Source organism: Frankia nepalensis, assembly GCF_016786325.1.
GTDB classification, from domain to species: Bacteria; Actinomycetota; Actinomycetes; order Frankiales; family Frankiaceae; genus Pseudofrankia; species Pseudofrankia nepalensis.
Window position 1 is genome coordinate 17,395 of the sequence record NZ_JADWYU010000200.1, and the last position, 53,047, is coordinate 70,441.

Sequence of the window (53,047 nt, forward strand, 5' to 3'; positions counted from 1 at the left end):
CGCCAGCTCAGTTACGCGACGCTGCAACGTTACGGATCGGCTACTCCTTGCGAGGGCTGGTACTGGTTCGCTCCGGCTGGACGGACCACCACGTCGCTTCGCTCGTGGCGGGCCTCCAGGGAGGCGCGCCTGCGCGCCAGCTCAGTTACGCGACGCTGCAACGTTACGGATCGGCTACTCCTTGCGAGGGCTGGTACTGGTTCGCTCCGGCCGGGCGGACCGCCACGTCGCTTCGCTCGTGGTGTGCTTTCGCGCCAGCCGGTTGCGGCGGACGGTCTTGGCGAGGGGCGTTATGCGGCTGGGCGGAGGATGTTGAACTCGGCGAAGCGGTGGCGCAGGACCGGGCGGCCGTAGAGGTCGACGCCGGGCTCGCCGACGTGGCCGGCGCGGGTGGCCTCGATCGCGTCGGCGGCGTCGCGCAGCAGGTGCGGCCCGGCCTCGCAGGAGCGGGTGTGCGCTGGCATGACGCGCGCCACCTGGCCGGCGAGCTCGCCGTCGAGCCGGCGCAGGCTGGTGACGAAGGCCTCGAGATCCGTGTCGTCGGTGTGCGCCCAGAAGTCGCCGGTGATCAGCGTGTCGCCGACGAACAGCAGGCCGTCGCGCTCGTCGAACAGGCACAGCGAGTCCGGCGAGTGGCCCGGGCTGTGCAGGACGCGCAGCGCCCGGCCGCCAAGGTCGATCACGTCGCCGTCGGCGAGCGGGCGCGCCGCCGGGCCGCTTGCGATCGGTGCCGCCGTCGCCGGATGGACGCCCGGCGGCAGCGGGCGGGGGCGGGTCTCGGCGGTGAACAGGTGGAAGTACCGGTCGTCGAGCGCGCGGGTCGTCTCGTAGGCGGCGAGCTGCTCGGTGGCGACCGTGAGGTAGGCGCCGACCCGGTCGGCGGGGACCGCCAGCGCGAGGCGCTCGACGGCGACCGGGTGGGCGGCGACCTCGTCGAAGAAGACGTTCCCGCCACGGTGGTCATCGTGCGCATGGGTGTTGACGACGAGCACCGGCAGGCCGGTGATCCGCCGGACCGGGGCGGAGATGTCCGCGATGCCGGTGCCGGTGTCGATCAGCACGGCCCGCTCGGTACCGACGACGAGGAAGCAGTAGACGTGCCATGGCTCGGCGACCAGCCACACGCCTTCGCGCAGCCTCCGGGTCATGAACCAGGGGTCGGGCTCGGCCATCTCGTCCTCTCCTGTCCTCGTCGCCTTCCCGCGGCCCTTCCCGCCGGCCTCCGCACCGCTCTCGGCTCGGGAGCCGCCGACGGGCCGTCAGCCGCCGGTGGCGCCGCGCAGGACCGCGAGGTCCGCGGGGTCGAGGGCGACCGCAGGGCCGCGCTCGATGAGGGCCGCGAAGCCGTCGTCCGGCGCCATCACCGTGATCGTGTAGAGCCGCTCCGTGTCGGACGTGTTGACGATCCGATGCACCGAGCCCGGTGGGAGCACCAGGACGTCGCCCGGTCCGATGGGGCGGGTGTGCCCGTCGCTGTGCGCGCGGCCGTGGCCGGCGAGCACGACGAAGGTCTCGGTGGAGGCCGGGTGCGAGTTGGGCGGCTGTGACCCGCCCGGCTCCCACACCTCGAACACCACGGTGGTCGGCGAGCCCTGGGCCGGCCCGGACAGCACGGCGAGGCGAACCGTGTCGGTCGGCGAGATCCGGTGGGCCGTCACCTCGCCCAGGGGCCGCACCACCGGCGGCCCCACCACCCTTGGCGACGCCACGGCGGGCGCCGGCCCGGGCGCCCGGCCGCCGGTCACGGCAACGCCTTGAGGGCGTCGGCCAGGTCGGCGGCCGTGACGGTGAACCCGAAACACTGACGGACGTTGTAGACGGTCGCCGCCATGCAGAAGTCCGGCGACGTGGTCGCCACCGCCTCCTCGACCATGACGACGTCGTAGCCGGCGCAGGCGGCGTCGACGAGGGTCGCCAGCACGCACTGGTCGGCGTTGACGCCGGCGAACAGCAGCGTGTCGACGCGCAGGTTGCGCAGGATCGTGTCCAGCGGGGTGTCCCAGAAGCCGCTCATGCGGTATTTCGAGACCTCGATGTCGCCCGGCGCGATCGGCAGCTCGTCGACGACCGCCGCCGCCCAGGCGCCCTCGGTGAGCACCGGGGAGCCGTTCGGCAACGGGTCGCCGATGCCGGTGCCGGACCCGTCGCCGTCGTAGACGTGCAGCACGCCCGGTGGCAGGTTGGCCCGGTCGGGGCGGTTGCCCCAGTTCAGCCAGACGACCGCCGCACCGGCGGCGCGCAGCGCGGGCAGCAGCTCGGCGAGCACCGGGATCGGGGCGCGCGCCGCGGCGATGTCGACGCCGATGCCCGCGAGCCAGCCGTCGGGGTGGCAGAAGTCGTTCTGCATGTCGATCACCACGATGGCGGCGCGGGCCAGGTCCAGCGTCAGCCGCTGGGGCAGCGCGGGCAGGGTGATCGCCCGCTCGGGCCTGGCCGGACGGCGCAGGTCCACCGCGCCTGGCCCGACCCGCCAGGAGTTGGCGGCCGTCGGGCCGAGCGGCACCGTCGGGTCACCCTCCCGCGGGCGCTGCCCGGCAGGCCGGCTGGCGCCGGTCCCCGGGGATCCCAGCGGGGACGATGACGAAGCCTCGCGGTCCCGGAGGCCGCTTCGCGCGGCGTCGTCAGTCATCGGGCCAGGCATCTCCTGCCGGTCGCCGTCGTCACCGCGGATCCGTGCCCGGGCTCGGGCCGCCGCGCGTGCCTGGCGCGGATCCGCGGTTCGTGATCGGGGATGTACGGGCTCACCGGAAGGGGGCCGGGGCCACGTCGGCGGCGGTGATGTCGGCCGCGACGGCGCCGGTCCGCGCGGTGCCGGCGGCGTCGAGGAGCGGGCGCACGTCGCGCGCGAAGCGGCGCAGTTGCTCGTCGGTCGCGTCGTAGCTCTCGCCGGGGCCGGTGGGGAAGATCGTCAGGTCGGTCAGGCCGCCCAGGTCGTCGCGCAGCCGCGCGATCGCCTCGGCGACGTCCTGGGCGGTGCCTACCGCCCACACGCCCTGGTCGACCGAGTCCTCCAGCGTCGGCACCCAGCCGGCCGGCGGCTTGCCGCCGTCGGGGCCGAGGTAGGCCCGGTTCCAGCCGTACGGGCCGAGGAAGCGCCAGAACTCGTCGTGGCCGGGGCGCGCGAGTTCCATCGCCTGCTCACGGGTGTCGGCGAGGCAGGTGTTGAGCACCACCATCCGCTTCTCGCCGGGAGCGAGCCGGGCGCCGTCGTGCGTGTCCGCGTAGACCTCGGCGTAGCGGTCCCAGCGACCACGCAGCAGCGAGCGGTTGACCAGCCAGAACACGCCGCCGAAGCCGCGCGCCGGCACCGCCGCGAGCGAGCCGGGGCTGCTGATCGCCTGCCACACCTGGTAGGGGTAGGCGGGCCGCGGGATGAGGGTGAGGGACTCCACCTCGCCGCCCCGGTCGGGGATGCCCGGCGGCGGTGCCTGGAAGTACCGGCCGCGGTGGGAGAACGTCTCGTTGTCCAGCGCGGCGAGCAGCAGGTCGAGGGCCTCGCCCGTGACGTCCCGGTTGACGCCGTCGGCGGCGAGCGCGTCCGGATTGTCGCTGGAGCCGACCGACATCCGGCCGAGCGAGAGCGGCTCCATCTCGCGCGGCACGGTCCCCCGGCCCACCCCGAGGATGCCGCGGCCACCGGAGAGGTTGTGCAGCATCGCGAAGTCCTCGGCCAGGCGCAGCGGGTGCCACTGGCCGACGACGTTGAACATCGTGCCGATGCGGATCCGCCGGGTCCGCTCGGCCAGGAACGCGCCGAACAGCAGGCCGTTGGGCACGACCTCGTAGCCCTCGTGCTGGAAGTGGTGCTCGGTCAGCCAGAACGCGTCGTAGCCGAGCTCGTCGGCCAGCACCCCGGTGTCCAGGATGCGGCGCATCGCGGACAGGAAGTCGGCCTGCCCGTAGCGGCGCGCCGTCGGCTCGGTGCCCCCGGCGCCGATCGTGTCGCCCATCTCGACGGCTCCGAAGAGAAAGACGCCGACGCGCATCGCGCTCCCCTCCCCGCCGGACGCGGGACGTCGATACCGCCGAGGCCGTCGACCACGCGGCTTCGTCATTGTCGCGCGGCCCGCGGCCGTGGAGCGGCGTTGCCGCGATGAACATCGATGTGATGGACATCGATGTGATGGACGCTGCCACGACGAACACTGCCACGACCAACATCGCCGCGACGAACGCCGCTGTGATGGACGCTGCCGCGACGACATTGCCTCGCGCGTATTTCGGACCGGTCAATCGACCGTTAAGAGCCCCACTCTCGTGAAGAACGTCACCCGGGGTAATCACCGGGCCCGGCCCCACCGGGGGCGCGCGGGCCGGCTACCACGGTAGGGGCGCCGCCAACCCGCCCGGACCAGCCGCCCGCGGCCCGCGCCGCCGTAGCGGATAGTGATCCGTCGTCGCGCGGTGGTCTACTGGTTCAGCCTTTCGCCGTGTCAGAACTCGCCATGTCCGAAGGAGCCACCTGTGCCGTGCGACGTCCGCTACCACGCGGTCGGCCAGTCCCACCGGCCCGGGGCCGCCGCGCCCGCCGGGGACCCCGCCTGGCGGGCCGGCCTGGAGGCGGCGTTCTGGCGGTATGAGCGCGCGCTGCTCGACAACGACCTGGACGTGCTCGACGAGCTGTTCCTCGACGACCCGGCCACGCTGCGCGCCGACGGCGCCGGGGTGCTGGTCGGCCACGCCGAGATCAGCCTGTTCCGGCGGGCGCGGGGCGGCGGCCCCGGGCTACCGGGGCCGCGCGCCGTCGAGCGGCTGCACGTCCAGGTACACGGCCCGGCCTGCGTGGTGCTGGTCGCCGAGGTCGTGCGCGCGGACGGCGGACGCGGGCTGCAGACCCAGCTGTGGGTGGCGGCCGACGGCCCCGGATCCGGCGGCGACGCCACCGGGGACGACGCGGCCGGGAACGACGCGGCCGGGCGGCCCCGGTGGCGGGTCGCGGCGGCCCACGTCAGCGGCTCGCCCGCGCGCCAGGAGGCCCCGGCGGGATCGGCGCCCGCGGACCCGCCGAGCGAGGCCGCCCGCGCGGTGTGGCGCGCGCGGGCGGACAGGGACGACGAGCCGCTGGTCGCGGGCGCCCCCGCCGGGCCGCTGCGCGGGCTGAGCGTCGCGGTCAAGGACCTGTTCGCCGTCCGGGGATACCCGACCGGGGCCGGCAACCCGACCTGGCTGGCCCAGGCACGGCCCGAGCCCGACCACGCGCCCGCCGTCGCCGCGCTGCTCGCGGCCGGCGCCGACGTCGCCGGCATCGCCCAGACCGACGAGCTGGCCTACAGCCTGTCCGGAACGAACGTCCACTACGGCACGCCGCCGAACCCGACGGCGCCGGGCGTCGTGCCGGGCGGTTCCAGCAGCGGCCCGGCCAGCGCGGTCGCGCTCGGCCTCGCCGACGTCGGGCTGGGCACCGACACCGGCGGCTCGGTGCGGGTGCCGGCGTCCTACTGCGCGCTGTTCGGCATCCGCCCGTCCCACGGCGCTGTGTCCACCGCCGGAGTCGTCCCGCTCGCGCCGAGTTTCGACACGGTCGGATGGCTGGCCAGGGACGCCGCCACGCTCGCCCGCGTCGGCGCGGTCCTGCTGCCGCCGGCCGACCGCGCGGCTCCGGCGCCGGCGGAGCTGCTCCTCGCGGACGACCTGACGACGCTCGCCGAACCCGAGGTCGCCGCCGCGCTCACGGCCGCCGTCCCGGGGCTCGCCGCGTCCGTCGGGCTGCCGGTCCGGCGGGTGCCGGCTGTCGCCGGCGGGCGGCTCGGCGCGTGGCTCACGGCGTTCCGGCACTGCCAGGGCCACGAGGCGCACCTGTCGCACGGGTCCTGGGTGGCGGCGCACCCGGGCGCCCTCGGGCCTGGCGTCGCCGCCCGGTTCGCCGCGGCCGCCGCCGTCACCGCCGAGCAGGTGGCGGCCGCGCGGGCGACGCGCGCCCAGGCCAGGGCGGCGCTCGCCGCCGCCCTCGGCGGTGGCGCCGTGCTGGTCGCGCCGGCCAGCAGCAGCCCGGCGCCACCCGTCGATCTTGCCGTCGACGTCAAGGACCGGGTGCGCGCCGCCACCCTCACGCTGACCTGCGCCGCCGGCCTCGCCGGTCTGCCGGTCGTCGTGCTGCCGCTGCTGAGGGTCCGCGACCGCCCGGTCGGCGTCGCCCTCGTCGGCGCCGCCGGCACCGACCGGGCCCTGCTCACCCTCGCCACCCGGGCCTGCCCGGCCGCGTACTGAGGCTCGTGGCCCGGGCGCGGCCGGCGGTCCGGGCCGCGCCGCGACCGCCCGCGCGGCATCTGGCCTGGTCAGCGACGGAGCACGATTGGTTGATGCGACAATGGTCTCTATGGGTGTGGACGTAGCGAATGCCTACGACGGCCCGACCCGGCGGGGAGGGCCGGGCGCGGCCGAGCTGGGCGGCCAGACCGAGGAGGAGTTGCGCAACTGGATCGGCCACTCGATCCGGACCCTGCGGCGGCGCCAGAATCTCACCCTGGTACAGCTCGCCGCGCTGGCCGGCCTGTCACACCCGTTCCTGAGCCAGCTCGAACGCGGCCGGGCCCGGCCGAGCATGAAGTCGCTGCACCGGATCGCCCAGGCGCTCGGAACGACGCAGCAGGCGCTGATGTCGATGGCGCATCACGACGACCCGGAAGCGCCGCCGGACGGCCGCCGGGTAAGCCTGGTGCGAGCCAGCAACGGCTTCTCGATCGCGAACCAGCACGGCGTGGTACGCGCCCTCGTCTCCGGCACGCGGGCGATGTATCCGCTGCTCTTCGAGGGCGCGCCGACCGAGTTCAGCGAGACCTACACCCATTCCGGCGACGAGTTCGTCTTCGTCATGGCGGGCACGGTCGAGATGGAGATCGAGAACGAGGGCCTGGTCGTCCTCGGCGCCGGCGACACCCTCTACTACCCGGGTGGCCTCGCCCACCGCTGGCGCGGCCTGCCCGGCCCCGAGGTCCGCGCCCTCATCGTCCTGGAGAGCCGCGGCACCGCCCACCGCTGAGACCCGCCCCGCGGACGCCCACGCCGTGGGTGCCGGCGGGCAGGTCACAGGGCGGCGATGCCGGCGGACCAGGAGTCGTGCAGGCGCTGGTAGACGCCGGGGGTGGCGGCGAGCTCGGCGTGGGTGCCCAGCTGGACGACCCGGCCCGCGTCGACGACGACGACCAGGTCGGCGGTCTCGGCGGTGGACAGGCGGTGGGCGATCGTCACCGAGGTGCGGCCGCGGGTGAGCTCCAGCAGCGCCGCGCCGAGGCGGACCTCCGTCGCCGGGTCGACCGCGGACGTCGCCTCGTCGAGGACGAGCAGGTCCGGGTCGGCGAGCTCCGCGCGGGCCAGGGCGACCAGCTGGCGTTCGCCGGCGGACAGCTGCCCGCCGCTCTCCCCCACCGGCGTGCGCACCCCGCCGGGCAGGCCGGCCAGCCAGTCCGTGAGGCCCAGCCGCTCGAACGCGTCGACGATCTCGGCGTCGGTCGCGTCGGGGCGGCCGTAGCGGACGTTGTCGGCGATCGTCGCGTCGAACAGGAAGCCATCTTGCGGCACCATCACCACCCGGCCGCGCAGCGACGAGAAGCGCACCTCGGTCAGCGGCGTCCCACCGATCAGGACCCGCCCCTCGGTGGGGTCCATCAGGCGGGTGAGCAGCTTGGCGATCGTGGTCTTGCCCGAGCCGGTCTCGCCGACGACCGCGACCCGGGCGCGCGCCGGGATGCGCAGGTCGATGCCGTGCAGCACCGGCGGGCCGGTCGGGTAGCGGAAGGTGACGCGCTCGAAGGCCACGTCGAGCACGCCGGCGGGCAGGTCGCGGCCGCCCGGCTCGTGGCTCCCCGTTTCGGCCCGGCCGGAGGAGGCGCGAAAATGCTCTTCCTTCGCGCCTTCGTGGGCCCCTGTTTCGGCGGGGTCGCGGACGTCGCTGGGAGTGTCGAGGATGTCGAGGACGCGGCGCAGGCCGGCGAGCGCGTTCGCGCCGTCGTTGAGCACCTCGGTCAGCATCTGCACAGGCATGACGAACAGCGTCATCAGGAACAGGAACGCCACCAGCCGGCCGGTGGTGAGCGCCCCGCCGACACCGAGCGCCACGCCGGCCAGCACGACGCCGGCCAGCGCGACCGACGCGATCAGCTCGCCGGCGGAGAACACGGAGGCGACCAGCACCTGCGCCCGGCTCTGGGCCGAGCGGTAGGCCTCCACCGTCTGGTCGACCCGGGCGGCCGTGCGCCGCTGGGCTCCGTAGGCGCGGACCACGTGCGCTCCGACCACCGACTCGGACACCGCGCCGAGCATGTCCCCGACGCGGCGGCGAACGACCACGTACCGGGTCGACAGCCGGCGCTGGAAGCCACGGGTGGCAAACACCATCGGGATGAAGCAGACATAGACCAGCAGCGTGAGCTGCCAGGAGTAGACCAGCATCAGGCAGGTCGCGACGACCATCTGGCCGGTGGAGACGACCAGCAGCACGCCGCCGAACTGCAGGAACTGCGACATCTGGTCGACGTCCGTGGTCACCCGGGCCGTCAGCCCGCCGCGCGCCTGCGTCGCCTGGGTGAGCATCGACAGGTCGTGGATATGCCGGAAGGCCCGCACCCGCAGCGTCGCGAGCGCGCCCTCGGACGCCGTGTAGAGGCGCAGGTTCATCGCGTACGTCGCGCCCGCCGTCACCACGATCGCGGCGGCGGCGAGCGCCACGGCGGCGTACACGAAGCCGAGGTCGACGCCGTCGGAGCCGGAGATGCCCCGGTCGAGCGTCTGCTGCACGACGAGCGGAATGACGATCTTGCCGGCGGTGGCGACGAGCGCGAGCAGCAGGGTGACGCCGATCCCCTTCGTCGCCTCCGGGACGAGCCGGCGCAGCCGGCGCGCCGTGCTCCACAGTCCCTCCCGCCTGGCGGCGGGCACCGGCTGGTCGCCCGCGGCCGAGGGGCCGCCGCGCTGGCGCGGGATCGGCGCGTCGGCGGGCGGCGGTGTGGTCCCGGCGGCCGCGTCGGTCGTGGGCCGCTCGTCGCCGCGCGGACGCCCGGCCGTCATGACAGCACTCCCTCGTCCAGTTCGTCCCCGCCCAGCTCGCCGCCGCCGCCCAGCTCGTCCCAGTCCAGGTCCGCGTCCGCGTCCGCCGCCACGTCCGCGGTACCGGCCGGCGCGGCGCCGGCGGCGCCGGCGGCTGCCCGTTCGTAGGCGGTGAGCAGGTCGGCGTAGCCGGGCGAGCCGACGAGCAGCTCGTCGTGCCGGCCGTGCGCGGCGACCCGGCCGCCCTCCAGGTAGACGACCTCGTCGGCGAGCGCGATCGTGGCCCGCCGGTGCGCGACGACCACCACGGTCGACGCCCCGGCGTCCGAGCGCAGCCGGGCCAGGATGGACGCCTCCACCCGTGGGTCGACGCTGGAGGTCGCGTCGTCCAGCACCAGCAGCCGGGGCTTGCGGACCAACGCCCTGGCCAGCGCGACCCGCTGGCGCTGGCCGCCGGAGAGCGTGGTGCCGCGCTCCCCCACCTCGGTGTCCAGCCCGTCGGGCAGGGCGGCGACGAACCGGTCGGCCTGCGCGCGGCGCAGCGCGTCCCAGACGGCGTCGTCGGACAGGTCCGCGCCGAGGGTGATGTTGGCCCGGACCGTGTCGTCGAACAGGAACGCCTGCTGCGCGACGAGCGCGACCGCTCCCGTCACCTCGCCGGCGGCCAGGTCGCGCAGGTCGGTGCCGTCGAGGCGCACCGCGCCGGCGTCCGGGTCGACGAGCCGGGCGAGCAGCCCGACCAGCGTCGACTTGCCGGCGCCGGTGCGGCCGGCGATGGCGATGACCTTTCCCGGCGTGGCCTCGAAGGTCACGTCCGTCAACGCCGCCGGGGCCGGCCGGCCGCGCGCGTGCCCGCCCCCGGCCGCTTCGGACGCCGGCGCTTCGGACGCCGGCGCTTCGGAGGCCGGCGACGGGTAGCGGTAGGAGACGCCGTCCAGGCGCAGCCGCGCCGGGCCGGTGGCGGCGAGCCGCGCCCCGCCGAAGGTCTGTTCGCCGCTCGCGGTCAGCACCGCCGACACCCGGCCCCAGCCGACGACCGACCGGGGCAGCTCGCTGATCACCCAGCCGATCGCCCGGATCGGGAACGCCAGGAGCGTGAACAGGTAGGCCACCCGGACCAGGTCACCGACGGACAGGCTCCCGGCGGAGATCCGGTGCGCGCCGACGACGAGGACCGCGAGCACGCCCAGGTTCGGCAGCGCCTCCATCAGCGGGTCGAAGATCCCCCGGACCCGGCCGGCGCGGATCATCGCGTCGCGCAGCGCCTCGGCCGACCCGCGGAAGCGGGCGGTCTCGTCGGCCTCCCGGCCGAGCGTCTTGACGACGAGCGCCCCGTCGAACGACTCGTGCGCGACGCCGCTGACCTCGGCCCGCAGCTCCTGCACCCGGGCGAACAGCGGCGACACGCGCCGCGAGTAGACGTAGTTGAGGACGCCGACGAGCGGGAAGACGACGAAACCGACGGCGGCGAGCAGCGGGTCGGTGGCGACCAGCAGGACCACGGCGGCGGCCAGCATCAGCACGACGCCGACCGCGAACGGGAACGGCGCGACCGGGGCCCACAGCGCCTCGACGTCGGCGTTGGCATTCGACAGCAGCGCCCCGGTGGAGTGCCGCTGGTGCCAGGCAAGGGGCAGGCGCAGGTACTGGCGGGTGACCCGGCGCCGGTAGTGCGCCTGCATCCGGTACTGCAGGACGCCGGCCGCGAACCGGCGGAAGAACATCCCGACCGCGCGCGTCGCGCCGACGGCGAACACCAGCAGCGCCGCGCCGGCCACGCCTGCCCAGGCGGCGTGCCCGTCTCGCAGCGACGGGACGACGATCCGCTGGGTGACCTCGCCGAGGACGTAGGAGCTGGCCACGGTGGCCAGGCCGAACAGCCCGCTGCCGAAGACCGAGAGCGCGAACAGCCGCGGCTCCTCATGGACCGCCAGCCGCAGGATGCGCAGGCCACGCCCGATGACCGAGCCGGTCGCGTCTACCCGGCTCGCGGCCTGGGCGAAACCGGCTGGGCCCACGGCGTCGACCGGGTCGGCGGACCCCGCCGGGCTCGCGGCGTCGACCGGGCTCGCGGCGTCGACCGGGATCTCGACATCGGCCGGGATCTCGACATCGGCGGGCCTCGTCGGCCCGTTCGGGGCCGCACCGGATCCGGGCACGGTTCTCCTCTCGCCACTCACGCGCCGGCTCGCCGCGCTACGCGTCCCTCACCCCGGATCGCCCCGGATCGCCCCGAGGCCGACCGGCTCGCCGTCGGGCGACGAATGCTCCGAAACAGCCGGACTGATACGTAACGGCTACCGTCCAGCTACCGCTTCATGACAGCCATGTGACCTTCAGGCTGCAACAACGGATGACCGCCGCGCAGTCCCGCGGCCGGCGGGCACGCGCCGGCCGGCGCCACCGGGACGGCGGGATGGCGGGATGGCGGGCGACCAGTGGCTGGTCCCTCGGCGGCCGGTCAGCTGCCCGATCAGCTCGCCGCCGGAGCGCTCACGGCCTCGCCAGCCGCGACGACGGGCGTCGGCGCGCCCATTCCGCCGGCCCGGCCCGCCCGGGCGCGGGCGGTCGGGACCAGGGCCCCGGCGAGCGCCGCGACCAGCGTCGCCGCGCCCAGCACCACCATGCCGATGACGTAGCCGGACTCCTTCGGGTAGCCGCTCGGGAGCGTGCCGGCGGCGAGCACGCTCGCGATGATGCCGCTGCCGATGGATCCCCCGATGGTCCGGATGTTGGCGTTCATGCCGGTGGCCGCGCCGGTCGCCTCGACCGGGACCGACTGAATGATCAGGTTGGCCATCGAGGAGAACGCCAGGCCGATGCCGATGCCCTGCACAGCCGACATCACGATGAAGCTCCACGGCTCGTTGTGTACGGCGACCAGCAGGGCGCACGCGGCCGCCGCGATCACCGAGCCGACGACGAGCGGCAGCTTCGCGCCGAACCGGTCGGTGATCCGGCCGATCAGCACGCCGACGACGAGCATCGCGGCGGTGCCCGGCAGCATGTACAGGCCCGAGAGCGTCACCGACGCGCCCAGGCCGTAGCCGACGCTCGTCGGCGTCTGCATGAGCGGCGGCACGACGATGAACGACGCGTACATCCCGATGCCGAGCAGCAGCGCGGCGATGTTCGTCCACCACACCGCCGGGATCCGCATCACCTGCAGGTCGATCAGCGGCACCGCCGAGCGGCTCTCCACCAGCACCCACACGCCGAACAGCACGACCGCGGCGGCGAACAGACCGATCGTGCCGCCGGACGCCCAGCCCCAGGTGGAGCCCTTGGACAGGCCGAGCAGCAGCGCCACCAGCCAGGCGGCGAGCGCGCCCGCGGCCGGCAGGTTCACCGAGCCGGTCGCCCGCGCCGGCGAATCGGGAATGAACACGAACGTCGCGACCAGCGCGAGCCCGGACACCATCAGCGGGAACCAGAACAGCCAGTGCCACGACAGCGCGTCGACGATCGGGCCGGCGAGCACGACGCCCAGGCCGCTGCCGATGCCGAGCATGCCGGACATCAGGCCGATCGCGGCGGGGACCCGCGCGGCCGGGAACTCGTCGCGGATGATGCCGTACGACAGCGGGAAGATCGCGCCGGCGAGGCCCTGGATGACCCGGGCGAGGATGAGCACGCCGATCGAGTCGGCCAGTCCCGAGATCAGCGATCCCACGCTGAGCGCGGCGAAGACGACCAGCAGCATCTGCCGCTTGCCGACCAGGTCGCCGACGCGGCCGAGAATCGGGGTGGCGATCGACGCGGAGAGCAGGAACGCCGTCAGGAGCCACGAGGACGTCGCCTGCGAGGTGTGCAGGTCGCGCTGGATCACGGGCAGCGCCGGCAGCACCAGGGACTGCAGCACCGTGTACGCGGACGCGCCGAGCGCGAGCGTCACGAAGATCAGCGTCGGGCTGCCGCGGCCGGGCGTGCGCGCGGCGGCCGGGCGGTTGCCCGCGGCGCCAGGGCCGGGCGAGGCGGCACGGCCTGCGCCGCTGCCGGGTTCGGCGGACATGGGGCTCCGTTCACGGGGCGGACGAGAAGCGGAATCGCGCTCCGGATGATACCGCCAACCGGAAGCGTCCCTCCGCTTCCCGTCCGTGGATCACATGGGAACGGGGCGAGCGTCACCGCCAGGCAGTTTCCGATCATCCAGCCCCGGCCCATCGCCGCGAGCGGCCCCTTGCCGGACACGCGGCCCTCCGACGACGGCCCCGGAGATCCCGCGGCGTCGCCACCGCCCCCGCGGGCAGACCGCGGAGAGACCTTTGTCGCATTCCCGCGGCGGGCGGATCAGCGGACGGGGACCTCCGCGGCCCGCAGGACGGACTTGACGTCGGCGATGCGCAGGTGGCCGAAGTGGAACACGCTGGCGGCCAGCACCGCGTCGGCGCCGGCCGCGACCGCGGGCGCGAAGTCCGCGAGCTGGCCCGCGCCGCCGCTGGCGATCACCGGCACGTCCACCTCGGCGCGGACCGCGGCGATCATCTCCAGGTCGTAGCCGTCCCGCGTCCCGTCGGCGTCCATCGAGTTGAGCAGGATCTCGCCCGCGCCCAGCTCGACGGCGCGCGCCGCCCAGGCGACCGCGTCGATGCCGGTGCCGCGCCGCCCGCCGTGCGTCGTCACCTCGAACCGTGGGCCGTCCGGGTCCTTCGCGCGCCGGGCGTCGACCGACAGGACGACACACTGGCTGCCGAAGCGCAGCGCGCACTCGCGCAGCAGCTCGGGCCGGGCCACCGCGGCCGTGTTGACGCCGACCTTGTCGGCCCCGGCCCGCAGCAGCCGGTCGACGTCGTCGGCCGCGCGCACCCCACCGCCGACGGTGAGCGGGATGAACACCTGCTCGGCGGTGCGGCGCACGATGTCGTAGGTCGTCTCCCGGTTGCCGCTGGAGGCGGTGATGTCGAGGAAGGTCAGCTCGTCGGCGCCCTCGGCGTCGTAGAGGCGGGCCATCTCGACCGGGTCGCCGGCGTCCCGCAGGCCGGTGAAGTTGACCCCCTTGACCACCCGCCCGGCGTCGACGTCCAGGCAGGGGATCACACGGACGGCGACGCTCATCGCGTGGCGTCGCCCCGGGCCACCGCCAGGGCCTCCGGGAGGGTGAAGGCACCCGCGTAGAGAGCCTTGCCGATGATCGCGCCCTCGACGCCGGGGACGCCGGCGATCGCGGTCAGGTCCGCGAGCGAGGACACGCCGCCGCTGGCCACCACCGGCCGGTCGGTCGCGGCGGTGACGGCGGCCAGCAGCTCCAGGTTCGGGCCGGTGAGGGTGCCGTCGCGCCGGACGTCGGTGAGCACGTACCGGGAGCAGCCGTCGGCGTCGAGGCGGGCGAGCACCTCGAACAGTTCGCCGCCCTCCTTCGTCCAGCCCCGGGCCGCGAGCGTCGTGCCGCGCACGTCCAGGCCCACCGCGATCCGGTCGCCGACCCGGTCGATCGCCCGGCGCACCCAGTCGGGGTTCTCCAGCGCGGCGGTGCCGACGTTCACCCGCGCCGCCCCGGTGGACAGCGCGGCGTCGAGCGAGTCGTCGTCGCGGATCCCGCCGGACAGCTCCACGGCGACGTCGAGCGACTTCACCACCTCGGCGAGCAGCTCCCGGTTGGAGCCCCGGCCGAAGGCGGCGTCGAGGTCGACGAGGTGGATCCACTCCGCGCCGTCGCGCTGCCAGGCGAGCGCGGCCTCGCGCGGGTCGCCGTAGACGGTCTCCGACCCGGCCTCGCCCTGCACCAACCGGACGGCCACCCCGTCCGCCACATCCACCGCGGGCAACAACGTCAACGTCACGCCGCCCACCCTACGGGGCCACGGCGGGAGATCCGCCGGCCCTCGGGCCGATCGTGACCTGGACCGCCGCGCCCCCGCGCCGGGAGGGATGTCAGGGAGGACGCGAGGAGGGATGCGCCCGCGCGACGAACGCGCGAGACTCCGACGAATGGACTATCCCGCGCTGTTCCAGGCGGAGGCCGAGGCGCTGCTCGCCTCCGCCGCCAAGGACCTCGACGCGCCGGTGCCCGCCTGCCCCGGCTGGGACTGCCGGCGGCTGGTGTCGCACGTCGCCCGGCTGCTCGACTCGACCGTCGCGCACCTGCCGCGCGGCGTCGTCGACCCGCCGCCGCGCGTCGAGCGGCCCCCGGCCGAGTCCGCCGCGCTGGTCGAGCACTACCGGCGCGCGGTCGCGGCCACGGCGGCCCTGCTGCGCGACCTGGACCCGGCGGCGCCGGCGTGGAACATGACCCTCGAGCCGCGGGTCGTCGGCTTCTGGCGGCGCCGGCTGGCCCACGAGCTGCAGATCCACGCCTGGGACGCGGCCGGGGCGGCCGGCGAGGCGCGCCCGCTCGACCCGGTGCTCGCCGCCGACGGCATCGACGAGCTGCTGCGCGCCCTGCTGCCCGCCAGCCGGGCCGCCGGCCTGTCCGGGCCCGGCGACGGCACCGCGCACATCCACCTCACCGACACCCCCGGCGAGTGGATGATCGGCCTGGCGGGCGACAAGGTCGACGTCACCGAGGGGCACGCGAAGGGCGACGCCGGCCTGCGCGGCGAGGCCGGCCCGGCGCTGCTCGCCCTGTGGGGGCGGACCGGTTTCGACGCCCCCGGCCTGACCGCCTTCGGCGACACGGACCTGCTGCTCGCCCTGCGCGCCGGCTGACGCCAGCCCCGCTGGCCCACCGCCGCCGCGGGCTCCGCCAGCCGCCGGCGTGCCCGCGCCCGATGGCCGGACGGCCGGGCCGGTCAGCGCAGCGTGGCCAGCCAGTTGGTGAGGACGTGCGCGCCGGCGTCCCCGGACTTCTCCGGGTGGAACTGCGTCGCGCACAGCGCGCCGCGCTCGACGGCGGCGGCGAACGGCTCGCCGTGCTCGGCGACGGTGTCACCGGCGTCGACGTCCGCCTTGGCGGCGTAGGAGTGCACGAAGTAGAACCGGGTCCCGGCTGGCAGGCCGGCGAACAGCGTGGAGCCGGCCGGCGGGGTGACGGTGTTCCAGCCCATGTGCGGCAGGATCGGCGCGGCCAGCCGGCGCACCTCGCCGGCCAGCAGCGAAAGGCCCACCGTGCGCACCCCGTGCTCGTCGCCCAGCTCGTAGAGGATCTGCATGCCGACGCAGATGCCCAGCACCGGCCGCCCGGCCGCGACCCGCGCCCGGACCGCCGGAGCGCCCCCGATGCCGTCGAGGCCGGCCATGCAGGCCGCGTAGGCGCCCACCCCCGGCACGACCAGCCCGTCGGCCTCCGCCGCCGCCGCCAGGTCGGCGGTCACGGTGACCTCGGCGCCGACGCGCTCGACGGCCCGCTGCGCCGAGCGCAGGTTGCCCGACCCGTAGTCGAGGACGACGACCTTCGGTCGGCTCACAGGACGCCCTTGGTCGACGGGATTCCGGTGACGCGGGCGTCGAAGGCGACCGCGTCACGCATCGCCCGGGCGACCGCCTTGAACTGGGCCTCGACGACGTGGTGCGCGTTGCGGCCGGACAGCACCCGCACGTGCAGCGCGATCCGGGCCGCCGAGGTGATCGACTCGAAGATGTGCCGGGTGAGCGTCGTGTCGTAGGTGCCGATCATCGGGGCCAGCTCCGGCTCGACGTGCACGCAGTACGGCCGGCCGGACAGGTCGACGGCGGCCTGCACCAGCGCCTCGTCGAGCGGCACCATCGCGTCCCCGAACCGCCTGATGCCGGACTTGTCGCCGAGCGCCGCGCGCAGCGCCTCGCCGAACGCGATCGAGGTGTCCTCGACCGTGTGATGCGCGTCGATGTGCAGGTCGCCCCTGGTGCGCACGGTGAGGTCGAAACCGCCGTGCTTGCCCAGCTGGGCCAGCATGTGGTCGTAGAACCCGACACCGGTGTCCACCGTCGCGACGCCGCTCCCGTCGAGGTCCAGCTCGACGAGCACGTCCGACTCCAGCGTCTTGCGTTCGATCCGAGCGGTCCGCGTTCCTGCCATCTCTCCTACTCCGCTCCCGCCAGCAGCGACGGGTTCTCCGTGAGCACTCCGCGCAGCGCGCCGAGGAAGGCCTCGGTCTCGTTCGGCAGGCCGGCGGTGACCCGCAGCCAGCCCGGCAGGGACAGGTCACGCACGAGCACGCCGGCGTCGAGCAGCCCGCGCCAGACCGCTCGCTGGTCGCTGAACAGGCCGAACAGCACGAAGTTCGCGTCCGACGGCACCACCCGCGCGCCGAGGGCGGGCAGCTCGTCGACCATCCGGTCACGCTGGGCCTTGACCGCCTCCACCGTGCCCAGCAGCTCGTCGGCGTACGCGAGCGCGGTACGCGCCACCGCCTGGGTGAACGACGACAGGTGGTAGGGCAGCCGGACGAGCTGCAGCGCGTCGACGACCGCCGGGTGGGCGGCCAGGTAGCCGACCCGGGCGCCGGCGAGCGCGAACGCCTTGCTCATCGTCCTGGTGACGACCAGGCGCGGCTGCTCGGGCAGCAGCGTGAGCGCGCTCGGCACCCCGGCGCGGCGGAACTCGGCGTACGCCTCGTCCACGAGGACCATGCAGCCGCCGATCTCCTCGGCCGCCGCGCAGACCGCCTTGACGACGTCCAGGGGCAGCGCCGTCGCGCTCGGGTTGTTCGGCGAGCACAGGAACACCAGCGACGGGCGGTGCCGGCGGACCGCGTCCGCCGCGGCCACCGGGTCGATCGTGTAGTCGGCGGCCCGGTCCTCGGCCACCCACTCGGTCGCGGTGGCCAGCGAGATCAGCCGGTGCATCGAGTACGACGGCTCGAAGCCGAGCGCGCGCCGGCCGGGTCCGCCGAACGCCTGCAGCAGCTGCTGGAGCACCTCGTTGGAGCCGTTCGCCGCCCAGACCTGGCTGGTGTGCAGGCCGAAGCCGGCGTCCGGGGTCAGGTAGTAGGCGAGGTCCGCGCGCAACGCCTCGGCCTCGCGCTCCGGGTAGCGGTTGGCCTCGGTCGCGGCGAGCGTCGCCGCCTTGCCGAGCGCGTCCACCAGCTCGGCCGACGGCCCGTAGGGGTTCTCGTTGGTGTTCAGCCGGACCGGCACCTCCAGCTGCGGAGCGCCGTAGGGCGAGCGGCCCCGCAGGTCGTCCCGCAACGGCAGGTCGTCGAGGGTCGCCGGCCGCCACGGCCGGTCGGCGGCCGGCTGCCGCGCGTCGGCCCGCGCCAGGAGACGGCCGGCGTGCGGCCTGGACGGCTGGTTCACCGGGCCACCGCCGACGGGTCCCCGGCGCCTGTCACGGGTCTCGTCATCGAGAACGCACCTCCACCGCGTCGACGTGGGCAAGCAGGTCCTCGGCGGCGCCGAGCGCCGCGATCCGCGGCGCGATCGCGGCGAGCGCCTCCCTGGTGCACTCGACGACGTGCACCTGGCGCTGGAACGCGGCCACCGCCAGCCCGCTGGAATGACGGGCGGTCCCGCCGGTGGGCAGGACGTGGTTGGAGCCCGCGAGGTAGTCGCCGAGCGGTACGGGCGCGTACGAGCCGACGAACACGGCGCCGGCGTGGCGCACCCGGGCGGCGACGGCGGCGGCGTTCTCGGTCTGGATCTGCAGGTGCTCGGCCGCCCAGGCGTCGACCACCCGCAGCCCGGCGTCGAGGTCGTCGACGAGCGCGACCGCGCCCTGGCCGGACAGCGACTCCTCGACGCGTTCGCGGTGGCGGGTGACCGGCACCCGCTTGCCCAGCTCCACCTCGACCGCGTCGGCGAGCTCGGCCGACGTGGTGACCAGCAGGCAGGCCGCCATCGGGTCGTGCTCGGCCTGGGCGATCAGGTCGGCGGCGACGAACGCGGGGTCGGCCGTGTGGTCCGCGAGGATCGCGATCTCGGTGGGCCCGGCCTCGGCGTCGATCCCGACGAGCCCGCGCAGCAGCCGCTTCGCCGCGGCGACGTACACGTTGCCCGGTCCGGTGATCACGTCGACCGCCGGGCAGCTCTCGGTGCCGTGCGCGAGCATCGCCACGGCCTGCGCGCCGCCGGCGGCGTAGACCTCGTCGACGCCGAGCAGCTGGCAGGCGGCCAGCACGACCGGGTGCGGCAGGCCGTCGCCACCGCGCCACGGCGGGGAGACGACGGCGAGCGAGCCGACGCCGGCCTCCTGGGCGGGCACCACGTTCATCACCACGCTGCTCGGGTAGGCGACCCGCCCGCCCGGCACGTACAGCCCGACCCGCTCGACCGGCACCCAGCGCTCGGTGACGGTGGTGCCCGGCGCGACCTCGACCGTCACCGGCTCGCGCAGCTGGGCGCGGTGGACGAGCCGGGCACGCCGGATCGCCTCGGTGAGCGCGTCGGCCACCGCCGGGTCGAGCGCGTCGAGAGCCGCCGCCAGGGCGGCGGCGGGCACCCGCAGCGCGGCGGGGCGGACCCCGTCAAACCGCTCGGTCGCGTCCAGCACGGCGGCGTCGCCGCGGTCGCGGACGTCGTCACAGATCGGCCGGACCACGTCGAGCGCGACGTCGACGTCCGTCGCGGCCCGCGGCAGCCGCCGGCGGATCTCGGCCGGTGACAGCTCGTTCACACGCGCGGCCACGCCGCGTAGGTCCAGCCTTCTCCACACGCACACGAGGGTATCGGCCGGCGTGCGTGAAACGCGGTTCTCGCCCCCGCCGTATCACACAGTGACCTCTGCCGCCGCGTCACCCCGCCGAGCCGCGCCTCACCAGCGGCCGGACGCAGCTTTCCGCCCACCCGCCGGGACGCGCCGGTTTTCTTGCCTTTCCATCATTTTTGCCAGGACACGCCGGTTTTCTCCCTCCCGGCGCCGACGGCGCCCGGTGGGGCGGCCGCGCGAGCCGCGACGGCCCGCGCTCACCGCGCCACCAGGGGATGGCACGCTGGAACGGTGACTCCCGGCCACGGCCAGCGCCCGCCCGACGAGCCGAAGGCCGGCGCCGACCCGGCGGCACCGGGCGCCGGGGCTGGCCCCGCGACGACCCCGGGCCAGAGCCAGCTGGCCGAACTGCTGGCGGCGCACGGCGCGTACGCGCGGCCGCTGCGCGCGCTGGTGGCCCGGCTGGCGGAGCCGGTCGCGGTGGCCTCCGGCTCGGGCGCCGCCGCGCCGAAAGGCGCCGTGTCGGACGGCGCGGTGTCGGACAGCGCGGTGTCGGACAGCGCGGTGTCGGACGGCGCCGTGTTGGACGGCCGGGCGGTGGGGCGGCTGACGCGAGCCGCGGGGCTGCCCCGGCGGACCGTCGAGGAGGTGCTCGCGGCGCTCGGCGACGACGTGGTGGACGATCCGGTCGTCGGGCCGCGGATCCGTCCTGACCGGGCCGCCGGCTACCGCGCCCTGGTCGACTCCGGCGGGCTCGCGGTCGCCGCCTCGGCGGACCCGCTGGCCGGGCAGCTGGCCGCGCGCGCCGACCTGGTGGCGACGATGCGTGAGCTGATCGCGGCCGCCCCCCGGCCGCGCGCCGACCTCGACCACGTCGCGGCCACGGCCGAGACGGCGGCGCGCCGGGCGCTGTGGCTCGCGGCGACCTACGACCTGGCGGGCCGCCACGTGCTCTGCGTCGGCGACCACGACCTGACGTCGCTGGCCGCCGCCGCCGTCATTCCCGGCCTGCGGGTCACGGTCGTCGACGTCGACGACGACCTGCTCGACTTCCTCGACGCCCAGGCCAGGGCTCGCGGGCTGGCGGTCCACCCCTACTTCGCCGACCTGCGGTTCGGGTTGCCGCCGGCGGTGGCCGGCGGCGCCGACATCGCGTTCACCGACCCGCCGTACACCCCGGAGGGGGTGGCGCTGTTCTGCGCCCGGGGCGCCGAGGGGCTGCGCGACCGCGAACGTGGCCGAGTACTGCTGGCGTACGGGTTCTCCGCCCGGACGCCGACGCTCGGCTGGAAGACCCAGCGAGCCCTGCTCGACGCCGGGTTCGTGATCGAGGCGATGCTGCCGGCCTTCCATGCCTATGACGGCGCCGAGGCGGTCGGTGCCCGGGCCGATCACTACGTCTGCCGCCCGACCACTCACACCTGGCGCCATCTGGAGCGATCCACGGGGCCGCTGGCCGCCGACCTGGCCATCTACACCCACGGCCGCTCGTCCCTGGAGAGCGTCGCGAAGGAAATGACCGAGCCCGCCGCGCGGGCGCTGCGCGACGCGGCGGTCGGCGCCGCCCGTCCCCTCGCGACGGCGACAGCGACGGTGGCGGCGGCTCGCCCGGCCACGGCACCGGCCGCGGCCACGGACGCGCCGGCCGCGACAGGCCAGCTGGTGTTCGTCGGGGACGCGGTTCCCGCCGGCCTCGCCGGCGGTGGCACCGCGGCGCGCGCCGCCTGGCCCGTGACGCACGTTCGCCTCGCGACGGTCCTGGCGCAGGGGCTGCCGCCGGCGGCCAGGGCCCGCCGGCCGGTCGCGGTCGCCGCCGACCTGACCGACGACCCCGGCGGCTGGCTACCTCGGCTGCTGCTGGCCGTCAACGCGGACGCCCTCGCCGCCGTCGTCCGCGCCGACCATCCGGCCATGGCGGCCGCGGTGCCCGGCACCCCGCGCCGGGCGGGCTGGAGCGGCCCGGGCGCGGGGTCCCTTGGCCCGGCGGGCCACCTGCCCGTCGGGGCGACCGGCCCGAAGTGGACGGCGCTGCCACCCAGGCCCGTCGGCCAGTCCGCCGGCGGCCGGCTGTGGGTCCTCCCCTTCGCCTCGTTCGACCTGGCGGGGTCCGACAACCCGACCGACCGGCCGCTGCGGTCGCTGCTCGACCGCGCGCACGGCCGGATCGGCAACGTGTGGCGGGAGGCTCTCATCGCGCATTTCCGCGAGGAGCACGCGACGACGCTGGGGAAGCGGGACGCTCGGGCGGTCATCGAGAACGCGCTGTCGCGGCGGGAGCCGCCGGATCCGCGCGGGTATCTTCAGGCCCGCCTGGTCGACCTGCCCAGGACGACCCTGGCCAGCCTGATCGACGCCGCCGAGTGGACGTGGTGGCCCGAGGCGCTCCGCGAGATCGGTGACGACGCCAGGGCCGGCATCAGGGCCGGCGCCGAGGCCAGCCCCGCGGACGCGGCCGGCGGCGATGCCGGCACCGCGGCCGGGGGACGGGCATGACCAAGGACGCCGCCCCGCCCGCGCCCGGCTCCCGGGACCTGGGCGCCGCCCGACCGGCGGGCGCACTGGAGCCGGGCGGGGCCGCGGTGCTCGTCGTCGAGGATGACGACGCGGTCGGCACGCAGCTGGTACGTGGGCTCCTGCGGGCGGGCTACGCGGCCACCCGCGTGGCCACCGGCGCCGACGCGCTCGAGGCGGTCGGCGGCCGGCAGCCACCCGACCTGGTGCTGCTCGACCTCGGCCTGCCCGACCTGGACGGCACGGAGGTCTGCCGGCGGATCCGCGCGGTCGCCGACATCCCGGTGATCGTGGTGACGGCCAGGGCCGACGAGGCGGACCGGGTCGAGGCGCTCGACCTCGGCGGGGACGACTACCTGGTCAAGCCGTTCGGCTTCGCCGAGCTGCTCGCCCGCATCCGCGCCGTCCGGCGGCGCTGGGCCCGCGCCACGGCCGTGGCCGGCCCGGCCCGCGGCTCCGAGCCGAACGGCGCCTCCGTCACCCCGGCGCCCGACACCCCGGCGTCCGACACCCCCGCCACGGGCATCCCGGCCACCGGCATCCCAGCCACGCCGGCCGACCGCGCCGCCACGGCCGGCGAAGCGGGCCAGATCGACGAAGCGGGCCAGATCGACGAAGCGGGCCAGATCGGCGAAGCGGGCCAGATCGGCGAGGGCGCCGTCAGCGCCGACCTGGTCCGGTACGGGGAGCTGGTCGTGGATCGACGGACCCGACGGGTCGAGCTGGCCGGGCGGCCGGTGACGCTGACCGCGCGGGAGTTCGACCTGCTCGCGTTCCTCGCCGCCGATGCCGGCCGGGTGCGCACCCGGCGGGAGATCTTCCAGGCCGTGTGGGGCCCGTGGTTCGGCTCCACCAAGGTCCTCGACGTCCACGTCGGGTCGCTGCGCCGCAAGCTGGGCGGCCCGGAGATGATCGAGACCGTCTACGGGGTCGGCTTCCGGCTGGCCGACCCGGCGGGCCCGGCGGCCGGGCCGGCGGTGGGACGGCCATGACCAGGCGGATCCTCGCCGTCCAGCTGCTGCTCACGGCGCTGCTGGTGACCTGTGTGTGCATCCCCCTCGGCCTCGAGGCCGCCCGGCACGACCGCACCCTGCTCACGCTGCGCACGACGTCCGCCGTCGAGGCGTATGCCGCCGAGGTCAAGTGGCGGCGCCTGTCCGCCGGCGCGCCCCAGCTGCCGACGTCCGTGCGCGACGACGCGCATCCCGAGCGGATCCAACCCGATGACGATCTCGCCCTCTACCTGCCGGACGGATCGTTCGTCGGTTCGTCGGGCTGGCCGATAGAGCTGACGGCCGACCAGTTGGCGGCGGCCCGCGAGCAGCGGCTCGTGCTGGAGCCGGCCGCCGAGAACGGCCACCGGCTCGTCGTCGTCACCCCCGTGTCCAACGCCAACGGGCTGGTCGCGATCCTCGCGGTCGGGCGGTCGGACGCCGCGACCCGGGCCGAGATCCAGGAACGCTGGATCCGGCTGGCCGTGGGTTCGGGGCTGGCGAGCCTCATCGCCCTGGCGCTGTCGGTGCTGCTCGCCCGCTGGGTGGGACGGCCGCTGCGCGGGCTGGAGCGAGCCGCGGCCGAGTTCGGCGACGGGCAGCTGTCGACCCGCGCCGACGCCGCCGGGGGCCCGGCGGAGGTGCGCGAGCTCGCGACGACCTTCGACGCGATGGCGGCCCGGATCGAGGAGCTGGTCGGCGGTCAGCGGGCCTTCCTCGCCGACGTGTCCCACCAGCTCCGCACCCCGCTGACCGCGATGCGGCTGCGCCTGGAGCTGCTCGCCCAGGATGTGGCCGCCGATCAGGCGGCCGAGGTCGGCGGCACGCTCGCCGAGGTGCACCGGCTGTCCCGGATGGTCGACGGCCTGCTCGCGATGGCGCGCGCGCAGGCCCCGGGCGCCTCGCCCGCCAGGGCGCCGGTGCGCGTCGGCCGGGTGGTCGAGGAGCGCGCCGCGGCCTGGCGGCCCGTCGCCAGGGCCGCCGGCGTCGCGCTGGACACCGACGTCGAGGACCCGGCCGACGCCCTGCTCACCGCTGGCCATCTGGAGCAGGTCCTCGACAACCTGCTCTCGAACGCGCTCGAGGCCGCCCCGCGGGGCGGGCGGGTCGTGGTCCGTGCCCGTCCTCGCGCCGGCGAGGCGCCGGTCCTCGCGGCTCTCGAGGTGCTCGAGCCCGCGACCGCCCCGGGCTCGGCCGGCCGGGCGGGCGCGCGCGGGTCATCCCGGGACGTGGCCGCGGCGGCGGCCGGGCTGATCCGGCTGACGGTCGCGGACGACGGGCCCGGGATGACGGCGGCGGCCCGCGCGGTCGCGTTCGAGCGATTCCGCCAGGGCACCGCGGCCCGGCCCGTCCGGGCGGACCGGCGCGGGCACGGGCTGGGACTCGCCGTCGTGCACGCCCTCGTCGTGGCCGACGGCGGTCAGGTCACCCTCGACGAGGCGGAGTCGGGTGGTCTCCTGGTAGCGCTCGACCTGCCGGCCGCGCCCCCGGGAGCACCCGGTCCGGCCGGCGGGACCGGCCGCGGGCAGCGGGCGCCCGCGCCGGCCGCCGGCCAGGGGCTGGCTCGCGGCGCGACCCCCTGACCGGGGCCTCGCCACACCGGGTGGACCGGACCGGTCACCGGTCCCAGCGGTCGCGATCGACGAACCCCTCCCCGGGGTCGTCATCGGCGCGGCCAGGCTCGCCGCGGTCGTAGCGGCGTTCCGTGGGGTAGTCACGCTCGTCGCCAGGACCGGAGAAGTCGCGGCCGGTGGGCCCACGGCCGGTCGTCTCCCGGCCCGTCGTGGGCTCCCGGCCCGCCGTCGGCTCCCGGCCCGACGTCGGCTCCCGGCCCGCGGTCGGCTCCCGGCCCATCGTGGACTCGCGGCCCGCCGCCTCGTGGCCCATCGTGTCCCGGCGGCCCGTCATGTCATGGCCCATGGACTCGCGGCCCATCGCGTCCCGGCCCATCGTGTCGCGCGTGTCCCGGCCCATCGTGTCCCGGCCCGCGTACTCGCGCTCGCGGTCGAGCTCGCGCGAACGGTCCGTGCCGCGGCCCGAGTAGCCCGTCAGGGCCCCGTCACGGCCGCCCATCAGGCCGTGCCCGCCACTCGCCTTGAGCCGGCGCAGCGCGAAGAAGGTCGCCGCGATCGCCGCGATCAGGCCCAGGATCAGCCCGGCCCGCGCACCGGACGAGAGGCCGGGGAAGCCGGCGCTGCTGCCGTGATAGTGCGGCAGCGTGATCCACCGGAGCACGATCAGCAACAGCGACACGGCGCTCAGCGTCGCGATCGCCGTCGACGCCCCCGGGCTGCCGAGACCGCTCGCCCTGCCCTTGCCCATCAGGTGCGCCGCGGCGAGCCCGGCGCAGACGAGCAGCAGCACGACCGGCAACCAGGCCAGCGCGCCGGAGTACCAGGCGTTCACATTGTCGTGCCACGTGTAGAGCTGTCCGTAGCTGTCGTACCCGCGGTACTTGACGCCGAACCACGGCAGAAAGCTCGCGACGAGGCCGAGGACACCCGACCCGATGATTCCGATATCGTGCTTCCTGAGGCCGCGGTCTATATTGCCCGCGGCATTGGGGCCGGCGTGGGTCGCGGTACCGCGACCGCCCAGATTCGCCATTGACGACAACCTCGTTTCTCCCGAGTCACCTCCCGGCGGCGGCCACGGGCCGCGTGCCTGGAGCCTCGTCGTCGGAGGATGTGAGTCGTGCGCGGCCAGCGCGCCGAAGCACGTCGACCGACCAGCCGCTCCCGTCCGGCGGCCCCTGGCGCCGGGCCCCGGCCGACCAGCCCACGGCGAGGAACTGATCTTTACCAGTTCTTGCCGAGCTCGTCTCGCCGTGTGACGTTCACCCGGCCATGACGGGGCTAGGTTCGGCGCAGGTCCACGGACGAACCCTGGAGTCATCGTGAACGTACGTCAGGCGCAGAGACTTCGTGACGTCACGACGAAACAGGCCGCGGTGGTGCGGAGAAACCTCCCCGGCTTCCTCCGGTCGGAAACAAAGTCGGCTTTTCTTGACGACGAAATCCTGCGGTATATGCGCAGTCACACCTCCCCGCCCGACCCGGTCCGCCAGGAGCTGGCGCGGCGGACCGCGGCGCTGGGATGGGCCGCCGAGATGCAGGTCCCCACCGAACAGGGCACCTTCCTGTCCGTCCTCACCGCGGCCGTCGCCCCTCGACGCGCCATCGAGATCGGCACGTTCACCGGCTACTCGTCGCTGTGCATCGCCCGCGCCCTGCCTCCGGGCGGCCAGCTGCTGTGCCTGGACATCAACGACGAGTGGACGTCCATCGCCCGGGAATACTGGGCGAAGGCCGGCGTCGACGACCGTGTCGAGCTGCGGCTCGGCCCCGCGGCCCAGACCCTGGCCGCGCTGCCGGTGGAGCCGACGTTCGGGCTGGCGTTCCTCGACGCCGACAAGACGTCCTACATCACCTACTACGAGCAGCTGGTCCCACGGATGCTGCCCGGCGGCCTGATCCTCGTGGACAACGTCTTCCAGTACGGCGCCGTCGTCGAGGAGCACAACACCGACCCGAGCGTGTCCGCCGTCCGCCGTTTCAACGACCACCTCGCCGACGACCCGCGGGTCGAGTCGGTGATGCTCCCGCTGGCCGACGGCCTCACGATCGCCCGCAGACTGCCCTAGGGCACCCTTCGCGGCCAGACCGGCCGGCCTGGCGAAGGCCGGTCTGGCCGCGGCGGCCGTCAGGCCGGCCCGTCGGCGGCCTGGTCCCGCGCCACCAGCGCCACGGGCTCTCCATCCGCCGGCGTGGCGGCCCGCGGACCCGCCTCGGCGTCCGGCGCGGGAGCAGGAGCAAGGCCGTCGTAGCGCACGAAGGACGGCACGGCCAGGAGCAGCCCGCCCAGGCCCAGCAGGCAGGCGACGCCGCCGACGAAGGCCGCGAGCCCCGGCGAGGTGAACCCGGCGAGGACCCCGTGGCCGAGGTCGCCGAGGCTCGGCCCGGCGGTCACCGTGACCATGAACAGCCCGGCGATCCGGCCGCGCACCGCGTCCGGCGCGGACACCTGCTGGATCGTGATCCGCAGTACGGCGGAGACGGTGTCGGCGGCGCCGGCGATGACCAGCAGCGCGAGGGCCAGCCACAGCGACTGGGCCAGCCCGAACGACGCGACGGCCGCGCCCCAGACCCCGATGGCCACCGCCACCACCAGACCCTGCCGGCGCACCCGCGACATCCAGCCGCCGGTGGCCGCGACCAGTGTTCCGCCGATGGACAGGGCCGCGTAGAGCAGCCCGGTGGTGCGCGGGCCGCCGTGGAACTGGGTGACCGCGAGCGAGGCGAACAACACCCGCGGCATACCGAAGATCATGGCGTCCAGGTCGACGAGGAAGGTCATCAGCAGCACCGGCCGTTCCCGCAGCAGCCTGAAGCCGTCCAGGATGCTGCGCAGGCCGGCCCGGGTGCCGCCGCCCTCGGGCAGCAGCGACGGCAGCCGCCAGGTCGCGTACAGCAGGCCGAGGTAGGACACCATGTCGACGGCGTAGGCCTCCGTGAAGCCGGCCGTGGAGACGAGCAGGCCGGCGAGCAGCGGCCCGCCCGTGAGCGCCACCGTCATCGAGAAGCCCTCGAGGGCGCCGACCGCGGGCATCATGTCCGTGGGCAGCAGCCGGGCGGCGAACGTCCGCCGGATTGGGGCGTCCAGCGCGGAAAGCGACGTCTGTAACCCGATCAGGCCGAACAGCACCCACATCGGCGCGTCGAGCAGCGCCTGCAGGGTGAGTGCCGCCGAGGTGAGCATCATCCCGCCGGCGGTCAGCAGCGCGAGCACCCGCCGGTCGGCCGCGTCGGCGATCATGCCGCCGACCATGCCGAAGACCACCAGCGAGGCGAAGGTGACCGCGCCGACCGCGCCGACCGCGAAGTTCGAGTGGGTTTCGGTGTAGACCTGCAGCAGCACCGTGGTGACGACGACCTGGGTGCCGGTCGCGCTGACCGCCTCGCCGATCCAGAACCGGCGAAACGCCGGGGACGTGCGCAGGGGCCGCAGGTCGGCGGTGAACGTCCGGGCGAGCCGGCGCGGCCGGGATCCCGAACCGGAGGCGGTCGATGCCGAGCCGGTGACCGGCTCAGCCACCAGGGCCCGGCCCCGGCCCCGCCGTCGCGTGCCGAAGCGCCAGGGCGACGAGATACGGGTCGAGCCGCGTGGAGGTGAACCCGAAGTGCCGGTAGAAGCCCCTGGCCGCGGGGGACGGCGCGTGGGCGAGCAGGAGGGGCAGGCCGGCCGTCCGGTAGACCGTCGCCGCCCGCATGACCGCGTCGCGCAGCAGCCGGGCGCCGACGCCGGCGCCCTGGACCGTCTCGTCCACCGCGAGCCGGCCGACCAGCAGCGCCGGGATCGGGTCCGACGGCGCGAGCGCCGCGCGGCGGGCGCGCCAGCGCGGCGGGGCGGCCCGGGTGTGCTCGACCGCGCCGCGGGTGAGGCAGTAGTAGCCGACGACGCGTCCGCCGTCGGAGAGGACGAACGTCGTCACGCCCTCCTCGTGCTGCTCGAGGGCGCGATGGCGCAGCCAGCCGTCGAGCCTGTCGTCCCCGCTGCGGAAGCCGCGGGTGTCGTGCTCCTCGGCGAGCCGGGCGGGCGCCGCCGCCGGCCGGGGGCTCATCGGCCTTCCTCGTCCGGCCCGTCCTCGAGCAGTTCGTGTAGCCGGGGCGCCTCGTCCGGAGCCGGCCCGCCGAGCAGCGCGGTCAGTTCCCGCCATGCCTCGTCGGTGGCGCCGAACAGCCGCCGGTCGGCCAGTGTGTCGGCGGCATAGCGCCTCATCGCCTCGACGGCGAAGTCCTCCAGCGTCGCTCCCAGGCTCTCGGCGGCCGAGCGGACCAGCTCCGCCGTCTCCCCCGCCAGCCGCACCGTGACCTGTTCGCCCTCGTCGGTCGCACCCACGCCCGTCAGTCTGCCTGGTCGGGTCTCGGGGTCCGCACGGACCCGAATGAACCATTGCTCACTTCGGTAAACGCTTGCCCGCGACAGCGGACCGGTGATTCAGTCCGCCCCGCGAGCCGGGTCACCGCCTGGGCGCGCCGCGGGGGGACGGTCGCGCGTTCCGACGGGACGGGTACGTGGCGCTGGCCACCGGGGCGGGGCAGAGCGTGGGCGTCGGCGTCGCGGGGCGCCCGCCGCGAACGGCGCGGCGAACTCGCTCTCCCGATAACTGACACCACGTCAGCCGACCAGTAATTACCTACCGTAATCAGGTACTGGGACCTGCGCATTCAGTCGCCGAGATGACCGGCCTTTTAGGCGTGGGACCGGTCTCTCGGGCTGGACGAACACCAGTTAGCGCGTGCTAACGTGCCCGACGCGATGCCGCAATCTGGGCTTCATCTGCGCGTTCCGAGCCATTGTCGGCGCCGGGCCGTCGGGCGGCCCGCCTGGGCGGCGGAAGGTGTGGAGGAGGACGCGTGGGTGCCACCGAGGGCCGGGTCGCCCTGGTCACGGGAGCCAGCCGAGGAATCGGAGCGGCCATCGCGATCCGGCTCGCGGCCGAGGGCGCCGCCGTCGCGCTGACCGCGCGGACCGTCCACGACGGCGATCGCGACGACCCTGGCTCGCTGGCCGGGGTGATCGCCCGGATCGAGGAGGCCGGCGGCAAGGCCGTGGCGTTCGCCGCCGACCTGTCCCGTCCCGACGGCGGCCGCGAGGGCCTGGTCGCCCGCGTCGAGGAACGGCTCGGGCCGCTCGACATCCTGGTCAACAACGCCGGCATGGGCGGATACATGCCGTTCCTGGACATCACGGACCCGCGGATCGACACGGTCTTCGAGGTGAACCTGCGCTCGCCGTGGGAGCTGTGCCGCCAAGCGCTGCCCGGCATGCGCCAACGCCGCCGCGGCTGGATCGTCAACGTCGGCAGCGCCGCCGCCGAGCACCCGCTCGGCCCGCCCTACCGCGACACGCTGCCCAACAGGCAGGGCTCGCTGTACGGCAGCTCGAAGGCGGCGCTACACCGGTTCACCACCTCGCTCGCCGCCGAGACCTACGGCGAGGGCATCGCCGTCAACGTGCTGGCACCGGACGCGGCGGTTAAGGTGCGCGACAACTGGCCCTTCCCGGACGCGGTGTCCGAGCCCGTCGAGACCATGGCCGAGGCGGCGCTCGTACTCGCGACCTGCGACCCCGGCGCGATCACCGGCAGGGTCGCCTACAGCCTCTCGCTGCTGGTCGAGCTCGGCCGGCCGGTCCGCGTCCTCGACGGCTCCCGGAAGTTCGCCGGCTGGCAGCCTCACGAGATCCCGCACTCCCGTCTGCGCAACCCGCCCCAGGGCTGACCGCCGCCGTCGGACCGGCCGGCCGGCCACCCGCCGCGGCCCCGCCACCTGCGGCTCGGCCCGGCCCGGCCCGCGGGCCGGAACCGATTGTGCGCCGCCGGGCGGCGAGGGTACGTTTTGCGCCGCGACAGGGCGGGCGTGCCGGCCCGCGATGGCGGATGGCGGAGGCCCAGGCATGGGCGGGCTGGGTCCCGGAGCACGGGAGGCCGAATGACCGCGAGCAAGACGGTGCGCAGCTTCTGCCGAGTCTGCACCTCGGTGTGCGGCATCCTGGTCGAGACCGCTGGCGACCAGGTGATCCGGGTCCGCGGCGACCGCGACCATCCGCTCTCCGGCGGCTACACCTGTGCCAAGGGCCGTGGGCTGCCTGGGATGCACCATCACCCCCGCCGGTTAGAACGGCCGCTCGTCCGGTCCGGCGCCGAGCTCACGCCGACCACCTGGGCGGAATGCCTGGACGACCTCGGAACCCGGGTACGCGCGATCATCGACGAGCACGGGCCGCAAGCGGTCGGGATCTTCTTCGGCAGCGGGGTCGGCATGGACGCCGCCGGCTACCGGATGGCGCAGCGGCTGCATGCCGCCATCGGCACCCCGGCAAAGTTCAGCCCCCTGACGATCGACGGCACCGCGAAGGTGCTGATCTCCGACCTGGTCGGCGGCTCGCCCGCGCTCGCCCCCCGTCCCGACTACGACGCGGCGACGTTCGTCCTGTTCGTCGGCAGCAACCCGGTCGTCTCCCACGGACACACCGTCGCGATGCCCAGCCCCGTCGGGACGCTCAAGGCGATCGCCGCCCGCGGCGAGCTCTGGGTCCTCGACCCCCGGCGCACGGAGACGGCGCGGCTGGCCACCGGCCACCTGGCGCCGCGCCCCGGCACCGACCACGCCGTGCTCGCCTACCTGGTCCGCGAGGTGCTGCGCGACGGCGCCCGCCACGACATCCTGGAGCACCGCGCGGTCGACGCGGACGTGCTGGCCGCCGCGGTCGAGCCGTTCACCCTGGAACACACGGCGGCGGTGACCGACGTGGCGGAGGAGGACCTCGCCCGGCTGCTCGCCGCGGTGCGCCGCGCCGGGCGGGTCGCGGTCGAGACCGGCACCGGCGTCACGATGGCCGCCAGCGCCAACGTCACCCAGTGGCTGGCCTGGGTCCTGATGATCGTGACCGGTTCGCTGAACCAGCCCGGCGGCGCCTGGTTCCACCCCGGGTTCGGGAACCGGCTCGAGTCCTTCGAGCTGCCGATCTCGCCGGCGGACGGCTCGTTCGGGCCAGGACCGCGCAGCCGCCCGGAGACGCATTCCTTCCTGAACGAGTGGCCCTGCGCTGTGCTCGCGGACGAGATCGAGGCCGGCAACATCCGTGCCGTGCTGAACCTGGGCGGTCACCTCGTCACGGCCTTCCCGGACACCGAGACCCTGGTGCCGGCGCTGAAGAAGCTCGACGTGCTCGCCACGATCGAGATCATCGAGAACGAGACGACCGCGCTGTCGACCCACGTCCTGCCGACGAAGGACCAGCTCGAGCGGGCCGACGTGACGCTGTGGGACGCCCTGCTCCCGCGGGTCGCCGCGCAGTACGCGCCGGCGGTGGTCGACCCCGTCGGCGACCGGCGCTCCACCTGGTGGGTGCTCGCGGAACTCGCCCGCCGCCTCGGCCACGAGCTCGCGGACACCACGGGCAAGGACGCCACCGACGAGGCGATGCTCGCCGCGATCGCGCGCCGCGGCCGGCGCCCCTTCGAGGACCTCGTCGCCGAGGGCTGGGTCGAGGCCGGCCGGGAGCTGCCGGCTCCCTGGGTCGAGCGCCACGTCGACCGCCTCGGCGGCTGGCGGCTCGCGCCCCGGCTCCTCATCGACCAGTTGGCCGCGCTGACGGAGCCGGCGCCGCTGGTGTTCGTGCCCCGCCGGCAGAAGCGCCACCTGAACTCCCAGTTCGACTTCCTGGGCGCGACCGCCGAGGTCCTCGTGCACCCCGACGACGCGGCCGCGGCCGGCCTCGTCGACGGCCAGCCGCTGATCGTGCGCGGCGCACGCGGCGAACTGACCGGCGTCACCCGGGTCGACCCGGAGATCCGCCGCGGGGCGGTCTCCGTGCCGCACGGCCACCAGACCGCGAACGTCAACCGCCTCACCGACAAGGACGACCTGGACCTGGTCACCGGCATGGCGCACTACTCCGGCCTCCCGGTCACCGTGCACCCGGCGTAGGACACGGCCCGCGTCCCGGGTCGCCCCGGACGCGGGCATCTCGGACGCGGGCATCTCGGACGCGGGCATCTCGGACGCGGGCATCTCGGACGCGGGCATCTCGGACGCGGGCATCGCCAGCGGCCGCGCCGCCGCGCCGCCGCCGTCCCGCGGATCCGCGCAAGATCGGTCAGGCACGGGCTGGGCGGGCGCGGACACACTGGGCGCATGACGGCGTCTGGACGTGACCGGCTGCGCGAACTGCTCGACGCGGCGCTCGCCGGGGCCGACGACGGGGTCACGCGGTCGCTCGGCGAGATGGCGGCCGGCGCGTTCGCCTCACCGTTCCACTTCAGCCGGCTGCTGTCGCGGACCGTGGGCGAGCCGCCGGTGGCGATGCGCCGGCGGGTGATGCTCGAACGCGCGGCCTGGCAGCTGCGCCAGGGGTCGACGGTCACCGACGCCGCGTGGGCCGCCGGCTATGAGTCCGTCGAGGGCTTCACCCGGGCCTACACCCGCGCGTTCGGCCATCCGCCGAGCACGCCGGCGCGCGGCCACTGGCTGCCGGCGCCCAACGGCATCCACTACCACCCACCGATGTCGCTGTGGGTGCACTCAACGGAGCACGTGATGAACCCGCTCACCGAACAGCTGGTCAGCCACGACCTGGACGACACCCGAGCCCTCCTCGAGATCGCCAAGGGCCTTCCCGAGGCCGACTTCCGCGCCGAGCGGCTCCCGTTCCCCGCTGTGACGTCCTGGGAGGGCCCCGAGAGGTCGATCGCCGCGGTGCTGGAGCACCACATCTGGACCAAGGAGGTCTGGCTGGCGTCGATCGAGGGTCTCGACCTGCCACCGCGAGACGAGAACAACGGCCCGGCCAGGCTGCTGGAACGCCACGACGCCACCGCCGGCCGATGGCTGGCCGTCGTGCGCGACATCGAGGCCCGCGGCGCCTGGAACGACCGGCTGATCGACGCGCTGTGTGACCCGCCGGAGAGCTTCGTGCTGAGCGGCGTCGTCGCGCACGTGCTCACCTACGCCGCGCACCGCCGCCAGCTGGTGCGTCACCTGCTGCGCGAGGTGGGGCGCGAGGTCGACGACGGCGACCCGATCATGTGGCTGCGCGCCGTGCGCGGCGAGGCCGCGGACGAGGCGACGCATGACACGGCGACGCGTGACACGACATGACATGACGACACATGACACGACATGACGACGCGTGACACGACATGACGACGCGTGACACGACACACGACATGACACACGGCACGACGTCCGCCACGACAGCCGCCACGGCGGCGGGCGAAGAGGCCGAGACGACGGGAGCTGAGGGCCGATGAGCCGCACGACCTACTACACGGCGACGAGCCTCGACGGTTTCATCGCGGACGAGCACCACTCGCTCGACTGGCTGGTGACCCAGGACATCGACCCGAAGGGCCCGATGAGCCACGACGAGTTCATGGGACGGGTCGGGGCGCTCGTGATGGGATCGTCGACCTACCAGTGGCTGCTCGACAACCACATCGCCAAGGGCGGGAGCTGGGACTACAAGCAGCCGTCGTGGGTGATGACCTCCCGCGAGCGCGAGCTGGCCCGGGTCGAGGGGGCGGACATCCGGTTCGCGAGCGGCGACGTCCGACCGGTGCACGCCGCCGCGGCGGCGGTCGCCGGCGACCTCGACATCTGGGTGGTCGGCGGCGGCGACCTCGCCGGCCAGTTCGTCGACGCGGGCCTGCTCGACGACGTCATCGTCTCGTTCGCCCCGGTCACGCTCGGCACGGGCGCTCCCCTGCTTCCCCGCAAGCTGGACCTGCGCCTGGTCGAGCTCGCCCAGAACCGGGCCTTCGCCTGCGCCCGCTACGACGTCGTCGGCCCACGCACCCCGAGCTCCTGACCGCCCGCGTTGCTCGCGGCCGCCCGTGGACGGCTGGGACCGGGTGATCAGCCAGGCGATCTTTAACGGGCCGACGTGGCCGGGCCGGCGACATGAGCGAAACGCACTAGCTCGGAGCGGATCGTTCGCCGGCATCCGGCGCCACGGCGTCCGTCGCGACGTCGTCGACTCGCCGCCCGGCCGAGCGGCCGGGCGGGCGCAGCCGGGAGATGCCGGCGTCGGCGAGGCCGGAGGCGTAGGCGAGGCGGCTCGCGAGCGGGCGGGCGCGCTCGACCTGCTCCCGTTCGTCGATCACGACGCAGGCGTGGTCGGCGACCAGGCGGCGGCCGTCGACCCAGACGTCGCGCACCGCGCGGGGGGAGGCGCCGTAGACCAGCTGACCGCACGGGTCGTGCAGCACCGAGACGCAGACCGAGTCCTGCAGCAGCACCAGGTCGGCCCGCTTGCCCGGCTCCAGGCTGCCGACCAGGTGGTCCAGGCCGAGTGCCCGGGCGCCGTCCAGGGTCGCCATCCGCAGCACGGTGGCCGCGTCGAGCACCGACGGGTCGAGCGCGTGCACCTTCGCCAGCAGCGCCGCCATCTTGACGGCCTGCAGCATGTCCTGGCTGTCGTTGGAGGCCGCGCCGTCGGTGCCGATCCCGACGGCGAGCCCGGCGGCGCGCAGCCGGGGCACCGGGCAGACCCCGGAGCCGAGGATCATGTTCGCGACCGGGTTGTGCGCGATCGCCACGTCGTGGCTCGCCAGGATGTCGATGTCGGACTCGGTCACCCAGACCCCGTGACCGGCGATGAGCGGCCGGTCGAACATGCCCAGGCCCAGGGCATGGGGGATGGTCCGCCGGCCCCACCGGGCGCTGGCGGTGACCAGTTCCTCGCGGACCTCCGCCAGGTGGGTGTGCACCGCCCAGCCGTGCGACCGGCAGGCGTCGACGCCCGCCTCCAGCAGTTCGTCGCTCTGCCCGAGCAGGGTGCCGACGCCGTACCGGAAGCCGATCGGCGCGCCGGAGGCGGCCGCCGCGGTCACCGCGACCGCCAGCTCGTCCTGCTCGGCCAGGATCCGCGCGGCGCCCGCCCAGGGGGCGCCGGGGACGGCCGCGTCCTCGGCGCCGAACGAGACCACGCCGCGCAGCCCGGCCGAGACCAGCCCGTCGACCACGCCGAGGCTCGCGAACTCGTCCGGGTTGGAATGGACGAACATGTCGTTGACGGTCGTGACGCCGGTGAGCAGCAGTTCGACGGCCCGCAGCCGGGTTCCCTCGCACGCGTCCTCGATGGTCAGCACGGACCCGAGCGGACCCACGATCCGCTCGCCCCATTCGAAGAGCGTCAGCTCCGAGCCCATCCCGGTGGTCAGCGCCTCCGACAGGTGGGTGTGCGCGTTGACGAAGCCCGGGATCAGCAGCCCCGTGCCGTCCCCGACGACCGGCACGTCCGGCAGGTCGGCCCGCAGCTCCGGATACGGCCCGACCGCGACGATCTCGCCGTCGCGCACGTGCACGGCGCCGTACGCGAGATCGCCCGCGGGCCCGACCGTGAGCACCCACGCCGCTCGGACCAGCACCTCCTCCCGCGGTGGCAGCTGGCCCGGCCGCGCCGTCGCATAGGTCACCGGACGATTTTCCCTCACCGCCGCCGCCTTCCGCCGGTGCGGAGGCTCGGCTGGCCGCCCATCCCGGCGCGCCGGCCCGATCGTCCCGCTCGCAAGCACGCCGGCACGCCGACGCCGGATCGCTTGCGATCGGCGAGGTGGGCGGGGAACGTGAGGGCTCGACCCGAAATGGCCAGGCCTGAGCAGGAGGGTGGACGGTGACCGACTTACGGGAAGACCAGGCCCAGATCAGCGAGGTGCTGACCCGATACTCGACGGGCATCGACCGGCGGGACTGGGAGCTGTTCCGGACCTGTTGGACCGAGGACGTCGAGGCCGACTACGGGCTGCGCTTCTCCGGCGTCGACGCCATCACCGAGTACATGACCACGGCCCACCGGGACATGGGCGACACCCGCCACCAGCTGTCGAACTTCGTCATCGACGTCGCCGGTGACCGGGCGACGGCCCGCTCCTACGTGCACGCCGTCCTGATGGTCCGCCCGGACGATCCGAACGCCTGGATCGACGTGATCGGCAGCTACGACGATGTCCTCCTACGGACCGCCGACGGCTGGCGGATCAGCCGGCGCGCCTTCCACCTGGTCCGGATGCTGAACTCCAACGTCACCCCGGACTGGCAGGCCCCGCTGCGCGACGCCACCCCCGCCTGAGCGGGTATCTCACTCGGGGCGCTCAGCGCCCCGACCGGCGTCCTGCCGGATCGGCGGAGCCGATCTGGGAGGTCTGGGTCGCCCCTGGGCGACCTTGAGCCGACCGCCTCAGCGCTCGGCGCCGACGACCAGCCAGCCGGACCCGCGGACCCGCAGCGACAGGGTCACGGCCCGGGCGGCGAGGAAGCCGCCCGCGAACGCGCCCATCAGGTAGCCCACGCCCGCCCGGCCGCCCGGCGCCCAGAGCAGGACGGCGCCGGCGAGCACCGCGAACGCCGCGAGATTGATCAGTCCGGTCCAGGCGAGATAGCGGTTGTCGCCGGCGCCGATGAGCACGCCGTCGAGCACGAAGACCAGGCCCGCGAGCGGTGCCGTGACGGCGAGCACCAGCACGGCGGGGGTGACCAGGCCGGCGACCTCCTCCGCGCTGGTGAAGGCGGGCCCGATCACCCAGGCCAGCGCGGCGAACACGGCCCCGACGACGACCCCGCCGGCGACGCCCCAGGCGACACAGCGGCGCAGCACCACGCGCGCGGCGGCCACGTCGCCGGCGCCGAGCCGGGCGCCCACGAGCACCTGGGCGGCGATCGCGAGGGCGTCGAGCGCGAACGCGGCCGTCGCGAACAGGGTCATCCCGATCTGAAGCGCGGCCAGTTCGTCCGAGCCCAGGGCGGCGGCCACGTAGGTGACCAGCAGCAGCGCCACCCGCAGGCTCAGCGTGCGCAGGAACAGCCAGGAGCCGGCCCGCGCGCCGCTCAGGATGCCGACCCGCCGCGGCCGGCCGCTCGCCCCGACCCGGCGGGCGTGACGTGTGATCACCCACAGGTAGGCGCCCACCATGCCCCACTGGGCGAGGACGGTGCCGGCCGCCGAGCCCGCGATGCCCCAGCCGGCACCGTAGACGAGCGCCCCGTTCAGCGCCGCGTTCGCCGCGAAACCCGCCGCCGCGACGACGAGCGGGGTGCGGGTGTCGTGCAGGCCGCGCAGCAGGCCGGCCGCGGCGAAGACCAGCAGCATCGCCGGCAGGCCCGCCATCGAGATCGACAGATAGCGGGACGCCTGGTCCGCCACGGTCTCCTCGGCCCCGAACACGCCGACCAGGGCTGGTGTCGTCCACCAGCCCGCGAGCGCGAGCGCCACCCCCAGCGCCGCCGCGAGCCACAGCCCGTCGACCCCCGCGGTCACGGCGCCCCGCTCGTCGCCCGCGCCGCGTAACCGGGCGACCGCCGGGGTGGTCGCGTACGCCAGGAACACCATGAGGCCGATCGCCGTCTGCAGCACCGACGACGCGAGGCTGAGCCCGGCCAGCGCGGTGGTGCCGAGATGCCCGACCATCGCGGTGTCGGCCAGCAGGAACAACGGCTCGGCCACCAGCGCGCCCAACGCCGGCACCGCCAGCCCGACGATCTCCCGATCCAGCCGCCGATCCGGACGCGTCACCCGGCAATCCTCCGGCACCGCGGGCCGTCGCCGAACAGGCCGTGGCGGTCGTCACGCCGCCCCATGCCGCCCGCGCCGCTCGCTCCACGGCCACCCGCCGGGCGGCCGTGGAGCGAGCCGGAGCCGGCGCGCTCCCTCAGGCGGTGACGCCGCCGTCGAGCTCGATCGAGCCGAGGTTCGCGAACCGCAGGGTGACGCGGGCGCCGGGCGGGGCGAAGACGGCATCGGTCAGGCCACCGGTCAGCACGACCTGGCCGGGCTCGATCGCGAGCCCACGGCCGGCCAGGCTGTTCGCCGCGAGCGCCAGCGCCTCGGCCGGATGCCCCTGCACGTCGGCCCCGGTCCCGGTGTGCACGACCGCCCCGTCGACCTCGACCGTGACCGCCTCGGCCGCGAGGTCCAGCCCGCCCGGCGGCAGCCGCGTGGCGCCGAGCACGAACGCCGCCGACGAGGCGTTGTCGGCCACGACGTCGGGCAGCGCGAAGCTGAAGTCGCGGAAGCGCGAGTCGATGACCTCGGCGCCCGCGCACACGTGCTCCACCGCCGCGAGCGCCCGGGCGGCGCTCACGCCCGGCCCGGCGAGCCGCTCCCCCAGCACGAAGACGATCTCCGGCTCGACGCGCGGATGGATCAGCCTGCCCTGGGGGACGGCCGCGCCGGCCGGGAGCGCCATCGCGTCGGTCAGCCAGGCGGTGAGCGGCGAGTCGATCCCCATGCGGCGCTGCTTCGCGCGCGACGTGAGGCCGAGCTTGACGCCGACCAGGCGCTCGCCGCGCGCGAGCCGGCGGCGCAGGGCCTCGTCCTGCACGCGGTAGGCCGTCGCGAGATCCAGCTCGGGCCACTCGTCGGTCAGCCGCCCGCGGTCGGCGCGGGCCTCCTCCGCCCGCAGCAGTTCCTCGGCGGCTCGTTCGACGGTCCAGCCGGTCACGCTCCGCCTGCCTCTCCGCCCGTCGTACCTTTTGGCCCGTCGCGCCTCTTGGCCCGTCATACCGATCGGCCCGTCGCGCCTCTCCGCCCGTCGCCCGGGAGCCGCCGGTCCGCCCGTCGCCCGGGAGCCCCCGGCGGCCGCTAGCCGCCGGCGAGCGAGCGCAGGACGGTGGCGAGCGCCGCCGCGCCCGCCTCGCAGTCGGCCGGCTCGGCGTGCTCGGCCGGCGAGTGCGAGACGCCGGTGGGGTTGCGCACGAAGAGCATGGCCGACCGGATGCCATGTGTCGCGAGGATGCCGGCGTCGTGCCCCGCGCCGGTGCCGATGACCGGCGCGTCGCCGAGCAGCGCCGACAGCTCGGTGGCGAGCACCGGGTCGAACGCGGTGTCCGGCGTGAACGACTCCTCGACCGCGTTCGTCCCCACCGCCTCGGCGATCATCGGGACCATCCGGCGCACCGCGTCCTCGTCCGGCCCGCGGCCGTCGAGCCAGCCGGTCACCAGCGACGGGATCGCGTTGACCCCGTTCGGCAGCACCCGCACCTTGCCGACCGTCGCGACGCAGCCGAGCTGGGTCGCCGCCCGGCGCGCCTCGAGGATCAGCGCGGCGAGCCCCAGCGACGGGTCCTTCCGGTCGGCCAGCCTGGTCGTGCCCGCGTGGTTGGCCTCCCCCTCGAAGTCGAACCGCCATCGCCCGTGCGGCCAGATCGACGAGGCGACCGCGACCGGCGCCTCGGTGTCGACCAGGTGGCGGCCCTGCTCGATGTGCAGCTCGACGAACGTCCCGATCCGGCGCAGTGTGGCGTCGTCGCGGCCGATCTCGCGCGGGTCGCGGCCGGCGCGGGTGAGTGCCTCGGCGAGGCTGACCCCGTCGGCGTCGGTGAGCGCGAGCGCGCGGGCGGGCGCGAGCGCCCCCGTCAGGACCCGTGAGCCCGCGCAGGCGACGCCGAAGCGGGCGCCCTCCTCGTCGACGAAGTTCGCGACGCCGATCGCGCGGCGGGGGGCGAATCGCTGCGCCCGCAGCGTCTCGACGGCGCGCAGCGCCGAGATCACACCCAGTGGGCCGTCGAAGCCGCCGCCGTCCGGCACCGAGTCCAGGTGCGAGCCCGTGACCACTCCGGGGCGGCCCGCCGCGACCGAGGCGTCGGGGTCGCCCCACCAGGCCCACTGGTTGCCGACCCGGTCCTCGGTGACCTCCAGGCCCAGCTTCTCCGCCTCACCGCGGAACCAGGCGCGCAGTTCGGCGTCCTCGCGGGTCCACGCGAAGCGCCGGTAGCCGCCGCTGCTCGCGGCCCGCCCTACCGCGGCGAGGTCGCCCAGCGCCGACTCGACCGACATCATCGACCTCCGAGGGGCTGTGAACGCTCATCAGCTCGGTGTTCTTCGGGCTCGGGCGCTTTTCGAACCCGCTTTTCGACCTCAGCAGGTCTCAAGATCGGCATGTCTCGAGCTCAGCGCATCTCGCCGGCGCCCGCGTACGGGTGCCGGCTGAGAAGCGGGCGGCCCTCGGCGAACCGCTCCAGCCGGAAGTCCGCGGCCGGGATGTCCGGGTCGGTGCTGTCGCCCTCGAGGATGAGATCGGCCATCAGCGTGCCCACCGCCGGGCTGATCTTGAAACCGTGGCCGCTGAAGCCGGCGGCGAGGTAGAGGCCGCCGAAGCCGACCGGGGCGATCACGGGGTTCCAGTCGGGGGTGATGTCGTAACAGCCGGCGTAGGTGTGCGCCACGGAGACCTCCGGGAACTTGTCGAACCGGTGCAGCACCTTGGCGCCGGCCCGTTCGAGTCCGGCCTCGCTGGCCTGGTTCGAGTAGTTGTCCGGGTCGGCGAACTTCGGCTCGCTGTGGTCACTGTTGCCGACCAGCAGCTCGCCGGAGCCCTCGACGCGCACGTACTGCAGGCTGACCAGGTCCGAGAGCACCGGCAGGTCACGCAGGGGCTCGCCGGCGTCGACCACCAGCAGCTCCGAACGCAGCGACTGGACCGGGAAGTCGATCCGCAGAGCGGACATCAGCTCGCCGGACCACAGACCGGTCGCCACGACGACCACGTCCGCCTCGACGACCTCGCCCCCGGCGAGCTCCACCCCGGTCACGGCCTCGCCGGCCGTCAGCACCCGGGTCACTGGGGTGCTCTGCCGGATGCGCGCGCCACCCGACCTTGCCTGGGCGCCGAAGTGCGTCGCCAGCTGGGAGGCGTCCGCGTACCCGCCGCGCGGCTCGTACGAGAAGGCGGCGAAGTCATCGACCCGCAGGTAGGGCCACAGCCCCGCCACCCGGTCATGGTCGATCATCTCGACCTCGATGCCGAGGCGCTGGTGAACCTCGGTGTTGGCGCGCAGCGGCGCGGAGTTCTCCGCCCCGACGCCCACCAGGTAGCCGACCTGCCGGAAGCCGACCACGTCGCCGAGCTCCTCGAACGTCGGCAGGCTGCGCCACGACATCGCCGCGATCGAGGGCACGCCGTAGTGGCAGCGCACGATGCCGCTCGACTTGCCCGTCCCGCCGCTGGCCAGCGTGGCCCGCTCGAGCACGAGCACGTCGTCCACGCCGCGGGCGGTCAACGCCCGCGCGATCGACAGCCCGAGCAGCCCGCCACCCACGATGACGACCCGTTGTCCCGCCACGACGCATCCCTCGATCCGGTCGGCCGTTCGTCCGTCCCGGGCCGCCGGCGCGACCGCGCCGCCGCGACCTCGGCGTCGCCGCCCGTCCGGCTGTAGACGCTAGCCGGACGGCGGGCGCCCGGCTTCCGACAGCCGTAGGAAGTCTGCCTAGAATCTTTCGACATCTGACGAGCCATCGTCCGCCACGGCGCACCTGCGCTCGTCGCCGTCCTTGTCAGGAGCCACCGGCCGCGGCGGCGCGGACCGGAAGGCGCGGGACGGGAGTCGATGACGGGGCTTCAGGAGATCGCCGAAGGGCTGGCCGCGCGGCTGCGCCGCTCGGTCGCGATCGACGATCTCGAGACGCGGTTGCTCGCCCACACCGCGCACGAGGAGCCCGTCGACCGGTTCCGGATCGACTCGGTCATGCTGCGCCGGCCCCGCTCCGAACCATCGGTGACGAGCTACGCGCGGGCGCTCGGCATCGCGACGGCGACCGGGCCGGTGCGGGTTCCCGCCAACCCCGAGCTCGGCTCGCTCGCGCGGGTCTGCGTGCCCGTCCGCTGCCAGGGCACCCTGCTCGGCTACCTCTGGCTCTTCGACCAGCCCACCGCGCTTTCCGACCGCGAGCTGCGCCAGGCGGACGAGGCGGCGCGGGCGGCCGGCGAGGTCCTCTTCCGCGAGCGGCTGCTCGACGACCTGCGCCGCGCGGCCGAGCGCGAGCTGCTCCGCGACGTCCTCAACCCGGCGGACGAGATCCGCCGGCACGCGGTGGGCCGGCTCGTCGCCGACCACGGTGTCGCGCCCGACGCCCGGGTCCGCGCGGTCGCCGTCGTCCTCGATCCCGGCCCCGGCGCCGCCAGCGCCGTCGAGATCGACCTTGCCCTCCAGCGCGCGCGGCGGCGGCTCGCGCCGGTCCGGGCGTTCAGCATGGCCACCAGCGGCACCGGCGGGGTCCTGCTGCTCGCGCAGCCGGTCCTGCCCGAACGCGCGGCGCTGCGGGCCGAGGCGGACGGCGTCCGGGCGGAGCTCGCCGCGAGGCTGCCCTCCTCGGCGATCTGGATCGGCCTGGGCCCGGAACGGGACAGCCTGCGCGAGAGCGTCGACACCTACCGGGCCGCGCTGGAGGCCACCCGGGTCGCCCGTCTCGTCCCGTCGCTCGGCCCCACGGCGTTCGCGGACGAGCTCGGTGTCTACGGGCTGCTCGCCCGTCTTCCCCTGGACGCCCTCGGGCCCGACGCGATCCCCGCCGGCCTGCGACGGCTGCTCGGCGACGAGAGGTCACGTGTCCTGGTCCAGACGCTGGAGGCCTATCTCGACGCCGGCTGCGACCCCACCGCCACCGCGGCCGCGCTCGTGATCCACCGCACGACGCTCTACTACCGCCTCGGGCGCATCGCGGAGCACACCGGCCTGGATCTCCGGGACGGCAACGATCGTCTATCCCTCCACCTGGGCCTCAAGCTGGCCCGTCTGCTGGGGCTGTGAGCGCGCGGCCAGCCCAGCGGCCCTCGATCGCGCTCGGCGCCCCACGGCGCGGATCGACGACCGACGGTCAGCGGACGGTCAGCTCACCGCCCGGCCGGGCTCACGGGTACCGCCCCGGCGCGCGCGGCGCGCGCCGCCGGCCGGAGTCCGGCCCTGACAGCCCCGGCTGGTAGACCGTGACCGCTCCCCCGGCCCGCTTGGCCTCGTACATGGCCAGATCAGCCTGGTGGATCACCGTCTCCGGATCGGCGGCCCCGCCGGGCTCGACGATGGCGAGGCCGACGCTGCCGCGCACGGTGTACGGCGCTCCGGCGAGCACGCACGGCGCCGCGACGGCGTCGGCGACCCGCCGGCCGAGCTGCCGCGGATCGTCGCCGCCGCCCTCGGCCAGGATCGCGAACTCGTCCCCACCGAGCCGGGCGACCGTGTCCACCGAGCGGACCGCGGCGGCGAGCCGGGCGGCGGTCACCCGCAGCAACTCGTCGCCCGCCCCGTGCCCGAGCGCGTCATTGACGATCTTGAAATCGTCGAGATCGCAGAAGAGCACGGCCAACGACCGCGGGTCGCCATCGCGGGCACGCCGTTCGAGGGCGGCGCGCAGCCGCTGGCCGAACAACGCCCGGTTCGCCAGCCCGGTCAGCGGGTCGTGGAACGCCTGGTACCGCAGCTGACGCTGACTCGCGCGATAACGGGCCAGCAGGTTCGCGTTCTCCAACAGCGTGCACACCTGCCGCACCAGGGCCAGCGCCAGCAGAAAGAACAGCACAAGCATCTCGTCTCGCTGGATTTGCGCCGATTCCACCAGCCGCACGACGGCGAGCAGGCCAACCGCGCCCAGTGGCAGATACGGCAGCATCAGATGCAGTACCTGCAGCCGGCCGGGGCGCCGGCCGCCCTCCCGGTCGCTGACATCCACCTCACTGACATCGGCGTCACGGACATCGACGTCGCCGGCATCGACCGCCAGCAGCGACGTCGGCCGCGCCGGGACGACCGTCGCCAGCCCGACCAGCAGCAACGCGGCCACGAAACCGGCCGAGATCGGCGGTGGCACCACCACCCAGCGACGCACCGCGGCCGCGGCGTAGGTGGTCGCCACCACCGCCAGCAGGACCAGCCCGGCGGCGAGCAGGCTGAACGCGAGCCAGGACCGCGGCCGGCGGAACGTACCGACCAGGAACACCGCCACGATGAGAACCAGCGCGGCCAGCGCGAGCACCCACGCCATCAGGAGGGCGACCAGGCCGTGCCCGCGGCCCACGACGACGTCCTCGACCACGAGGTCCCAGCCGAGCAGCGCCAGCGAGCCGACCAGGAGCAGGCTGTCCAGCACGGTCACCACCAGCCATCGGCGGCTGGACACCGACCGGTGACGATCACGGCCTTCGCGGCCCGCCAGACCGTCCGGCCCGTGGTCGAGCGGGTCGGTGGGCATCGTGAGCAACCCGGCCAGCGCCAGCGCGTAGCAGACCAGATAGCCGAGATCGGACAGATGCAGCCGGGGCACGTTCGTGCCGGACACGGCGGTCGACCACGCGGCAGCGGCCACCCCGACCATCGTCACGGTCGCGGCGCTCCCGGTCAGCCAGCGCCATCGGCGCTCGTCTCCCCGGCAACGCCATCCCCCGAGCCCACCGCAGACGGCCGCCACTCCCGCGGCGGTCGCCCCCGCCGCCGGTTCGACGACGATCGCGACGGACCGCCGCGCCACCAGCGCGACCAGCAGCACGGCGAGCAGGAACATGGCGGCGCCAGTCGCCAACCGCCAGAACGTCTGCCCACTCATCGCCGAGCCGCCCAGCCGGCGCGCCGGCGCGCTCGCGGGCCGGGTCAGCCGGGACTTCCGCGGCCTCGCGCTCGGGCCGGCCTCAGGATCCCGCATCGGCCGTCACCCCCTGCCTGCCGGGCGACCTTGATTCCGGGTTCGGACACCGGACCGCATCATCGTACGACCATCTAACGAAACGTACCCGTTAGATCACTTAATGTATTTGCGCTTGGTGGCCCCGGGACCGCTCGACGCGGCGTCCGGGCGGGCATCACGCGCTCGGCCGACGCCTCGACCCGGCGATCTCCCCCTCGGGCGATACCGCCAACCATCCCGCCGGACCAACCGCGTGTGGTCGGATCAGGCCGCCCCTGCGAGCCGCACGAGCAGGACGGCGATGTCGTCCTGTTGGGGCTCGCCGCCCGTCGCCTGGCTGGTGAGCGTGTCGGCCAGTCCCTCCAGGCCGGAGTCGGCGACCTGGCGGGAGGCGGGAGGCGGGGTATGGCCGGCGAGCAGGGCCGCGGCCCGGTCGATGCCGTCCTCGACGTCTCGCCCGCGCTGCTCGACCAGCCCGTCGGTGTAGAGGAGCAGCGTGGAACCGGGGGGGAGCGCGACGCTCGCCTCGTCGCGCGCGCCGATGTCGCTGACGCCGAGCAGGAGCGAGTGCGCGTCCGAGAGACGGTGGACCGGGCCGCCGCCGGCGGCGCACAGCAGCGGCGGCAGATGTCCCGCGTTGGCGTAGCTGAGCGTGGCCCCGCCGGAGGTGTTCGGCTCCAGGATGGCGTAGAAGACGGTCGCGAAACTGTCCATCGCGAGGCCCTGGGCCAGCCGGTCGAGGCGCTCGAGCACCTCCCCCGGCCCGACCAGCTCCCAGGCATAGGCCCGCAGCGTGCTGCGCAGTTGCGCCATCGCGGCGGCCGCGGGCAGGTCGTGGCCCATGACGTCCCCGATCGCGAGTCCCACCCTGCCATCGGGCAGGCTCAGGACGTCGTACCAGTCGCCCCCGACGCGGGCGGTGTCACTGGCCGGGAGGTAGCGGGCCACGAAGGTCAGGCCGGGCACGGTCGGCATCTCGGGGAGCAGGCTGCGCTGCAGCATCTCGGCGACCGCGTGCGCCCGCCCGTACAGCTCCTCCCGCTCCGCCCTGGCCTCGACCCGAGCGGTCACGTCGTCCTGCACGCCGACGAAATGGGTGAGCCTGCCGGCGCCGTCGAAGACGGGCGCGATCGCGATCTCGTTCCAGAAGGTTCCGCCGTCCTTCCGGTAGTTCAGGATCTCCACCCGGGTGGGTCGACACTCGCGTTGGGCCTCGCCGAGCCGGGCGGCGGCCGCCCGGTCGCTGCGCGGTCCTTGGAGAAAGCGGCAGTTGCGTCCCACGGCCTCCGCGAAGGGGTAACCGGTGATCCGCGTGAAGGCGCCGTTGACCCAGATCAGCGGGGTGTCAGGCTGGTGCGGGTCGGCGATCGTGAAGCTCACGTCCGTGCTCTGCAACGCGCGCAGATACAGGTCGTCGGCGGGCGCCGCGCCGACCAGCCGCTCCGCCAGGCCGGGTATCGCCTGGTGTATCTCGTCCGACCCGGCTCGGCCGGATCGGCCCGGCCGGCGGGGCCGGCCGCGGCCCGGCCACCTGCGATCGCCCCGCCCCCGCTCACCACGCGTGTCAGCTCGACTCCGCCACGCATTCACTCCACTACATTAGGTCCGATGTGCCGGAACGGCCGGTCGACCGACAACGCCGCCCGCGACGCGACGGCCGGGGGGCACCGGCCGTTCCCCTGGGCACAGGCCTCGCCGCGTCATGATCGACCCGGCTGGGAGCGGTCGAAGGAGCCCAGGATGGGAAGCCTCGCGGGGTGAGATGCGTGGTGATGGGCGCGACCGGCTACATCGGCAGTCGGCTCGTCCCCGAACTGCTCTCCCGGGGGCACGTCGTGCGGGCCGCCGCCCGCACCCCCGCCAAGCTGGCCGAGGCACCCTGGCGTGACCGGGCCGAACTGGTGACGGCGGACGTCACCGACTCCGGCCAGGTGGCGGCCGCCCTGGCCGGGCAGGACGTCGTCTACTACCTCGTGCACTCCCTGCACCACCACGATTTCGCCGAACGCGACCGCGTCGCCGCCCACAACGTCGCCGAGGCCGCTCGGCGGGCGGGCGTCCGGCGGATCATCTACCTGGGCGGGATCAGCCCAGCCGGGCAGCGGCTTTCCGCCCACCTCGCCTCCCGCGGCGAGGTCGGGCAGATCCTGCTCGGTTCCGGGGTGCCCACGGTCGTGCTGCGGGCCGCGGTCGTCATCGGCTCGGGGTCGGCCAGCTTCGAGATGCTGCGCTACCTCACCGAACGGCTTCCGGCCATGGTCACGCCGCGGTGGGTGGGTACCCGCGTCCAGCCGATCGCCATCCGGGACGTGCTCTACTACCTCACCCGAGCCGCCGAGCTGGTTCCGGCCGGCGTCAGCCGTGGCTTCGACATCGGGGGGCCCGACATCCTCACCTACCGGGAGATGATGCGGCGGTACGCCGCGGTCGCCGGCCTGCCACGCCGTTTCGTGGTCCCGGTGCCGCTGCTCACGCCGTGGCTGTCGGCCCAGTGGGTCAACCTCGTGACACCGGTGCCTCGCGGCATCGCCGTCCCGCTGATCTCCTCACTGGTCAACGAGGTCGTCTGCCGCGACCAGGACATCGCCGCGTACGTCCCCGACCCCGCCCGCGGCCTGACGGGCTACGACGAGGCGGTCGCCCTCGCGCTGGCCAGAACCCGTGAGGCCCGGGAGCCGTCGCGCTGGACGTGGGCCACGATGCCGCGAGGGCGCCCGCGGCCGCCGTCGGAACCGCTCCCGACGGATCCGGACTGGTCCGGCGGCACGGTCTACCAGGACGCGCGAGAACTGACCACGGCCGCGGACGCCGGGCGGCTGTGGCGGGTCATCGAGTCCGTGGGAGACGAGCACGGCGGGCGCCCCCGCGCCCGGTCCGTCCGGGGGTGGATCGACCGGCTCGTCCCGGGTGCCGCGACGCGCCGCCGGTCGGTCCCGCGCGGCCCCCGCGTCGGCGAGCCCCTCTGCGGGCGGTCCGGATGGCCCCCCGGCGGATGGCGCGTGGAGGACGTCGACCGGCCGCGCCGGCTGCGGCTGCGCGCGCGGACGCGCCTGCCGGGCCGGGCCTGGATCGAGCTTTCCGCCGCCCCCACCGCCGGGGGCTCCGTCTACCGCCAGCGGGCGATCTTCGAACCGCGCGGGCTCGCCGGCCACCTGTGCTGGAAGTCCCTCGCGCCGGTGCGCGGCGCCGCGCTGGGCCGGATGGCGCGCGACATCACGGACACCGCCGAGCACGCGCGCCCCGTGGAGCGGTCGTGGTGACCACGCTGGCGGTCTTCACCCGGGACCTCCGGGTGCGCGACAACCCGATGCTCGTGGCCGCCGCGCGGGAGGCCGAGCGCGTGGTGCCGGTGTTCGTGCTGGACGCGGCCATGGACCGGAGCGGATTCGCCGCCGGCGGCCGGCGGCGGTTCCTGGCCGAAAGCCTCACCGACCTCGACCGGTCGCTGCGAGAGCTCGGGGGGCGTCTCGTCCTTCGGGCCGGTGAGCCGGTCGAGCAGATCTGCCGGCTCGCCGACGAGGTCGACGCCGCCCGGGTGCACATCGCCACGGACAGCTCCGCCCACGCCCACCGGCGCGAGGCGGCGCTGCGTTCGGCGCTGTCCGAGCGCCGCCGCGAGCTGCGCGGCCACGACGAGGTGCACGCCGTCGTCGCGCCGGGCCGGCTCCGGCCCGCCGGCCGGGATCATTTCGCGGTCTTCGGCGCCTACCACCGCCGGTGGTCCGACGTCCCGTGGCGGCGCGTGCTCGGGCCCCCGGAACGGATCCGGCTCCCGGAGCTCGACCCGGGAGCGCTGCCGCCCGTCGAGCCGCGGGCGGGCACCGACGGGTTCCCGGGCGGCGAGCGGGCGGGCCTTATGCGGGCGGAGCGCTGGCTGGGCCAGGGCGTCGAGCACTATGACGACCAACGGGACCGGCTGGCCGCGGACGGCACGTCGCGCCTGTCGCCCTACCTTCACCTGGGCTGCCTGTCCGCCCTCGAGCTCGCGACCCGGGCGGGGGCGGGCGACGGCGCCCGGGAGTTCGTCCGGCAGCTCGCCTGGCGCGACTTCTTCCACCAGCTCCTCGACGCCCGCCCGGACACGGCGCACCGGGACTACGGCCGTCAGGTGGACGACTGGCGGGACGACCCCGAGGCGCTGGAGGCCTGGCGAACCGGTCACACCGGCGTCCCGGTCGTCGACGCCGGCATGCGGCAGCTGCTCGCCGAGGGCTGGCTGCCCAACCGGGCACGGATGATCACCGCGAGCTTCCTCACGAGGACCCTCGGCATCGACTGGCGCGCCGGCGCCGCGCACTACCTGGAACACCTGGTCGACGGGGACCTGGCCAACAACAACCTCAACTGGCAGTGGGTCGCCGGCACCGGCACCGACCGCCGGCCGGGCCGCGTCCTGAACCCGCTGCGCCAGGCCGAACGGTACGACCCCGACGGGGCCTACGTCCGCCGGCACGTGCCGGAGCTCGCCGACCTGGCGGCCAGGGACCTTCGCCAGCCGTGGCGGCTGCCGGACCCCGAGCGGCGCGCCCTGAAGTACCCCGCGCCGCTCCCGGGCCTCGCCGACACACTGCGTTGACCATGACCGCCGCGTGGACCATGACTGCCCGGTGAGCGCCGCTTCGGCCACCGGGCAGCGAGACGACGGCCGTTCGAGGCAGACCGGGCCCACAATGGCCACATAATGGGTAAAGCCAGGCTTGGCGGTCACCCCAGCCGGGTAGCCTGCCGGGAGTGACGCAGAGTAGGCGGGTGCAGCGGGCGGCGGGCGCCGCCACCTCGTTGGATTCGTGGCGGCGGGCGCGCCAGGCGCCTCGGCCGCGGCCTCTGTTGCGCCAGGGGGTGTCTTGGGTGAACGCGGCCGACCGGACGATGTTCGACGCCGTCGCGCGCGCCCGTCCCATCGCCGACCCGTTGCTGCCACGGCTGACCCACGCGGCCGACCACGGCCTGCTGTGGTGGGGGGTGGCCGGGCTCCTCGGGGTCACCCGCGGCCGGCGCCGCCGGGCGGCGGGACGCGGCCTGCTCGCGCTGGGGCTCGCGAGCGCCGTCACCAACGGCCCGGCGAAGGCGATCTTCCGGCGCGGCCGCCCCGCCACCCACGCGGTCCCGCTCGTGCGCCGCCCGCGGCGCGACCACTCCACGTTCTCGTTCCCGTCGGGGCACTCGGCCTCGGCCGCCGCCTTCGCCACCGCGGTGGCGCTCGACGCTCCGGGGGCCGCCGTGCCGGTCGGGGCGCTGGCCAGCCTGGTCGCGTTCTCCCGGGTGTACGTCGGCGTGCACTACCCGAGCGACGTCGTCGCCGGCGCCGCGCTCGGCGCGGCCTGCGCGTTCGCGACGACGAAGGTCCTGCCCAGGCGGTCCTGGGCGCCGGCGCGCGGCCGGCCGGCGCCGGCGGAGGTGTCCAGCCTGCCGGAAGGCGACGGGCTGGTCGTGGTCGTCAACGAGAGCTCCGGCGCCGGCGCCCGGTTCGGCCAGCCGTCCGGGGTCGCCGCGCCGATCCGCTCCCTGCTGCCGCTCGCCAAGGTGATCGAGGTCGGGCCGGGCGACGACCTGGAGGCGGCGCTCGACGACGCCGCCGCGTCCGCCCGGGTGCTCGGCGTCGCGGGCGGGGACGGCACCGTCAACGCGGCGGCGGAGCGCGCGCTCGCCCACGGCCTGCCGCTCGCCATCTTCCCGACCGGCACGCTCAACCACTTCGCCGCCGATCTGGGGCTCGGCGCCGGCATCGTCGGCATCGCGGACACCGTGCGCGCGCTGCGCGAGGGCAGCGCCGTCGCCGTCGACGTGGGCCGCTTCGACGGGACGCGCCCTGAGGGCACGTCCTTCGACGGCGTGTTCCTCAACACCGCGAGCGTGGGCGGCTACGCCCACCTGGTCGCGGTCAGGGAACGGCTCGAGAAGCGGCTCGGGAAATGGCCGGCGATGGTCGTGGCGCTGTCCTGGGTGCTGCGCAACGAGCCGCCGATCGACGTGACGATCATCGCCGACGAGCCGCTCGTCGGGACGCGGCCGCCCACTCCGGTCGGGCCCACCCGGCCGCGGCTCGCCCGGCCGGCGGGCGCGCGGCGGGCGGCCAGCGGAGAACGGCGCCGGCTGTGGCTGGCCTTCGTCGGCAACGGGATCTACCACCCGCCGGGCTTCGCCCCGACCTACCGGGAGCGGCTCGACGAGAGGATGCTCGACCTGCGGCTCGTCGACGGGACCGTCCCGCTCGCCAGGACGAGGCTGGTCGCCGCCGTCCTGACCGGCCGGCTGCGGCGCACCCCCGTCTACGAGCAGCGCGCGGCCACCAGGATCGAGATCACCGCCGTCGCCGCGGCCCGGGGGCGGGCTCGCGGGCGGGTCCCGTCGATGCCGTTCGCCCGGGACGGCGAGGTCACCGGGCGCGCGCGCCGCCTCATGATCACGCCGAACGGCGCCCGTCTCGTCGTCTTCCGGCCGCGCTGAACCAGTCCCGCCCACCTGGGGCCGCGGGACGACGAGCCGCCGACGCGGGCGTCCCGCGTCCTCGGCGGACCAAGGTCCTCAGTAGACGAAGGTCCCGCGCGGACACGGGTCCTCAGCGGACGGAGTGGTCCTGCAGGGGGATCAGCGCCGTCAGCGGCGTCGTCAGGCGGGCGCACAGCACCGGGTCGAGCAGGTCCTCGACCAGCAGCGCGCAGGCCAGATCGGCGCACAGCTCCATGACACGCGCCTCGGACGACGGGTCCTGGGCGAGCAGCGCGCCGCCCCGGCAGTCCTGGCAGGGGCGCCAGAAGCCCTCGGCGGCGCTGCGGCGGACCAGCGTCCAGACCCGGCGCCGACCGGTGAGCACGGCGGTGCCGAAGGCGGCGTCCATCGCCTCCTGGTGGTCGGTCTCGTCGCGGGTGAGCGCGGTGACCAGCAGGCCCTCGAAGACCTCGGAGCTGCGCGTGTCGTGGCAGCGCACGGCGAGCCTCGGCAGGGCCGCGAGCACCCGCTTCACGTCGGCCGAGGAGGGGCCGAGGTCGGGTTCGTGCGAGCGCGCCCTTGGGTAGACCACCCGCCAGGGACGCATCAGGCCCGCGTACTCGGACCGGGAGAGGATCGGCCGGGCGTAGGCGGCCGCGAGCGCGTCACGCATCGAGCGCAGGGCGGTCGCCGTCATCGACGGGTCGACCGAGACGAAGTCGGCGCCGGCCAGGTCATCGGCGTAGATGGCCGACAGCGCGTCGAACGCGGCCAGCACCTCGACGACGAGCGGCGAATCGGGCGAGAGCGCCCGGTCCCGGGCGACCGCGAGCGCGGACGAGTTGCGCCACTCGGCGGCAAGCCGGATCAGCTCGTCGTCGGTCGTGTGCACGAGCTGGGCAAGGATGCCCAGGATGCCGCGCAGGTTCGGGTGCTCCTCGAGCCGGTCGATGCGGCGAGCGCGAAGGATCATGCGGACGCTCCGGGCGCCCGAGCTCCAGATCTCCGGCCTATCTCGGGCGCGGGGTCCCCATTGATCTTTGCGCCAGCAAAAATCAATGGGGGAGCCTGGGTCACGGCAGCCTGCACGTGGTCCTCCTCGCCATCGGCGCTTCCCTCATCGAGCGCGTCTCGCCGCGGATGCGGATGGTCCCGCCGCCGGGCATCTGTTTGCCGGCGGCGCGGCGGGACGCGGCCATGATCCGGCGGCTTCGGGCCGGCAGGCGACCGCGCCGCCGAAGCCCCGCCCCCGGTGAACAGGGAACGCGAGTCCCCCGAACACTGAGTGTCAGCCCCGTCAGCGTAGTGCGGCGCCGATGTCATCGCACCCAAACTGGCTGACTGCCCCGTCCCGTGGACTATTCGGACTCATCCAACGGACGAGCCGGGCGTCCCACCGCCCGCTGGATACTCATAGTAGCCAATGTCGACGCGCCGGGGTCGGAGTCGACCAGTGGCGCGGGCCATGAAGACTGTGGGAACGCGCGCTAGAGCCCTGCGTAGCCAGCCATTCGACCGCATGGCGATCTATGCCGCACTGGCCACCGTTCGCTACCACAATGGGCCTCCGTCCCGTCACGCGCGGTCAGGCATTCTCGGCCGCGAGAAGGGGCGTCCCGGTCTTCGACGCGCGCCCGGCCCTCGCGTCCGGCGCGGCGGGACCTGCCCGACCCGGGAG

General features: G+C 75.0%; 42 protein-coding genes. 17 read left to right on the forward strand and 25 right to left on the reverse strand.

The window, feature by feature from the left end; genetic code table 11:
* Positions 1-290: 290 nt before the first annotated feature.
* The 4 genes from I6A81_RS30905 to I6A81_RS30920 all read right to left on the reverse strand — a co-directional run bounded on the left by I6A81_RS30905 (position 291) and on the right by I6A81_RS30920 (position 3,986).
* A complete protein-coding gene (locus I6A81_RS30905) occupies positions 291-1,172 on the reverse strand; it encodes an MBL fold metallo-hydrolase (RefSeq protein WP_203000308.1) in 882 nt (293 codons plus the stop codon).
* A gap of 87 nt (positions 1,173-1,259) precedes the next feature.
* On the reverse strand, positions 1,260-1,679 hold the full coding sequence (locus I6A81_RS30910; RefSeq protein ID WP_307875023.1) for a cupin domain-containing protein: 420 nt from the start codon (positions 1,677-1,679) through the stop codon (positions 1,260-1,262).
* 62 nt (positions 1,680-1,741) lie between these two features.
* A complete protein-coding gene (locus I6A81_RS30915; RefSeq protein ID WP_307875024.1) occupies positions 1,742-2,503 on the reverse strand; it encodes a cysteine hydrolase family protein in 762 nt (253 codons plus the stop codon).
* Between the two features lie 238 nt (positions 2,504-2,741).
* The gene (locus tag I6A81_RS30920) at positions 2,742-3,986 is read right to left on the reverse strand and encodes an LLM class flavin-dependent oxidoreductase (RefSeq protein WP_203000304.1); all 1,245 of its coding nucleotides are present in this window, start codon (positions 3,984-3,986) and stop codon (positions 2,742-2,744) included.
* Between the two features lie 107 nt (positions 3,987-4,093).
* Here I6A81_RS30920 and I6A81_RS30925 point away from each other — a divergent pair, with 107 nt between their 5' ends.
* From I6A81_RS30925 to I6A81_RS30935, 3 genes are all read left to right on the forward strand, one after another.
* Positions 4,094-4,261 (forward strand): hypothetical protein, encoded by a 168-nt coding sequence (locus tag I6A81_RS30925; protein WP_203000303.1) that lies wholly within the window; start codon positions 4,094-4,096, stop codon positions 4,259-4,261.
* 203 nt (positions 4,262-4,464) lie between these two features.
* The gene (locus I6A81_RS30930; RefSeq protein WP_203000301.1) at positions 4,465-6,207 is read left to right on the forward strand and encodes an amidase; all 1,743 of its coding nucleotides are present in this window, start codon (positions 4,465-4,467) and stop codon (positions 6,205-6,207) included.
* Positions 6,208-6,316: 109 nt separating this feature from the next.
* Positions 6,317-6,979 carry a helix-turn-helix domain-containing protein gene (locus tag I6A81_RS30935; protein WP_203000299.1) on the forward strand — a complete coding sequence of 221 codons (663 nt, stop codon included), beginning with the start codon at positions 6,317-6,319 and terminating at the stop codon, positions 6,977-6,979.
* Positions 6,980-7,023: 44 nt separating this feature from the next.
* Here the strand turns inward: I6A81_RS30935 and I6A81_RS30940 are convergent, their stop codons facing one another.
* The 5 genes from I6A81_RS30940 to priA form a co-directional block, all read right to left on the reverse strand.
* The gene (locus I6A81_RS30940; protein WP_203010388.1) at positions 7,024-9,003 is read right to left on the reverse strand and encodes an ABC transporter ATP-binding protein; all 1,980 of its coding nucleotides are present in this window, start codon (positions 9,001-9,003) and stop codon (positions 7,024-7,026) included.
* Positions 9,000-11,141, reverse strand: coding sequence for an ABC transporter ATP-binding protein (locus tag I6A81_RS30945; RefSeq protein ID WP_407661405.1), 2,142 nt, complete (start codon positions 11,139-11,141; stop codon positions 9,000-9,002). Before I6A81_RS30945 ends, I6A81_RS30940 begins: the two co-directional genes overlap by 4 nt.
* A gap of 314 nt (positions 11,142-11,455) precedes the next feature.
* The gene (locus tag I6A81_RS30950; RefSeq protein ID WP_203002607.1) at positions 11,456-12,994 is read right to left on the reverse strand and encodes an MFS transporter; all 1,539 of its coding nucleotides are present in this window, start codon (positions 12,992-12,994) and stop codon (positions 11,456-11,458) included.
* Positions 12,995-13,272: 278 nt separating this feature from the next.
* On the reverse strand, positions 13,273-14,037 hold the full coding sequence (gene hisF, locus I6A81_RS30955) for an imidazole glycerol phosphate synthase subunit HisF (protein ID WP_203002606.1): 765 nt from the start codon (positions 14,035-14,037) through the stop codon (positions 13,273-13,275).
* Positions 14,034-14,762, reverse strand: a complete 729-nt coding sequence (priA, locus tag I6A81_RS30960; RefSeq protein ID WP_203002605.1) for a bifunctional 1-(5-phosphoribosyl)-5-((5-phosphoribosylamino)methylideneamino)imidazole-4-carboxamide isomerase/phosphoribosylanthranilate isomerase PriA — start codon at positions 14,760-14,762, stop codon at positions 14,034-14,036. Before priA ends, hisF begins: the two co-directional genes overlap by 4 nt.
* A 148-nt stretch (positions 14,763-14,910) precedes the next feature.
* On the opposite strand from priA, the gene I6A81_RS30965 reads away from it, so the two are divergent.
* Entirely contained in the window at positions 14,911-15,627 is a 717-nt protein-coding gene (locus I6A81_RS30965) for a maleylpyruvate isomerase family mycothiol-dependent enzyme (RefSeq protein WP_203002604.1), read from the forward strand.
* Positions 15,628-15,710: 83 nt separating this feature from the next.
* Here the strand turns inward: I6A81_RS30965 and hisH are convergent, their stop codons facing one another.
* The 4 genes from hisH to hisD all read right to left on the reverse strand — a co-directional run bounded on the left by hisH (position 15,711) and on the right by hisD (position 19,489).
* Positions 15,711-16,325: an imidazole glycerol phosphate synthase subunit HisH gene (hisH, locus tag I6A81_RS30970; RefSeq protein WP_203002603.1), complete on the reverse strand. Its 615-nt coding sequence runs from the start codon at positions 16,323-16,325 to the stop codon at positions 15,711-15,713.
* Positions 16,322-16,915: an imidazoleglycerol-phosphate dehydratase HisB gene (gene hisB / locus I6A81_RS30975; RefSeq protein ID WP_203002602.1), complete on the reverse strand. Its 594-nt coding sequence runs from the start codon at positions 16,913-16,915 to the stop codon at positions 16,322-16,324. Before hisB ends, hisH begins: the two co-directional genes overlap by 4 nt.
* A 5-nt stretch (positions 16,916-16,920) precedes the next feature.
* Positions 16,921-18,099: a histidinol-phosphate transaminase gene (locus I6A81_RS30980; RefSeq protein WP_203002614.1), complete on the reverse strand. Its 1,179-nt coding sequence runs from the start codon at positions 18,097-18,099 to the stop codon at positions 16,921-16,923.
* A gap of 79 nt (positions 18,100-18,178) precedes the next feature.
* A complete protein-coding gene (gene hisD, locus I6A81_RS30985; RefSeq protein ID WP_203002601.1) occupies positions 18,179-19,489 on the reverse strand; it encodes a histidinol dehydrogenase in 1,311 nt (436 codons plus the stop codon).
* Positions 19,490-19,774: 285 nt separating this feature from the next.
* Here hisD and I6A81_RS30990 point away from each other — a divergent pair, with 285 nt between their 5' ends.
* From I6A81_RS30990 to I6A81_RS31005, 3 genes are read left to right on the forward strand one after another with little or no spacing between them, the layout of a single operon-like run.
* Complete coding sequence (locus I6A81_RS30990; protein WP_203002600.1) at positions 19,775-21,976, forward strand: bis-aminopropyl spermidine synthase family protein; 2,202 nt, start codon at positions 19,775-19,777, stop codon at positions 21,974-21,976.
* Positions 21,973-22,986 carry a response regulator transcription factor gene (locus I6A81_RS44160; RefSeq protein ID WP_238428931.1) on the forward strand — a complete coding sequence of 338 codons (1,014 nt, stop codon included), beginning with the start codon at positions 21,973-21,975 and terminating at the stop codon, positions 22,984-22,986. Before I6A81_RS30990 ends, I6A81_RS44160 begins: the two co-directional genes overlap by 4 nt.
* Entirely contained in the window at positions 22,983-24,569 is a 1,587-nt protein-coding gene (locus I6A81_RS31005; protein ID WP_203002599.1) for a sensor histidine kinase, read from the forward strand. Before I6A81_RS44160 ends, I6A81_RS31005 begins: the two co-directional genes overlap by 4 nt.
* A gap of 34 nt (positions 24,570-24,603) precedes the next feature.
* Here the strand turns inward: I6A81_RS31005 and I6A81_RS31010 are convergent, their stop codons facing one another.
* On the reverse strand, positions 24,604-25,593 hold the full coding sequence (locus tag I6A81_RS31010) for a hypothetical protein (protein WP_203002598.1): 990 nt from the start codon (positions 25,591-25,593) through the stop codon (positions 24,604-24,606).
* 421 nt (positions 25,594-26,014) lie between these two features.
* On the opposite strand from I6A81_RS31010, the gene I6A81_RS31015 reads away from it, so the two are divergent.
* Positions 26,015-26,629 (forward strand): O-methyltransferase, encoded by a 615-nt coding sequence (locus I6A81_RS31015; RefSeq protein ID WP_203002597.1) that lies wholly within the window; start codon positions 26,015-26,017, stop codon positions 26,627-26,629.
* Between the two features lie 59 nt (positions 26,630-26,688).
* On the opposite strand, the gene I6A81_RS31020 is transcribed toward I6A81_RS31015, so the two are convergent.
* From I6A81_RS31020 to I6A81_RS31030, 3 genes are read right to left on the reverse strand one after another with little or no spacing between them, the layout of a single operon-like run.
* Positions 26,689-28,080 carry an MFS transporter gene (locus I6A81_RS31020; protein WP_307875025.1) on the reverse strand — a complete coding sequence of 464 codons (1,392 nt, stop codon included), beginning with the start codon at positions 28,078-28,080 and terminating at the stop codon, positions 26,689-26,691.
* A complete protein-coding gene (locus I6A81_RS31025) occupies positions 28,073-28,606 on the reverse strand; it encodes a GNAT family N-acetyltransferase (protein ID WP_203002596.1) in 534 nt (177 codons plus the stop codon). Before I6A81_RS31025 ends, I6A81_RS31020 begins: the two co-directional genes overlap by 8 nt.
* Positions 28,603-28,884, reverse strand: a complete 282-nt coding sequence (locus I6A81_RS31030; RefSeq protein ID WP_307875026.1) for a type II toxin-antitoxin system TacA family antitoxin — start codon at positions 28,882-28,884, stop codon at positions 28,603-28,605. The genes I6A81_RS31025 and I6A81_RS31030 overlap by 4 nt, the downstream gene beginning before the upstream one ends.
* A gap of 518 nt (positions 28,885-29,402) precedes the next feature.
* On the opposite strand from I6A81_RS31030, the gene I6A81_RS31035 reads away from it, so the two are divergent.
* The 4 genes from I6A81_RS31035 to I6A81_RS31050 all read left to right on the forward strand — a co-directional run bounded on the left by I6A81_RS31035 (position 29,403) and on the right by I6A81_RS31050 (position 34,359).
* A complete protein-coding gene (locus I6A81_RS31035) occupies positions 29,403-30,269 on the forward strand; it encodes an SDR family NAD(P)-dependent oxidoreductase (protein WP_203002595.1) in 867 nt (288 codons plus the stop codon).
* 210 nt (positions 30,270-30,479) lie between these two features.
* Positions 30,480-32,480, forward strand: coding sequence for a molybdopterin-containing oxidoreductase family protein (locus I6A81_RS31040; protein WP_203002594.1), 2,001 nt, complete (start codon positions 30,480-30,482; stop codon positions 32,478-32,480).
* Between the two features lie 207 nt (positions 32,481-32,687).
* Positions 32,688-33,650: a helix-turn-helix domain-containing protein gene (locus tag I6A81_RS31045; protein WP_203002593.1), complete on the forward strand. Its 963-nt coding sequence runs from the start codon at positions 32,688-32,690 to the stop codon at positions 33,648-33,650.
* A gap of 148 nt (positions 33,651-33,798) precedes the next feature.
* Complete coding sequence (locus I6A81_RS31050; RefSeq protein WP_203002592.1) at positions 33,799-34,359, forward strand: dihydrofolate reductase family protein; 561 nt, start codon at positions 33,799-33,801, stop codon at positions 34,357-34,359.
* Between the two features lie 106 nt (positions 34,360-34,465).
* Here the strand turns inward: I6A81_RS31050 and I6A81_RS31055 are convergent, their stop codons facing one another.
* Positions 34,466-35,968, reverse strand: a complete 1,503-nt coding sequence (locus I6A81_RS31055) for an amidohydrolase family protein (protein ID WP_203002591.1) — start codon at positions 35,966-35,968, stop codon at positions 34,466-34,468.
* 197 nt (positions 35,969-36,165) lie between these two features.
* Here I6A81_RS31055 and I6A81_RS31060 point away from each other — a divergent pair, with 197 nt between their 5' ends.
* Positions 36,166-36,621, forward strand: coding sequence for a nuclear transport factor 2 family protein (locus I6A81_RS31060; protein WP_203002590.1), 456 nt, complete (start codon positions 36,166-36,168; stop codon positions 36,619-36,621).
* A gap of 108 nt (positions 36,622-36,729) precedes the next feature.
* On the opposite strand, the gene I6A81_RS31065 is transcribed toward I6A81_RS31060, so the two are convergent.
* From I6A81_RS31065 to I6A81_RS31080, 4 genes are all read right to left on the reverse strand, one after another.
* A complete protein-coding gene (locus I6A81_RS31065; RefSeq protein WP_307875027.1) occupies positions 36,730-38,061 on the reverse strand; it encodes an MATE family efflux transporter in 1,332 nt (443 codons plus the stop codon).
* Between the two features lie 136 nt (positions 38,062-38,197).
* Positions 38,198-38,989, reverse strand: a complete 792-nt coding sequence (locus I6A81_RS31070) for a 2-keto-4-pentenoate hydratase (protein ID WP_307875028.1) — start codon at positions 38,987-38,989, stop codon at positions 38,198-38,200.
* A gap of 140 nt (positions 38,990-39,129) precedes the next feature.
* Positions 39,130-40,323 carry an allantoate amidohydrolase gene (locus I6A81_RS31075; RefSeq protein ID WP_203002611.1) on the reverse strand — a complete coding sequence of 398 codons (1,194 nt, stop codon included), beginning with the start codon at positions 40,321-40,323 and terminating at the stop codon, positions 39,130-39,132.
* Positions 40,324-40,436: 113 nt separating this feature from the next.
* Entirely contained in the window at positions 40,437-41,609 is a 1,173-nt protein-coding gene (locus tag I6A81_RS31080) for an NAD(P)/FAD-dependent oxidoreductase (protein WP_203002587.1), read from the reverse strand.
* Positions 41,610-41,876: 267 nt separating this feature from the next.
* Here I6A81_RS31080 and I6A81_RS45170 point away from each other — a divergent pair, with 267 nt between their 5' ends.
* Positions 41,877-43,076, forward strand: a complete 1,200-nt coding sequence (locus I6A81_RS45170; protein ID WP_285222836.1) for a PucR family transcriptional regulator — start codon at positions 41,877-41,879, stop codon at positions 43,074-43,076.
* A gap of 100 nt (positions 43,077-43,176) precedes the next feature.
* Here the strand turns inward: I6A81_RS45170 and I6A81_RS31090 are convergent, their stop codons facing one another.
* On the reverse strand, positions 43,177-44,958 hold the full coding sequence (locus I6A81_RS31090) for a GGDEF domain-containing protein (RefSeq protein WP_203002586.1): 1,782 nt from the start codon (positions 44,956-44,958) through the stop codon (positions 43,177-43,179).
* A gap of 246 nt (positions 44,959-45,204) precedes the next feature.
* A complete protein-coding gene (locus I6A81_RS31095; RefSeq protein WP_307875029.1) occupies positions 45,205-46,320 on the reverse strand; it encodes a PP2C family protein-serine/threonine phosphatase in 1,116 nt (371 codons plus the stop codon).
* Between the two features lie 377 nt (positions 46,321-46,697).
* Between I6A81_RS31095 and I6A81_RS31100 the strand changes: the two genes are divergently transcribed.
* From I6A81_RS31100 to I6A81_RS31110, 3 genes are all read left to right on the forward strand, one after another.
* On the forward strand, positions 46,698-48,200 hold the full coding sequence (locus I6A81_RS31100; RefSeq protein WP_203002585.1) for a DUF2867 domain-containing protein: 1,503 nt from the start codon (positions 46,698-46,700) through the stop codon (positions 48,198-48,200).
* On the forward strand, positions 48,194-49,516 hold the full coding sequence (locus tag I6A81_RS31105) for a cryptochrome/photolyase family protein (RefSeq protein ID WP_203002584.1): 1,323 nt from the start codon (positions 48,194-48,196) through the stop codon (positions 49,514-49,516). The genes I6A81_RS31100 and I6A81_RS31105 overlap by 7 nt, the downstream gene beginning before the upstream one ends.
* A gap of 272 nt (positions 49,517-49,788) precedes the next feature.
* Positions 49,789-51,387 carry a phosphatase PAP2 family protein gene (locus I6A81_RS31110; protein ID WP_456319694.1) on the forward strand — a complete coding sequence of 533 codons (1,599 nt, stop codon included), beginning with the start codon at positions 49,789-49,791 and terminating at the stop codon, positions 51,385-51,387.
* A 112-nt stretch (positions 51,388-51,499) separates the two neighbouring features.
* Here the strand turns inward: I6A81_RS31110 and I6A81_RS31115 are convergent, their stop codons facing one another.
* Entirely contained in the window at positions 51,500-52,342 is an 843-nt protein-coding gene (locus I6A81_RS31115) for a hypothetical protein (protein WP_203002583.1), read from the reverse strand.
* Positions 52,343-53,047 lie beyond the last annotated feature (705 nt).

What these genes read in the sequence shown, in the direction of transcription:
- hisF (WP_203002606.1), bottom strand. Translation starts at nt 14,037, where the DNA reads ATGAGCGTCGCCGTCCGTGTGATCCCCTGCCTGGACGTCGACGCCGGG.
- I6A81_RS31015 (WP_203002597.1), top strand. Translation starts at nt 26,015, where the DNA reads ATGCGCAGTCACACCTCCCCGCCCGACCCGGTCCGCCAGGAGCTGGCG.
- I6A81_RS30905 (WP_203000308.1), bottom strand. Translation starts at nt 1,172, where the DNA reads ATGGCCGAGCCCGACCCCTGGTTCATGACCCGGAGGCTGCGCGAAGGC.
- I6A81_RS31075 (WP_203002611.1), bottom strand. Translation starts at nt 40,323, where the DNA reads ATGTCGGTCGAGTCGGCGCTGGGCGACCTCGCCGCGGTAGGGCGGGCC.
- I6A81_RS31045 (WP_203002593.1), top strand. Translation starts at nt 32,688, where the DNA reads ATGACGGCGTCTGGACGTGACCGGCTGCGCGAACTGCTCGACGCGGCG.
- I6A81_RS31090 (WP_203002586.1), bottom strand. Translation starts at nt 44,958, where the DNA reads ATGCGGGATCCTGAGGCCGGCCCGAGCGCGAGGCCGCGGAAGTCCCGG.
- I6A81_RS31010 (WP_203002598.1), bottom strand. Translation starts at nt 25,593, where the DNA reads ATGGCGAATCTGGGCGGTCGCGGTACCGCGACCCACGCCGGCCCCAAT.
- I6A81_RS45170 (WP_285222836.1), top strand. Translation starts at nt 41,877, where the DNA reads ATGACGGGGCTTCAGGAGATCGCCGAAGGGCTGGCCGCGCGGCTGCGC.
- I6A81_RS31005 (WP_203002599.1), top strand. Translation starts at nt 22,983, where the DNA reads ATGACCAGGCGGATCCTCGCCGTCCAGCTGCTGCTCACGGCGCTGCTG.
- I6A81_RS30925 (WP_203000303.1), top strand. Translation starts at nt 4,094, where the DNA reads ATGAACATCGATGTGATGGACATCGATGTGATGGACGCTGCCACGACG.
- hisB (WP_203002602.1), bottom strand. Translation starts at nt 16,915, where the DNA reads ATGGCAGGAACGCGGACCGCTCGGATCGAACGCAAGACGCTGGAGTCG.
- I6A81_RS30920 (WP_203000304.1), bottom strand. Translation starts at nt 3,986, where the DNA reads ATGCGCGTCGGCGTCTTTCTCTTCGGAGCCGTCGAGATGGGCGACACG.
- I6A81_RS30940 (WP_203010388.1), bottom strand. Translation starts at nt 9,003, where the DNA reads ATGACGGCCGGGCGTCCGCGCGGCGACGAGCGGCCCACGACCGACGCG.
- I6A81_RS31115 (WP_203002583.1), bottom strand. Translation starts at nt 52,342, where the DNA reads ATGATCCTTCGCGCTCGCCGCATCGACCGGCTCGAGGAGCACCCGAAC.
- I6A81_RS44160 (WP_238428931.1), top strand. Translation starts at nt 21,973, where the DNA reads ATGACCAAGGACGCCGCCCCGCCCGCGCCCGGCTCCCGGGACCTGGGC.
- I6A81_RS30935 (WP_203000299.1), top strand. Translation starts at nt 6,317, where the DNA reads ATGGGTGTGGACGTAGCGAATGCCTACGACGGCCCGACCCGGCGGGGA.
- I6A81_RS30950 (WP_203002607.1), bottom strand. Translation starts at nt 12,994, where the DNA reads ATGTCCGCCGAACCCGGCAGCGGCGCAGGCCGTGCCGCCTCGCCCGGC.
- I6A81_RS31040 (WP_203002594.1), top strand. Translation starts at nt 30,480, where the DNA reads ATGACCGCGAGCAAGACGGTGCGCAGCTTCTGCCGAGTCTGCACCTCG.
- I6A81_RS31025 (WP_203002596.1), bottom strand. Translation starts at nt 28,606, where the DNA reads ATGAGCCCCCGGCCGGCGGCGGCGCCCGCCCGGCTCGCCGAGGAGCAC.
- I6A81_RS30965 (WP_203002604.1), top strand. Translation starts at nt 14,911, where the DNA reads ATGGACTATCCCGCGCTGTTCCAGGCGGAGGCCGAGGCGCTGCTCGCC.
- I6A81_RS31050 (WP_203002592.1), top strand. Translation starts at nt 33,799, where the DNA reads ATGAGCCGCACGACCTACTACACGGCGACGAGCCTCGACGGTTTCATC.